This window comes from Streptomyces sp. SID9727 (assembly GCF_010550605.1).
GTDB lineage: Bacteria > Actinomycetota > Actinomycetes > Streptomycetales > Streptomycetaceae > Streptomyces.
In genome coordinates this window covers 1-43,031 of record NZ_JAAGNI010000378.1, presented here as the reverse complement: position 1 = coordinate 43,031, position 43,031 = coordinate 1, and the positions used below count along the sequence as shown (strand labels likewise).

Here is a 43,031-nt window from a genome sequence, read left to right as displayed (position 1 = left end):
CTCGCGCTGCTGGGCGCACTCGGGCTCCCGGCGGAAACGGCGGTGCGGCTCCCCGCCCGCCTGTCCGGCGGCGAACTCCGGCGCGCGGCCTCGGCCCGCGCGGTTCTCGCCCGCCCCCGGGTCCCGGTGTGCGACGAGATCACCTCCGGGCTCGATCCGCTCTCCCGGGACGGGGTTCTCGGCCTGCTCGGCGGGCTGCTGCGCTCGGGGCACCCCGGCGCGCTGGTCCTGATCACCCATGACCTGGGGAGCGCCGCCCGGGCCGACCCCATCGCCGTGATGGAGCACGGCCGGGTCGTGGAGGCGGGGCCTCCGGGGCGGGTGCTAGACGCCCCGGAGCACCCGTGCGTCCGGGAACCCGTGGCAGCGGACCGGTCGTCCGGTGCGGCCGGCCGACGTGTCCGGGGCGGCGTCTCAGCCGCCCGCGCTCCTCAGCGCCTCGATGAGGAGCAGCGCGATGTCGTCGCTGCCCGGTGTGACGTCCTTCGCGTACTGGACCAGGCGGTCGGCGACGGCCTCCATCGGGGAGCCGGTGTGCAGGCCGAACTGGTCGGCCAGCGCCGCCGTGGACCGGTCGAGATCGGTGCCCGGCACCTCCACGAGCCCGTCCGTGTACAGCGCGAGCGCGGCCCCCGGCGGCAGCGGGACCTCGGTCGTCGGGTAGCGGGCGTCCCGGTCGATGCCGAGCAGCAGACCGGGCGGCAGCCGCAGTACCTCCGTCTTCCCGCCGGGATGGCGCAGCAGCGGCGGCGGGTGGCCGGCCGTGGCCAGCAGGGCGCGGTGGCCCGCCAGGTCCAGGTGGACGTAGAGGCAGCTGGTGAACAGGTCGGCGTCGAGGTCGGCGAGCAGCCGGTTGGTGCGCGCCAGGACCTCGGCGGGCGGTGCGCCGGCGGAGGCGTGCACCGCCGTGCGTACCTGTCCCATGAGCGCGGCGGCCGTCACGTTGTGGCCCTGCACGTCGCCGATGGCCGCGGCGGCCGTGGTGGCGTCGAGCGGGATGACGTCGTAGAAGTCGCCGCCGATGCCCATGCCCCGGGTGGCGGGGAGATAGCGGGCGGCCACGTCGAGTCCGCCGATCCGGGGCAGGGTGTGGGGGAGCAGATGGGCCTGGAGGCTGTGGGCCAGCCGCTCCTTGGTGTCGTAGAGGCGGGCCCGGTCCAGCGCCTGGGCGATGAGCCCGGCGATCGAGGTGAGGAGCGCCCGCTCCTCCGGCTCGAAGGGGCGCGTGCGGTCGTATCCGAACACCAGGGTGCCGACCGGGCGCCCGGAGGCGAACAGGGGCAGGAACGCCCACGCGGCCAGGCCCTCCTGGAGCGAGGCGGGCGGGAAGGCGCGGCTGAATTCGTCAAAGGTCCGGTAGAAGGCGGGCACGCCGGTGCTGAGCACGTGCGCGACGGGGGCGCCGGACGTCAGGGGCGCGCCCTCGAAGCACTCCATCAGCTCGTCGCTGAAGCCCCGGTGCCCCTCGATGCGCAGCCGCCCCTCGGCCACGGTCAGCACGGCGAGCGCCTGGATGCGGAAGGCGGGCACCAGCTGTTCGGCGATCAGCTCGACCACGTCCTGGATGCCCACGGCCTCGGTCAGCGTCGCGGCCAGGTGCATCAGGTGGTAGAGGGCGACGGCGCGTCCCGGGGCGCTCGGCGAGGCGACGGCACCCGTGGCGGTGGGGAGCGCCGAGGCGTGCGGGCCGGTGACCGGGGTGATGTACACGCTGATGCCGGACGCGTCGGGGTAGAGGCGGAAGGACAGCCACTGGTCCGGAGGCCGCAGGGCGACGAAGGACATCGGTTCGCGGCTGATGATCGCGCCCCGGTACTGGTCCTCGAAGAGCGGATCGGCCATCCAGCGCAGCGACTCCCACGGCAGCGTCCCCACCAGGTCCTCGACGCGCCCCCCGACCAGGTCGGCACCGGTCTCCGTGAGGTAGGTGATCCTCCCGTTCATGTCGAGCGTGCAGCAGCCGCCCGGCAGCCGGCCCACGAAGTCCGCCGCGGCGACCGCCTCGGTGTGGGCGGGCGGCGGAGCGGTGACCGGGGGCAGCACCCGCGGGCCCGTGCCGGCGTCCACCGGGCGGCCCCCCTCCCGCGCCTCGCGGAGCACCCGCGCGGCGTCGCGGCAGCGGTGGCCGACCGCCGCACGCTCCTGCGGCGTCAGCTGCGCCGGGTGGGAGCCGGGCCACAGCAGGACGAGTCCGCCGTGCACCCCGGATTCGTCGGCGACGGGCGCGGCGGCCAGCGCGAACCGGTACGGCAGGACGAGCGCGGGGCGCGGATACCGCCTGGCCAGCTCCTCCTGACTGCCCAGCCACACCAGATGCCCGTCCTTCACCGCGTCGGACACCGGCATCGGTGCGGAGAGCGGCACCCGGAGCCAGGGATCCGCGATCTCCGCCGGAATGCCGGCGAGCACGGCCAGCCGGAGCGTCGAACCGCCGGGCGGCAGCAGGTAGAGCATCGCCACGGCGGCGCCCGTCTCCCGCACAGCACACGTCACCGCCGCGTCCAGCCGCTCTTCCGCCGATTCCATGGCGGATCCGACATTGCCCATAAACGGACAATACGCCCACGCCTCGTGCCGGACACCGCGATGGCGCCCGGCCCGACGCGCTTCCCGCCGCCCGCCCGGCCGGTCAGCCCGCCGCCGCTTCCCGGCTGATCCGCTCGAACCGTGCCCCCATCTCCGCGGCCAGCGCCTGGGCGGCCGACAAGGGGCGGACCATCACCACGAGGTCGTCGATCAGGCCCTCGTCATTCAGGTGCAGGAAGTCGCAACCGGTGATCTCCCGGTCGCCGACCTTCGCGGTGAAGACGAGTGCGTGGTCCCGCCCGTCGGGGCTCGCCATCTCCCGTACGTAGCGGAAGTCCCCGAACACCTCCGAGACGGCCCGCAGGATCGCGGCCGTGACCGGTTTTCCCGCGTAGGGCTTGAACGCCACCGGGCTGGTGAAGACGACGTCATCGGCCAGTGCGGCCTCGGCCGCCGCCAGGTCGTGCGCCTCGACCGCCTCGCGGAAAGCGAGCATCCCAGCCTCCATAGTCAATTTGTTGAATAGGTGCGAACGACATTAATCACATGGGTGCTAGCGTGTCCAGATGTCCCTCAAGTACGCGGTCCTGGCAGCCTTGCTCGAAGGCGAGGCGTCCGGATACGACCTGGCGAAGGTCTTCGACGTGTCGGTGGCGAACTTCTGGTCGGCCACCCCCCAGCAGCTCTACCGGGACCTGGACCGGCTCGCCGAGGACGGTCTGATCGAGGCGCGTGTGGTCGAGCAGGTGCGCCGGCCGAACAAGCGGCTCTTCACGCTGACACAGGCCGGCCGCGACACGCTCGGCGCGTTCACCGCCGAGGCGCCCCGGCCCACGGCGATCCGGGACGAACTGCTCGTGATGATCCAGGCCGTGGACGTGGGCGACCCCGGCGCGGTACGCGCCTCGGTCGAGGAGCGCATGGAGTGGGCGCGCGCCAAGCTCGCCCGCTACGAACGGCTTCGCCTGCGCCTGCTCGACGGCCGCGACGAGGCGGCGTTCCTCGCGGAGACCGACCGGGTCGGCCCCTATCTCACCCTGATGCGCGGCCGGTCCTTCGAGGAGGAGAACCTGTGCTGGTGCGGGCGCGTGCTGGAGGTCCTGGAACTCCGTTCGCACGCCCGGACGATGGGCGGCGCGACGCGGTCCGAAGACGTTGTCGGACCTCACCGCTAGGGTCCGGCCATGACTGATTTCGTACTGGTGGCAGGTGCCTGGCTGGACGAGTCCGCGTGGGACGAGGTGGTGCCGGCGCTTCGCGCGGCCGGACACGGCGCCCACCCGCTGACCCTGTCCGGACTCGGCGGGAAGCGGGAGCGGCCGGTCGGCCGGCAGACCCATGTGACCGACATCGTCGCGGAAGTGGAACGCCTGGACCTGCGCGACGTCGTCCTGGTCGGCCACAGCTACTCCGGAATCCCGGTGGGACAGGCCGCCGAGCGTCTGGGCGACCGGACGGCCCGAGTCGTCTTCGTGGACGCCTCCGTCCCCGCCGACGGCGAGTCGTTCGTCTCCGCGTGGTGGCAGGGGCCGGCCGCGCTCCAGGGGCAGCTCGACGCGAACGGCGGCCTCTGGGCCGTACCGGAAGCCGATGAGTTCGAGGACCAGGAGCTGACCGGCGAGCAGATCGCACGGTTCCGGAAGGGCGCGACGCCCCACCCCGGCGCCGCCCTGGCCGATCCGGCCGTCCTGGACCGCCCGCTCGCCGAGCTGCCGGCGACGTACGTCAAGTGCCTCCTCGACGGACCGGAGCCGGGCGAGGACGTGGCCCGGCTGCTGACGAGCGAGCGGTGGGAGCTGATCACCATGGACACCGGCCACTGGCCGATGTTCTCCCGCCCGGACGAACTGGCCGCCGTTCTCGACAAGGCCGCCGCCGCCTCCTGACCCGTGGGCGCGGCGGCCCCCCGATCGGACGGCCCGGACGCGCGCGTCCCGGCCGTGCGGGCTGCAATGGACGGGTGACCGCGCCCCCCGACGACTGCCTCGCGCGCAATGACTGGGTCTGCGGCGCCTACCTCAGCACCCGGCGCCACATCCTCTGGGAAGCGGCGTTGCAACATGTGCAGCTCACCGCGGTGTCCGTGCTCATCGGCCTCGTCCTCGCCCTGCCGCTCGCCCTCGCCGCCCGCCGCTGGCACTGGGCCGCCGGGCCCGTGCTCGGCGTGACGACGATCCTGTACACGATCCCGTCGCTCGCCATGTTCTCGCTGCTGCTGCCGGTGTACGGACTCTCCGCCTCGCTCGTCGTCGCCGGACTCGTCCTGTACTCGCTGACCCTGCTCGTACGCAACATCCTCGCCGGGCTGCGCGCCGTACCCGAGGACACCCGGCAGGCCGCCCGCGGCATGGGCTACGGCCCCGTACGGCTGCTCGTCGCGGTGGAACTCCCGCTCGCCCTGCCCGCCGCCATGGCCGGGCTGCGCATCGCGACCGTCTCCGCGGTCTCCCTGGTCACCATCGGCGCCATCGTCGGCTACGGCGGCCTCGGCAACCTCATCTACGCCGGGATGAACACCTACTTCAAGGCCCAGGTGCTCACCGCGTCCGTCCTCTGCGTCGTCATCGCGGTCGCCGCCGACCTGCTCCTCCTGCTGCTGCAACGCCTGCTCACCCCGTGGACGAGGAGCCGGTCGTGAACACCCTGGCGGACGCCTGGTCCTGGCTCACCACCACCGCGCACTGGCACGGCCAGGACGGCATCTGGGCCCGGCTCGGCCAGCACCTCTACCTCACCGTCGTCTGCCTTCTGGTCAGCTGTCTCATCGCGCTGCCCGTCGCCCTGTTTCTCGGCCACATCGGCAAGGGCGGCGCGCTCGCCGTCAACATCTCCAACGTCGGGCGCGCCGTGCCCACCTTCGCCGTCCTGGTGCTCCTCCTGCTCACCCCGGTCGGCCGCTGGGGGGAGGGCCCGACCATCGTGGCGCTCGTCCTGTTCGCCGTGCCCCCGCTGCTCACCAACGCCTACGTCGGCATGCGCGAGGTCGACCAGGACGTCGTCCGGGCCGCCCGGGGCATGGGCATGACGGGCCGCCAACTGCTCCTCCAGGTCGAGGTGCCACTCGCCCTGCCCCTCATCCTCACCGGAGTGCGCATCGCCGCCGTCCAGCTCGTCGCCACGGCCACCATCGCGGCCCTCGCGGGCGGCGGAGGGCTCGGGCGCATCATCACCGCCGGGTTCAACCTCGCCTCCACCCCGCAGGTGGTCGCCGGAGCGGTCCTGGTCGCCGCGTTCGCTCTGGTCGTCGAGGGGGTCTTCGAGGCGGCCCAGCGGTTCGCACCGCGGCGGTTCGGGCTGCGCGCGGCGGAGGAGCCCGCGTGAGGGCCGGAGCCCGCCTCCGGACGGGCCGCCCGCTCGCCGCGCTCCTGCTGCTGGCGGCCACCGCCTGCACCACCGGCCCGACGCTGGAGAACCAGGGCGCGGTCACCGCCCCGCCCGGCGACAGCAAGCACCTGACCATCGGCTCAGCCGGGTTCACCGAGAGCGACCTCCTCGCCCAGATGTACGCCCTGCTGCTGGACCGCGCCGGATACTCCACCAAGATCATCTCCGTCACCAACCGGGAGATCTACGAACCCGCCCTCGAGAACGGCCAGATCGACGTGGTCCCCGAATACGCGGCCACCTTCGCCGACTGGCTCAATGCCAAGGAGCACGGCGCCGACGCCGCCCCCGTCGGCTCGCCCGACCTCGCCGCCACCATGAAGGCCCTGCGCGCCCTGGCCGCACCGCGCGGGCTCACCGTCCTCGACCCCGGAAGGGCCGTCGACCAGAACGCCTTCGCCGTCACCGCCGCCTACGCCCGCGAGCACCACCTGAAGACGCTCGGCGACCTCGGCCGCTCGGGACTGCCCGTACGCCTCGCGGCCGGCGACGAGTGCGTCCAGCGCCCGTACTGCGCGCCCGGCCTCAAGAAGACGTACGGCATCGACATCACCGCCGTCGACCCCAAGGGCGTCGGCACCACGCAGGCCAAGCAAGCCGTGCAGAGCGGCCGCGACCAGATGGTGCTGACCACCACCACCGACGCCACGCTGGACGACTTCGGTCTCGTCCTCCTCGCCGACGACAAGCACCTGCAGAACGCCGACTACCTCGTCCCCGTCGTCAACCGGGCCCGCGCCGGCGGCGAAGGCGTGCGCAAGGCCCTCGGCAAGCTGAACACCGTCCTCACCACCGCAGACCTGGCCCGGCTCAACGAACAGGTGGACAGCCGGCGACGGCTCCCCGAGGACGTGGCCCGCGCCTATCTGCGCTCCGAGCACCTGCTCCCCGGCGAGAAGGACTGAGACCGCGGAGCCGCCCGGCGTGGACCGATGAATCCGCGCCGCCGCACCGGTCAGTATGTCGACACCACCCACCGGAGAAGGCGGAGCGATGAGCACCCTGCGCGAAGTACTCGACCAACAGGTCCGCGACGGATCGGTCCCCGGCGCCGTGGGCCTCGTGGCGCGCGGCGGTCACGCGGACGTGGTGGCGGCGGGCGGCGCGGGCACGGACGACGGCGCGCCGATGGCCCGGGACTCGGTCTTCCGGATCGCCTCGCTCACCAAGCCGGTCACGGCCGCCGCGGCCATGATGCTGGTCGAGGACGGGCGGATCGCGCTGGCCGACCCGGTCGCCCCCTGGCTGCCCGAGCTGGCGGCACCCGTCGTCGTGCGCACCCCGGACGGCCCGGCGGACGACGTGGTCCCGGCGTCCCGCCCCATCACCCTCCTCGACCTCATGACGTCGCGCGCCGGGTACGGATTCCCGTCCGACTTCTCGCTGCCCGCCGTCCGCCTCCTCTTCGGCGAGCTGAAGCAGGGCTCGCCGCTGCAGCGCGGCGTCCTTCCCCCGGACGCCTGGATGGAGACGCTCGCGCGCATCCCACTGCTCTCCCAGCCGGGCCAGGAGTGGCTGTACAACACCTGCTCCGACATCCTGGGCGTGCTCATCGCCCGGGTCGCCGGGCAGTCGCTGCCGGAGTTCCTCGCCGAGCGGATCTTCGCCCCGCTCGGCATGAGGGACACCGGCTTCGCGGTCCCGGCGGACAAGCTCGGCCGCTTCACCGCGCTGTACAGGCCCACCGCGGACGGCGGGCTGGAGCTGATCGACACCCCGGCCGGGCAGTGGAGCGGCATGCCGGACTTCCCGTCCGGCGCCGGCGGCCTGGTCTCCACCGCGGACGACCTGTACGCCTTCGCCCGCATGCTGCTCGACGAGGGCACAGTAGGCGGCAAGAGCCTGCTGACGTCCGCATCGGTGCGGCAGATGACGACGGACCACCTGACCCCCGCGCAGCGCGAGGCGAGCGGGCTGTTCACCGAGGGACAGGGCTGGGGCTTCGGCGGCTCGGTGGACATCGACAGGACCGCCCCGTGGAACGTGCCGGGACGCTACGGCTGGGTCGGCGGCACCGGCACCACGGCGCACATCGTCCCGGCCACGGGCACAGTCGCGATCATGCTCACCCAGGTGGAACTGACCGGCCCCACTCCGCCGCGGTCGATGCGCGACTTCTGGCAGTACGCCGCGGCCGCCTGACCGGCCACCGGGGCGCGTCCTCAGGCATCCGCCACCGAGTCGAACCCCACCTCGTCGCGCCCCACGCCCTGCGCGTCCGCGTCCACCGAACGCCGCAGGGCCTCGTGGAGCTTCGCCGGGGTCAGCACCCCGAGGAACCGCGCCCCGTCCAGGACCGCGATCCACCCCGCGTCCCGCTGGAGCATCTCGCTGAACGCCCGCTTCAACGGCGCGCCCACCGGCACCCAGGCGTCCATCCGGCGGGCCAGCTCGCCCACCGTGCCCTGGTCCCCGGCGATCCGCAGCGCGTCCGCCGCCACCCAGCCGTGCAGCTCGCCCGCCCCGTTCAGCACGACCGCCCAGCGCGCGCCGGCCGCGCCGAGGCGGGCCGCCGCCACCCCCGCCGGTTCGTCCAGGCGGGCCACCGGCGGCTGCTCCAGGTCGGCCGGTTCGATCGCGGTGACCGACAGCCGCTTCAGCCCCCGGTCAGCGCCGACGAACTCCGCCACGTACGGGGTCGCGGGCGCGCCGAGCACCGCGGCCGGGGTGTCGAACTGCTCGATGCGCCCCTGCCCGTACACCGCGATCCGGTCACCCATCCGCACCGCCTCCTCGATGTCGTGGGTGACCATCAGAACCGTCTTCCTCACCCTCGACTGGAGCTTGAGGAATTCGTTCTGCAGCCGCTCGCGCACCACCGGGTCCACCGCGCCGAACGGCTCGTCCATCAGGAGCACCGGCGGGTCGGCGGCGAGGGCCCGCGCCACGCCGACGCGCTGGCGCTGGCCACCGGAGAGCTGCGCGGGGTAGCGGGAGCCGTACACCGACGGGTCGAGGCCCACCAGATCCAGCAGCTCGGCCGCCCGCTCCCGGGCCCTGGAGCGCTTCCAGCCGACGAGCGCCGGCACGGTCGCGGTGTTGTCGAGGACCGTCCGGTGCGGGAAGAGCCCCACCTGCTGGATGACGTAGCCGATGCCCCGCCGCAGCTTCACCGGGTCGGTCGTCATGATGTCCCTGCCGTCCACCAGGATGCGGCCCGAGGTGGGTTCGATCAGCCGGTTCACCATCATCATCGTGGTCGTCTTGCCGCAGCCCGAAGGGCCCACCAGGGTGACCAGTTCTCCCTCGGCGACCTCGAACGACAGCGCGTCCACCGCGGTCGTGCCGTCCGGATAGACCTTGCCGACCTGCTCGAACCGGATCATGAGAGCACCGTAGGAGTCCGGTGTCCAAGCCGCACACGGGCCGCGACCGTCCGGGGCACACCGGTGTGCTGAACTGTCCGGGAACCGTCCGATCCAGGAGCACCCTTGAACAGCTACCGGCAGCCCGGCCTCGTCCTCACCGATCACCGCTTCGCCGTCCCGCTCGACCACGCCGACCCCGGCGGTGAGCAGATCGAGGTCTTCGGCCGGGAAGTGGTGGCCGCGTCCAAGGCCGGCCAGGAGCTGCCCTGGCTGCTGTATCTGGAGGGCGGTCCCGGCTTCGGTGCCCGGCGCTTCACCGGCGCGGAGGCATGGCTCGGGCGGGCGGTGCGGGAGTTCCGGGTGCTCCTGCTCGACCAGCGCGGTACCGGTCTGTCCACCCCGGCCAACCGGCAGACCCTGCCGCTGCGGGGCGGGCCGCGCGAGCAGGCCGACTACCTCGGCCACTTCCGCGCGGACAGCATCGTGCGGGACTGCGAGTTCATCCGCCGGAGGCTGACCGACGGCGCGCCCTGGACCGTTCTCGGCCAGTCCTTCGGCGGCTTCTGCGCCGTCCGCTACCTCTCGGCCGCCCCCGAGGGTCTGAACACCGTCCTGATCACCGGCGGTCTGCCGTCCCTCGACGCCCACGCGGACGACGTCTACCGGGCCGCGTACCCCCGCGTCGAACGCAAGGTCGCCGCGCACTACGCCCGCTACCCGCAGGACGTCGAACGCGCCCGGGAGATCACCGCTCACCTCGCGGAGCACCGCCCCGAGAGCGCCGGGCACCGGCTGACGCCCGAGAGCTTCCAGTCCCTCGGCATCATGCTCGGCGGCGGCAGCGGCAGCCACCAGCTGCACTACCTCCTGGAGAACGCCTTCGTCCGCACCCCGCACGGCACCGAGCTCTCCGACACCTTCCAGGAGGCGATGCGCGCGGCGACCTCCTTCGCCGGACACCCCCTGTACGCCCTCATGCACGAGGCCATCTACGGCCAGGGCGGGCGCCCCACGGACTGGGCCGCCGAGCGGGTACGGGCCGAGTTCCCGCGGTTCGACGCTGCGGCAGCCCTCGCGGGCGACGGACCGGTCCTGTTCACGGGCGAGTCCATCCACCCGTGGCACTTCGAGGTGGACCCCGCACTGCGCCCGCTGCGCGAGGCCGCCGAGCTCCTCGCCGCCCGCGCCGACTGGGAGCCGCTGTACGACCCCGAGCGCCTGGCCGCCAACGAGGTCCCGGTGGCCGCCGCCGTCTACCACGACGACATGTACGTGGACACCGCCCACGCGCTGCGCACCGCCGCCGCGATCCGGGGGCTGCGCACCTGGGTGACCGACGAGTTCGAGCACGACGGGCTGCGCGCGGGCGGACCCCGGGTACTGGACCGGCTGCTCGCGCTGGTCCGCGACGAGGTCTGACGCACACCGTCCGGGGCCGGCCGCAGGGGACCGGCCCCGCGAGGTCTCAGCCCTGGAGGGCGTCCAGCGTCGCGTTCAGGCTCGGTGCCGAGCGGGGCGCGCGGTTGTGCGGGAGCTTCGACAGCGCCGCCGCCATTCCGCAGGTGTTGGTGACGGCGGAGAAGACGAGGCCGGAGCCGACACCGGCGGACAGCCAGCGCGCGGCGGGGTACCTGACGCCCGCCAGCAGCCCGGCCACCACGAGCGAGCCGGCCGCCAGCCGGACCTGGCGCTCCATCGGCCAGGTGGCCCGCGCGCCCGCGGGGCGCTCCAGGCCGTGGCCCTCGCTCTCCCAGGCGGAGGTGCCGCCGCTGAGCGTCGCCGCGTCGATGTCGGCCGCGGACAGGATGCCGCAGGCACGCGTGGAGCGGTTGCCCGAGGCGCAGACCATGAGCAGCGCGCCGCGGGCGGAGGCGGACTTGAGCGCGGGCAGCGCCTCGTCGAGCCGGTCGAGGGGTATGTTCAGCGCCCCCGGTACGTGCCCCGCCGCGAACTCACCGGGTGCGCGTACGTCGATCACGGTGAACTCCGTGAGCCGGGCGGCCGCCTGGGCGGGGGAGAGGGATACGGGGCTGGTCACGAGCTGTGTTCCTTTCGTTCACCGGGGTACGGGACAGATCTCGCTCTCTCCTGCCCCGGACGGCCAAGGATACCCCCCTGGGTATCGAAGTCCGTCGTGTCACGGGTCTCACCCCCCGCCTTGCCGGTTAGCCTGCGGATATGACCGAGCAGCTGAAGCCCATGCCCGAGGACTGGCGGCGCGCGCTCGCCGTGGTCGCCCACCCCGACGACCTGGAGTACGGCTGTGCGGCGGCGGTGGCCGGCTGGACCGATGCCGGACGCGAGGTCACGTATCTCCTCGCGACCAGGGGTGAGGCCGGTATCGACACCCTCGAACCGGAGGAGTGCGGACCCCTGCGCGAGCGGGAGCAGCGGGCGAGCGCGGCGGTCGTCGGCGTCTCCCGCGTCGAGTTCCTGGACCACCGGGACGGCGTGGTCGAGTACGGCGTCCCGCTCCGCCGGGACATCGCGGCGGCCATCCGCCGGTACCGTCCCGAGTTGGTGATCACGCTCAACCATCGTGACACCTGGGGCGGTGTCGCATGGAACACGCCCGACCACCGCGCCGTCGGCCGCGCCACGCTCGACGCCGCGGCCGACGCGGGCAACCGCTGGATCTTCCCGGAGCTGGGGGAGCGGGGCCTCGACCCGTGGGACGGGGTGCGCTGGGTGGCTGTGGCCGGATCGTCCACGCCCACCCACGCGGTGGACGCGACCGCGGGCCTGGAGCGGTCCGTGCGGTCCCTCCTGGCCCACCGCACGTACATCGAAGTCCTCACGGACGAGGACCCCGAGACCTACTGCCGCACCTTCCTCGCCGGCAACGCCGAGGCCGCCGCCGAACGCTTCGGCGGGCGCCCCGCGGTCCCGTTCGAGCTCTTCGCCCGGTAGTCGCACAGGGGGGCAGCCGGCCGCAAAACCGCAGGTCCACGCATTGATGTTGTCCAGACCATTGACATGTAAGCGCCAGGATGTTGAATTCAGTCACGTTGTGTTGCGCGACTCTGGTGACTTGAGTGACCAATGGAGGATCTGTGACGCCTCGCCCGCCCCGCATCACCGCACTCACCGCCGCGGCGGCCCTGCTCGCAGGCGGCCTGCTGGCCGCCGGACCGCCCGCGCGGGCGGCCGGCGCCCCGCCCGCACCGGCCAAGGCCCAGGACGTACCCACCATCACCCCGACCCCGCAGTCGGCCGAGCCCCGCCCGGACCGGGTGGTCGTCACCCCCACCGTCACCCTCATCGCCGGCGGGACGGCCGACGGGCCCGCGCTCGACGTGGTGGAGACCGCCCTCCGCGAGGCGGGCGCCCGGCACGTCGTCCGTGCGAAACGCCCCGCCCCCGGCAGACTCACCGTGTACGCCGGTGACGCCGCCGCCCTCGCCGCGCAGAAGCTCGACGGGCCCGCCGCACTGCCCGCCGAGGGGTACGTCCTCGGGATCGGCGCCGGCCGGATCGTCCTCGCCGGCAAGGACACCACCGGCACCTACTACGCGGCGCAGACCCTGCGCCAGGTCCTGCCGCACAGCAAGCATCCGGGCGGCAAGGTCGCCGGACTCGCCGTGCGCGACTGGCCCGGCACCGCGCTGCGCGGCGTCATCGAGGGCTTCTACGGCACCCCCTGGTCGCACGAGGCCCGCCTCGACCAGCTCGACTACTACGGCGAGCACAAGATGAACATCTACGTGTACTCGCCCAAGGACGACGACTACCTCCGGACCAAGTGGCGCGACCCCTACCCCGCCGACCGGCTGGCCGAGATCAAGGACCTCGCCGGCCGGGCGGCCCTGCGGCACGTCGAGTTCACCTACGCCCTCTCACCCGGCCTCTCGGTGTGCTACAGCTCCGACGCGGACGTGAAGGCGCTCGTCGACAAGTTCCAGACGATGTGGGACATCGGCGTCCGCACCTTCGCGGTGCCGCTGGACGACATCAGCTACACCAACTGGAACTGCGACGCCGACAAGGCGAAGTGGGGGACCGGCGGCGGCGCGGCCGGCGCCGCCCAGGCCCATCTGCTCAACCGGGTCAACCGGGAGTTCATCGCCACCCATCCCGGCGCCCAGCCGCTCCAGATGGTCCCGACCGAGTACTACAACGTCAGCGCGTCGGCGTACAAGACGGCCCTGTCCGCACAGCTCGACCCCGATGTGCTGGTCGAGTGGACCGGGGTCGGCGTCGTCGCCCCCACCATGACGGTCGCTCAGGCGGAAGCCGCCCGGAAGGTGTTCGGGCACCCGATCCTGACCTGGGACAACTACCCGGTCAACGACTACGCCACCGACCGGCTGCTGCTCGGCCCCTTCAACGGCCGCGAGAAGGGGCTGCCCGGGCGGCTCGCCGGCATCACCGCCAACCCGATGATCCAGCCGTACGCGTCGAAGCTCTCGCTGTACACCGTCGCGGACTACGCCTGGAACGACGCCGCGTACGACCCGCGCGACTCCTGGGGCAAGGGCATCGAGGAGTACGCGGGCGGCGACGCCCGGACCGCGAAGGCGCTGCGGGCCTTCGCTGACGTCAACTACAGCTCCGCGCTCAACACCGCCAAGGCGCCCGAGCTGTCCGCCGCCTTCGCGCGCTACTGGGAGTCCGGGGACGCGGGGCGGCTCGACTCCGTCCTGGCCTCGCTGGGCGCGGCCCCCGCCCGGCTGCGCGCGGCCCTGCCCGACCGGGGCTTCATCGCCGACTCCGGCCCCTGGCTGGACGCCACCGAGTCCTGGGCGACCGCCACACGAACCGCCCTGCGCATGGTCGAGGCCGCCCGCGCCGGGAAGGGCGCCCAGGCGTGGGAGCTCCGGCAGCAGCTGCCCGCACTGGTGGAGCGCGCCGCCTCGTTCACGTACACCGGGCTCGACGGGCGCAAGGTGCCGGTGCTGGTCGGCGACGGGCAGCTGGACGGGTTCACCGACGCCGCCACCGCCGAGTACGACCGGCTGCTCGGTGTGAGCGGCAGGCCCACGGCCTCGACCAGCCTGGGCACGTACCAGAGCAACACCGTCGCCCGGATGCTCGACGGCGACGACTCCACGTACTTCTGGAGCGACGGGGCGCCCGCGGCCGGGGACCAGCTGACCGTCGACCTCGGCGAGTCCCGGACCATCGGCTCCGTCACGCTCGCCATGGCCAAGCCGGGCAGCGCCGACGACTACCTCCACGAGGGCGTCCTGGAGTACTCGGCGGACGGCGGGAGCTGGCAGAAGCTGACGGACTTCTCCGGCAGGCCCGACGTCACGGCGGCCCCGCCCGCCGGGACGAAGGCGCGCTACGTGCGGGCCCGGGCGACCGCCGGGCAGAGCAGCTGGGTCGTCGTCCGCGAGTTCCGGGTGGCGACCACGGACGGCGCGGTCACCGGCAACCCGCCCGCCGCCACCGGCTCCTCGCTGCGTGCGGCGGCCGACGGCGACCCGGGCACCGTGTACCGGGGCGCGCGAGCGGCCGGGAACGGCGAGTCGCTGGAGGTGGACCTCGTCGCCGCTCGGCCGGTCGGCTCGGTGACGGTGCTGCGGCCGTCCGGCTCCGAGGGCACGGCCGACGTCCAGCTGCGTACGGCGGACGGCGACTGGCACACCGTGGGCGCGCTGACCGGCGCCTACACCGCCCTCGACACCGCGGGGCGCACCGCCGACGCGGTACGCCTGGCCTGGCGGGGCGGAACGACGGCGCCGCAGGTCGCCGAGGTGGTCGTGGGCAAGTAGCCCTCGCGTACGGCCGTGCGCCCGGCGCCCCGCACTCCTCGCGGCGGGACCGGGCGCACGGCCCTGTCCGGGACCGTTGTCCGCAAGCTGTTCCCACAGAGGCAAGCGACCGCTTAGTATGCGGCGGAGCAGTGGTAATGCCGACAGTGTTGTGGAGGCCCCTCATGCAGGCATGGCGAGTGCACCGGAACGGCGAGCCGAGCGAGGTGATGCGGCTGGAGGAGACGGACCGGCCGGTGCCCGGCGACGGGCAGGTGAGCGTCGAGGTGCTCGCGGCGAACATCAACTTCCCGGACGCGCTGCTCTGCCGGGGCCAGTACCAGGTACGGCCTCCGCTGCCGTTCACCCCGGGCGTCGAGATCTGCGGCCGCACCGAGGACGGGCGCCGGGTGCTCGCCACCCCCGCCCTGCCGCACGGCGGCCTCGCCCCATACGTCGTCGCCGACGAGGCGGCCCTGCTGGACGCCCCGGACTCCCTGGACGACGCGGAGGCCGCGGCGCTGCACATCGGGTACCAGACCGGCTGGTTCGGGCTCCACCGGCGCGCCCGGCTGCGGGCGGGGGAGACCCTCCTCGTGCACGCCGCCGCGGGTGGGGTCGGCAGCGCCGCCGTCCAGCTCGGCAAGGCCGCCGGCGCCACCGTCATCGGGGTCGTCGGCGGAGCCGAGAAGGCGAAGACCGCCGCCGCGCTCGGCTGCGACCTGGTCATCGACCGGCGCACCGAGGACATCGTCGCGGCGGTCAAGGAGTTCACCGGCGGCCGGGGCGCCGACGTCGTCTACGACCCGGTCGGCGGGGACGCCTACGCCAAGTCCGTGAAGTGCATCGCCTTCGAGGGGCGCGTCGTCGTCGTCGGCTTCGCCTCCGGCACGATTCCCACCCCCGCCCTCAACCACGCCCTCGTGAAGAACTACTCCGTTCTCGGCCTCCACTGGGGCCTCTACAACACCAAGGACCCGCAGGCCGTACGCGACTGCCACCGGGAGCTGACCCGGCTCGCCGCCGAGGGCGCCATCAAGCCGCTGATCAGCGAGCGGGTCGCGATGGACGAGGCGGCGGCCGCCGTCCAGCGCGTCGCCGACGGCACCAGCACCGGCCGCATCGTCGTCCTCCCGTCAGGAGCCGCCCGATGACCGCACCCGACGCCGCCGAACTGCGCCGCCGCACCCGCGAACTGCTCGCCGCGCACCCTCCGGCGGCCACCGAGCGCACCGACTTCCTCAAGGCGCGCTTCGACGCCGGTCTCGCCTGGGTGCACTACCCGGCAGGGCTCGGCGGCCTGGACGCCCCGCGCTCCCTCCAGCCCGTGGTCGACGCCGAACTCGCCGCCGCCCACGCCCCCGACAACGACCCGCGCCGCATCGGCATCGGCCTCGGCATGGCCGCCCCGACCATCCTCGGCTTCGGCACAGACGAACAGAAGCAGCGGTTCCTGCGGCCCCTGTGGGTGGGCGAAGAGGTCTGGTGCCAGCTCTTCAGCGAACCCGGCGCGGGATCCGACCTCGCCGCCCTCGGCACGCGCGCCGTGCGCGACGGCGAGGACTGGGTGGTGGACGGACAGAAGGTGTGGACCTCCAGTGCCCACCTCGCCCGCTGGGCGATCCTCATCGCCCGCACCGACCCCGACGCGCCCAAGCACCGCGGCATCAGCTACTTCATCTGCGACATGACCGATCCCGGCGTCGAGGTCCGGCCGCTCCGTCAGATCACCGGCGAGGCCGAGTTCAACGAGGTCTTCCTCACCGGCGTGCGCATTCCCGACAGCCACCGGCTGGGGCCCGTCGGCGAGGGCTGGAAGGTCGCCCAGACCACCCTCATGAACGAACGCGTCTCCATCGGTGGCTCGCGCATCCCCCGCGAGGGCGGCATGATCGGCCCGGTCGCCAGGACCTGGCGCGAACGCCCCGAGCTGCGCACCCACGACCTGCACCAGCGCCTGCTCACCCTGTGGGTGGAGGCGGAGGTCGCGCGGCTCACCGGTGAGCGCCTGCGCCAGCAGCTCGTCGCGGGCCAGCCCGGCCCCGAGGGCTCCGGGATGAAGCTCGCCTTCGCCCGGCTCAACCAGGAGATCAGCGGCCTCGAAGTGGAACTCCTCGGCGACGAGGGCCTGCTGTACGGCGACTGGACCATGCGGCGGCCCGAGCTGGTCGACTTCACCGGCCGCGACGCCGGCTACCGCTACCTCCGCTCCAAGGGCAACTCGATCGAGGGCGGAACGAGCGAGGTACTGCTCAACATCGTCGCCGAGCGCGTACTCGGTCTCCCCTCCGAGCCCCGCAACGACAAGGACGTCGCCTGGAAGGACCTCTCCCGATGACCGCGAAGAACGAAGCCGGCCAGGCACCCGACCTCCTGTACTCCGAGGCCGAGGAGGACCTGCGCGCCGCGGTCCGCTCCCTGCTCGCGGACCGGGCCGACGCGCCGTCGGTGATCGCCCGCACCGAGTCCGGCACGCCGTACGACCCGCAGCTGTGGAAGGCGCTCGCCACCGGCATCGGCGCCGCCGGGCTTCTCGTACCCGAGGAGCTGGGCGGCCAGGGGGCCACGCACCGCGAGGCCGCCGTCGTCCTGGAGGAGGTGGGCCGCAGCGTCGCGCCCGCGCCGTTCCTGACCAGCTCCGTCGTCGCCACCGAGACGTTGCTGGCGCTCGGCGCGCAGGACGGGCCGGCCGCGGAACTCCTGGCGGGGCTCGTCGAGGGGCGGCAGGTCGCGGTCCTGGCCGCGCCGTTCGCGGCTGCTTCGACAGGCGCGGAGGCCTCGGTGGTGGACGGATCACTGGACGGGACGCTGGGCCCCGTCGCCGACGCGGCCGTCGCCGACGTGCTCCTGGTCCCCACCGCCGACGGGCTCTTCGCCGTCCCCACGGACGCGCCCGGGGTACGGGTCGAACCGCTCGTCGCGCTCGACCTCACCCGCCCGCTCGCCACCGTCACGCTCGACGGCGCGGTCGGCACCCGCCTCGCGGACACCGGAGAGGGAAGGCGCGCGGTGGACCGGGGACTGCTGGCCGGTGCCGGGCTGCTCGCGTCCGAACAGCTGGGACTCGCCGAGTGGTGCCTCACCGAGACGGTGCGACACACCCGGGAGCGCCACCAGTTCAACCGGCCCATCGGCTCGTTCCAGGCGCTCAAACACCGCATGGCGCAGCTCTGGCTGGAGGTCGTCTCGGCCCGGGCCGCCGCGCGGAACGCGGCCGACGCGCTGGCCACGGGCAGTCCCGACACGCCGCTGGCCGTGGCCGTCGCGCAGGCGTACTGCTCGAAGGTCGCGGTCCATGCCGCCGAGGAGTGCGTGCAGTTGCACGGCGGGATCGGGATGACGTGGGAGCACCCCGCGCACCTCTACCTGAAGCGGGCCAAGGCCGACGCGACCGCCTACGGCTCGGCGGGGCGCCACCGGGACACCGTCGCCGCGCTCATGGAACTGCCGGCGCCCTGAAATCTCTCCCGCAGGGGGCGGGGGGAGACCCGCGCCCCCTGCGGGTCTCCCCTCTTCCCCGCCCCGGTGGCCTCGACCCAAGACCTACCCGTTTGGCGGACACGCCGATACGCCGGACGTCCCGCGCCCTGCGCCACACTGACGCGAATGCCGCACATCGGGCGCGGCGGCGGAGGAGGTTGGCCATGGCAGTCTCGATCTCAGTGGTGCTGCTCCTGCTGATTCTCGCGGTGGTGTTCCTCCGCCACGGCGGAATGAAGCTCTCGCACGCGCTGGTGTGCGGCATGCTCGGATTCCTCCTCGCGGGCACCAGCATGGCCCCCACGATCCAGGACGGCATCACCGCGACCGCCGACGTCGTCAGCGGCATCAGGCCCTGACCGCACGCGCGACATGTCCCGTCGACCGGTCCCGTACCCGTGCGGTCCCGGTCATTCCGAGCCCGCGGCCTGCTCCGGGCCCGGTTGCGGTACGGGAACCGTCGCCGCCGAACCCCGCCGGACCGCCTCGACGGCGGCCGCGTGCAGGGCGCGGCTCGCTTCCTCCGACGGACAGGGCACGGGGCTGCCCGCCATGGTGAACCAGTCGGCCGCATCGGTGTACTGCACGGTGATCTGTGCCGTGCCCTCGGCCCAAGTGGTGTGGATGGTGAGGTCACCGGACAGCGGCCCGACCTCATCGGTGAGCACGCCGCCGTGCCCCGAATACACTCCGCGTGTTGTCCAGGACGCCCAGGTCATGCCTTCAGGCTCGCACCGATGCGGCCGGATCGCGACCCGCGTCACCAGGGAATTCGTACTGTCGTCGCATCTTCGCCCGGCGTACACGAAATCCCCCCGATCCCCGGCGACACGCGGGGGCGGGGCGGGATGGCGGTCGATCGGGTGACACTGCCCGGTCATTCCACATGCCGGAGCCGCGCGGCGGTTAAGCATGCGGGCATGACATGTGACTCCCGCTCCAAGAACACCGGATTCCTCCGTGCCCACCGCGTGCGCGCCGCCGGCGTCGTCTGCGTCGTGGTCACCGCCGCCCTGCTGACCGGCTGCGGCCAGGACAGCGGCAGCACCTCCGCGAGCACGAAGACCTCGGAGGCGGCCCGCGCCGTGCCCGAGGCCACGAAGAGTCCGTCCCCCAGCGCCTCCCCGGGTCAGATGACCGAGGACCAGAAGGAACGCAAGGAGCTGATCTCCGCCACCAAGGTCACCTACGACAAGGCCATCACCACGGCCGAGGGCGAGGTCAAGGGCAGCAAGCTCGTCGACCTCGAACTCAAGAGCGCCGAGGACGCGGCCGACGACGACGAGAGTCCCAGCCCCTCGCCCACGGGCAGCCCCTCGCCGACCGGCAGTCCTTCGCCGACGGGCACCGCGGCGGCCGGCGCCCCGCAGTGGGTCGCCACCGTCGCCGCCACGACCGGGACCAAGCACAAGGTCCACATCGACGCCGTCTCCGGCAAGGTCGTCAGCTCGTCCGAGGAAAGCGACCAGAGCACCTCGGACAAGGCCAAGACGGCCAAGCGGATCACCCAGGCGAAGCAGACCGCGCAGCAGGCGGCGAAGGCCGCCACCGCGAAGCAGCAGGGGACGGTGACCGCCCTCGAACTGGACGACGACGACGAGGGCACCCTCGTCTGGAAGACCGACGTCGTGACCAAGGACTGGAAGAAGACCACCTTCGACATCGACGCGTCCAACGGCTCGGTCACCCACCAGGAGACCGACAACGACTGACAGCCCCCCCGCTCCGAACGCCCCCGGTCCGCACGGACCGGGGGCGTTCGTGTCAGGCCGACCCCACGGGCTCCTGCTGATCGCCCGCAGCGTCCGGCGAGGCGAACTGCGTCTGGTACAGCTCCTCGTACCGGCCCCCCGCCTCCAGCAGCGCGGTGTGCGTACCCCGTTCCACCACCCGGCCCTCCTCCACGACCAGGATGAGATCGGCGGCCCGTACCGTCGAGAGCCGGTGCGCGATCACCAGGGCGGTGCGCCCCTCCAGGGCCTCGGCCAGGGCCTCCTGCACGACCGCCTCGGACGTGGAGTCGAGGTGCGCGGTCGCCTCGTCCAGGATGACCACCCGCTGCCGGGCCAGGAGCAGCCGGGCGATCGTCAGCCGCTGCCGCTCACCGCCGGAGAGCCGGTAACCGCGCTCGCCCACGACGGTGTCGAGCCCGTCGGGCAGCGACGCCACCAGACCGTCGAGCCGGGAGCGCCGCAGCGCGTCCCAGATCTCGTCCTCGGTGGCACCGGGCCTGGCCAGCAGGAGGTTGGCGCGCACCGAATCGTGGAAGAGGTGCCCGTCCTGGGTGACCATGCCGAGCGTTTCACGAACCGATGCGGCGGTGAGATCGCGCACGTCGACGCCGTTCAGCCGTACGGCTCCCTCGTCGGTGTCGTAGAGCCGGGGCAGCAGCTGGGCGATGGTCGACTTGCCCGCGCCCGAGGAGCCCACCAGCGCGACCATGTGGCCGGGCTCGGCCCGGAACGAGACGTCGTGCAGCACCCGCGTGCCGCCCCGGGAGTCCAGCGTCGCGACCTCCTCCAGCGAGGCCAGCGACACCTTGTCGGCGGACGGGTAGCCGAAGGAGACCCCGTCGAACTCCACGGACACCGGCCCCTCGGGCACCGTACGGGCGTCCGGCTTCTCGGCGATCAGCGGCTTCAGGTCCAGGATCTCGAAGACCCGCTCGAAGCTCACCAGCGCGCTCATCACCTCGACCCGGGCGCCCGCCAGCGCCGTCAGCGGGGCGTAGAGCCGGGTGAGCAGCAGCGCCAGCGTCACGACCGCGCCCGGCTCCAGGCTGCCGTGCAGCGCGTAGTAGCCGCCCAGCCCGTAGACGAGGGCCAGGGCCAGCGCGGACACCAGGGTCAGCGCCGTGATGAACGTGGACTGCGCCATCGCCGTACGAATGCCGATGTCCCGTACCCGGCCGGCCCGCGCCGCGAACTCGGCGGACTCGTCGGCGGGCCGGCCGAAGAGCTTCACCAGGGTCGCGCCCGGCGCCGAGAACCGCTCGGTCATCTGGGTGCTCATCGCCGCGTTGTGCGCCGCCGCCTCGCGTTGCATGCGCGCCATCCGCGAACCCATCCGCCGGGCCGGTACGACGAAGACCGGCAGCAGCACCAGTGCGAGCAGCGTGATCTGCCAGGAGATCGTCAGCATCACCGCGAGCGTCAGCACCAGGGTCACCACATTGGAGACCACTCCCGACAGGGTGTTGCTGAACGCCCGCTGCGCGCCGATCACGTCGTTGTTGAGCCGGCTCACCAGCGCCCCCGTCCGGGTCCGGGTGAAGAAGGCGACCGGCATCCGCTGCACATGGTCGAAGACCGCCGTGCGCAGATCCAGGATCAGCCCCTCGCCCAGCGTGGCCGACAGCAGCCGGGTCAGCAGCCCGAGCCCCGCCTCCGCCACGGCGATCACGGCGATCACCAGGGCGAGACGGACGACCGTGCCGCTCTCCTTGCCCTGCACGATCGCGTCGACCACCCGGCCCGCGAGCATCGGCGTCGCCACGGCCAGCAGCGCGGAGACCACGCTGAGCAGCAGGAACCGGTAGAGCTGGCGCCGGCGCGGACGGGCGAACGAGGCGATCCGGCGCACGGTGGCCCGGGAGAAGGGACGGCGGTCCGCTTGCGCGTTGATCGCGCTGTGCAGCGACGACCACGCGGTGACTTCCATGCTCATACGGGTGCCTCCGGGGCAGGACGGGTCGGTACGGCCCCGGCGGGGTACCGACCGGGGTGTGAGGAGAACGCTAGAAGCTCAAGCGAACTTGAGGTCAAACTTCCGGGGCCCGTGCGGGCCCGGCGTCGGACCTGCGTAGAATCGGCCCCTGTTTCCGGCCGGACCACGGCAGACACGACCGATTGAGGCAGTTCGACGTGAGTTTCACAGACAGTACCGACGCACCGATCTACGCCGGTCTCGTGGAGGAGCACGGGGATGTACCGGCCGAGGTGCGCCGGGTGGCTGAAGAGACCATGCGGGAGGCCGACCGGGCCATCGACTTCAGCGATATCCGCAGGTCACCGGCGTACCGCTAACCCACGAACCGTCCCGGCCAGGGCTTACGTCCGAGCGCTTCCCGACCCGCCGGAGATCCCGGCCGTCCCGCGCGGACGGTCCGGCCCGCACCACTGGTCCGGCACACTCCGGCGGCGGCGCGGAAACGTCTCGCCCTGCGGACCCGGCTCTCCCGGCGGAGCATGGAACGAACAGCCGCCGACGACATCGGGACGAAGGGAAGCCGGATGGGTGGTGAACGGCATGAGCCACCGACCGACGCGTTCGAGGCCGAGCTGGGCCAGATCGAGGCGCTGAACCGGATGCAGGCGCCGGGCCCCGACACGGCGCTCCCCCCGGGGCCCGACAGCGCGACCCGGGGCGACGGAACGCCGGAAGAGGCCAGACGCCGCGACTCCCTGCTGCTCTCCGCCGGACACGCGGTCGCCGCCGCCGACACGCTCGACGAGGCCCTGAGGCTCGCCGCCGGCCTGTACGCCCCCGACTTCCCGCTGGACGGCCAGTGCGTCTTCGGCAGCGCCGAGGGCAACCTCACCGCGATCGGCCAGTACGGGTTCCGGCCCGGCGGCCCGGGCCGGGGGTTCCGTATGCCCATGAACACCGGCTACCCGGCCGCCGAGGTGGCCAGGACCGGGCGCGCCGTCTACCTGGGCTCCCAGCAGGAGTACCGCCGCCGATTCCCGGCGACCTGGCACCTGTCCGCGCGCAAGGGCCGTGAGGCGTGGGCGTTCCTGCCCCTGGTCACCGCCGGCCGGGTCGTCGGGGTCTGGCTGGCCGCCTTCCGGACCCCCCTCGACTTCACGGCGAGCGAGCGTGCCCTGCTCACCGTCACCGGACGCATGATCGCCCAGGTCCTCGAACGGGCCCGGGCCAGCCGCGCCGAGCTGGAACTCTCCCGGGGCCTGCGCCGCAGCATGCACACCGCCGGCGCGGCCCTGACCGGGCTCAGCGTCGCCACCCGTTACGTGCCGACCGGCGGCGGCCTCATGGTCGGCGGTGACTGGTACGACACCATCGACCTGCCGAACGGCCGGATGGCCGTCGTCATGGGCGACGTCCAGGGACACGACGTGCACGCCGCGGGGCTCATGGCCCAGCTGCGTACCGCCGTGCACGCCTACGCGGCCGAGGGGCACGGGCCCGACGCCGTCCTGGCACGCGCCTCCCGCTTCCTGACCACCCTGGACGAGGACCGCTTCGCGACCTGCCTCTACATCGAGGCCGACCCGTCCACCGGTGACCTGCTCATCGCCCGCGCGGGCCACCCGCATCCCGTCCTGCGCATGCCGGACGGCACGTGTGTCCTCAAACACGTGAGCGGCGGGCTGCCGCTCGGACTGATGCCCGGCGAGGAGGACTACCCCGTCGACGTCGTGCGCCTGCACGAGGGCGAGATCCTCATGCTGTGCACCGACGGGTTCATCGAGAACGGCGGCCACGACATGTACACCGGCTGGGTGCGGGTGCGCGACGCGTTCTCGCCCGGTCCCGCCGACGACCTGGAGGGCATGGCCGACCGGCTCATGGCGGCCGTCGTCGACCCCGGCCCCGGCGCCAGGGAGGAAGCCGTCGCCCGCGACGGTGACGACATCGCGCTCCTGCTGCTGCGCCGCGACGCCATCCACGCCCGCGCGGAGGTCAGCCAGCGCCGCCTGATGCTCACCGTCGGCCAGGACCAGGGCGAGGGCCTGGCCGAGGCCCGCGCCGAGCTCAAGGCGCTGCTGCACGACTGGGCGCGCCCGGACCAGATCGACACCGCCGTGCTCCTGGCGACCGAACTCCTCGGCAACGTCCTCGTGCACACCGACCAGGACGGCGCCCTCAACGCCACGCTGTCCGGCGAGACCGGCGCACGCCGGCTGCTGGTCGAGGTGATGGACCGCGGCGACGAGCTGCCCCACCAGCGCACCCCGGGCGAACTCGCTTCCTCGGGCCGCGGCCTGCTCCTGCTGGACATCCTCGCCGACCAGTGGGGCGTACGGCCCGAGCCGGAGGGGAAGACCGCCTGGTTCGCGTTGAACGAGGCCGCCCCGGCCGACGGCGGGGACTTGCCGAACATCTGAGACCTGCCGAGCGCCCCGTGTCAGGTTCCGGCGCCCGGCCGCTGCGCCAGCACCGCACCCAGGAGCAGCCCGGTGCCGATCGCGGTCACGAGGGTCACCAGTTCCGTGAGGTCGCGGAAGCCCTCGATCGCGTAGCCGCCCGCCAGCGCCGTCAGCCCGCGCATCCCGAGCGAGCCCACCGTCAGGGTGAAGAATCCCGGCAGCACCAGGACCAGACGGGGCGGGCCGCCCGGCCGGCGCGCCAGCCAGGTCGTGACCGCACCGAGTACGACCGCCGCCGTGAACGTGCCGCCCACGTCGCCGACCAGGCGTGTGAAGCCCGTCTGCACGCCCACCGTCAGATACACGAGCACCAGGAGCATGCCCAGCAGCCGGGCGGGTACGGCGAAGGCCAGCAGGGCCCCCGCGGTGAAGACGATCCAGCTCGCGAAGAGCGCCCAGCGCGGCAGGTCCGCCCCGGCCGCCACGTCGAACAGGTCCTGGCGCGGGCGGCCGGTGATGACCAGACCCAGGACCACGCCCACATAGAGCTGGACCAGGAGCGCCACCGCGTAGACCAGGCGCACGGCGCCGGTCGTGAGGTACCCGGCGGCCAGTTCGGCAGCCGCCGCGCTGAGGTAGTCACCGGGTACGAAGAAGAAGAGCGCCGGAAGCATCAGCAGCACGGGGCCGCCGTGCGCGGGGGAACGGGCGAACAGTTCCAGGGCGAGCAACGAGACGGTCACCGCCGCGACCAGCGGCAGCACCATCGCCAGCCGGGGCATCCGGTCCGCCGCGACGGCCAGGCACGCGGCGACCGCGGCGAGGACCGCCGTGCTCCCCACCTCGTACCAGGTCGGCTGCATCAGCGGCGCGAAGCCCACCGAGAACAGCACCACCCCCAGAAGCTTCGCCCACCAGGGGTACGGGGGAGCGGCGCGGGTGATCGCGGTGAGGCGGACGCCGGCCCTCCGCACATCCAGCCGGCCCGCCGCCACCTCCTCCAGGAGCGGCTTGAGCGCCACCACCCGGTCCATCCGGAAGACCTCGGGGAACGCGCGCACCACGATGGCCGTGCGGCGGCCGTGCGAGGTCACGGCGACCGTGGCGGTGTCGGGCAGCACCGCCACCGATGCGGCGCCGCCGAGACCCCGGGCCGCCGAGGTGACGGAGCGTTCGACCTGCTCCGCTCCCTCGCCGCTGGTCGAGAGCAGGAGCCGGGTCAGCCCGTCGAGGAAGCCGACGAGGGCGTCGTGCTCGTCCTCGTGCTCCGCTTCCGGCCCGGCCTTCACCTCGTCAGCGCGCCGCGCGGGCGAAGGAGCGGAGGAAGAGGGCCTCCACATGGGCCATGTGCTCGATCTCCGTCGGGTCGACGCTCTCGTTCGGCGCGTGGATCAGGCACCGCGGCTCTTCGACGCCCATGAGGACGATCTCGGCCGAGGGGTGTGCGTCCGCCAGGACGTTGCAGAGCGGGATGGACCCGCCCTGCCCGAGGTACGCCATCGGCTTGCCGTACACCGCCCGCATCGCCTCGCCGAGCGCCCGGTAGGCCGGACCGTCCGTCGCCGCGCGGAACGGTGCGCCGGACTGCTCCGGCTCCACCCCGACGCGCACGCCCCAGGGTGCGGCTCCGGTCAGATGATCCGTCAGCGCCCGCTGCGCGGCCTCCGCACCGGTGCCCGGCGGGATGCGCAGGCTCACCCGGGCCCGGGCGGTGGGCGGGACCGACGCGGACGAGCCCACCACGGGCGGGCAGTCGATGCCGAGGACGGTGACGGCCGGGCGGGCCCACAGCTGGTCGGACACCGAGCCCGTGCCGATGAGGGGCACGCCGTCGAGGACGCCCGCGTCCTCGCGGAACCGCTCCTCCTCGTAACGTGCCCCCTCCCAGGTGCCCGAGGCGTCCAGGCCGCGTACCTGGGTGGCCCCGGTTCCGGGGTCGCGCAGGGTGGAGAGCAGCTGGATCAGCGCGGCCAGTGCGTCGGGGGCCGGGCCCCCGAACATCCCGGAGTGCACCTCGCCGGCCAGGGTGTCGACGGTGACCACGACGTTCACCACGCCGCGCAGGGAGGTGGTGGCGGTGCCGGTGCCGACGGCCGCGTTCCCCGTGTCGCAGACCAGCAGGGCGTCGGCGGCGAACTCCTCGGGGTGCGCGGCCACGTAGGCCTCGAGGCCGCCGGTGCCCTGTTCCTCCGAACCCTCGGCCACGAACCTCAGCCCGACCGGGATGTCGTCGCCGAGCGCGCGCAGGGCGGTGAGGTGCATGACGATGTTGCCCTTGCAGTCGGCGGTGCCCCGCCCGTACCAGCGGCCGTCGCGCTCGGTCAGGGTGAACGGCGGCGTGGCCCACGCGTCGTCGTCCAGCGGGGGCTGCACGTCGTAGTGGCAGTAGAGCAGCACGGTCGGGGCGCCGGGCGGGGGCGGGCGGTGCCCGAGCACCGCGTTGCTGCCGTCCGGGGTCTCCACGAGGCGTACGTCCCGCAGACCGGCCTCGGTGAAGGCGTCTGCCACCCAGCGGGCGGCCCGGACGCACTCCTCGGCCGGGTACTGCCGGGGGTCGGCGACGGAGGGGATGGAGACCAGTTCGGTCAGGTCCGTCCGCGCGCGTGACATCAGGCCGGAGATGCGCCCGGCGAGTTCGTCGGTGGCCATCAGCGCCTCACTGTGTTCTCGGTCCTGAGATCGGCGATCTTGTCCTCGATCTTGTCCAGCTTGTCCGGGCAGTAGATCTCCAGGATCTTCGCCTCCGCCCGGATCGCCTCGGTGTCGCCGATCACGGGGCGCATACCGGGGCCGGTGGCGCCGTTGGAGATGCTCATCTTCCACAGCGCGGACTTGAGCGAGGAGCCGGGTTTCTCGCAGACCTGGCCGCCGTCGTCGCCCAGGGTGCGCTTGATGGTGCCGACGTCGGGCCGGGGGTAGCCGGCCGCCACGGCGGCGTCGGCGAGTTGCTCGGCCTTCTCCGTCGCCTTGTTGTTCGTCCTGGCCTTCTCGTACCGGACGATGCCGACGACCACGAGCGCCACCAGGAGGACGATCGCGCCGAGGTAGAGCCAGCGGTGCTCGGAGGCGAAGCGGGTCGGGCTCATGACGCGGCCTCCTCACCGGCCGCCGCCGTGCGCCAGCCGGGTTTGCGCAGCTTCAGGAACAGCCACGGGATCAGCAGCCCGAGGACGACGAGCCCGCCACCGACGATGGCCACGTACACACCGACGCTGCCGCCGCCGAACTGGGAGGGTGGTACGAAGCCGATGGCGAGGGCCGCGAGCGACGCCAGCAGCCCGACCGCGCACAGCAGCCCGAGCGCCGGGACGCGGTAGCCGCGCGGGTGGTCCGGCTGGGTCTTCCGCAGCCGGACGGCCGCCACGAACATCAGGAGGTAGACGATGAGGTAGACCTGAGTCGTGATGGTGGAGAAGATCCAGTAGACGCTGGACACGTTGGGGATCAGCGCGTAGAGCAGCGCGATGACGGTGGTGACGATGCCCTGGGTGACCAGGATGTTCTGCTGGATACCGTTCTTGTTGAGCCGTTGGAGGTACGGCGGCAGGTAGCCCTCGCTGCGGGAGATCTCCAGCAGCCCCTTGGACGGCCCGGCCAGCCATGTCAGCATGCCGCCGAGCGCCGCCGACACCAGCATCACCGCCGCGATCGGCGTCATCCAGCCTACGTGGAAGTGGGCGAAGAAAGCGTCGAACGCCTGCATCACACCGGCTGTCAGACTCAGCTGGCTGGCGGGCACCACCCAGCTGATCGCGAGCGCGGGCAGGATGAAGATCAGCAGTACCAGGCCCATCGCCAGGAACATCGACTTCGGGTACTCCTTCGCCGGATCGCGCAGCGAGGAGACGTGCACGGCGTTCATCTCCATGCCGGAGTACGACAGGAAGTTGTTGACGATGAGCACCAGGCTGGCGAGCCCCGTCCACTGGGGAAGCAGGTGGGCCGAGGTCATCGGCGCGGCGGAGCCGTTCCCCTGGCCCAGGAAGACGATGCCCAGCACGACCAGCACCGTGCCGGGGACCAGGGTGCCGATGACGAGTCCCCAGGAGGACAGACCCGCCAGGGCCCTGGTGCCCCGGGACGAGACCCAGACGCCGGTCCAGTAGAGCACCATGATCACGATCGCGGTGTACAGGCCGTTGGACGCGAGCGAGGGATCGATGACGTACGCGATCGTCGAGGCCACGAACGCCAAGAGGCTCGGATAGTAGAAGATCGTCATCGCGAACTGGCACCACACGGCCAGAAATCCGAGCGGCTTGGACAGCCCTTCGCTCACCCAGCGGTACACGCCGCCGGGCCAGCCCGAGGCCAGCTCGGCGGAGACCAGGGCGGTCGGGAGCAGGAACACGACGGCCGGCAGGAGATAGAGGAAGACACAGGCCAGCCCGTAGACCGCCATCGTCGGCGCGGCCCGCAGGCTCGCCACCGACGCCGTCGTCATCAGGGCGAGTGTCAGCCAGCTGATCCTCGGTGCTGCCGGCCGGTCCCTGGCGGCGGTGCGTGCCGAGTCCTTGGGCAGATCCGCCGGCATGTCCATCGCGCTCATCTGTACCTCCGGTCGCGACGCCACAGGTGCGTTCGAAACGCCAGCCTTGGCCTGTTCGCGCCCGTTCGCGCGCCGGGTCACCCGAACGGGTGGCCGGTGCGGTGTTTTCGGGTGTCCTCGCCGTGAAACGGGTGTGCCGCAACCGTTGACAGTTCCCGTGGGAACTGGCTTCATGAGCAACGCCCTTGGGAGCGCTCCCACGCCCCAGGCATCACGCACGCACCCCGCACACACCCGGCACCCCCATCGACGTGACGAAGGGAAAGTCCGTTGCGCTCGCTCACCCTCCCCGCCCTGCGAAGGCGGCCTCGAAGACCGGACCGCCTGGGAGTCGTCGCCCTGGCACTCACCGTCGGCGCGGGCCTGCTGCTCCCGCTGTCCCTGCCGGCCGACGCGGCGGCCGCCCCCGCCTTCGACTACGGCGAGGCACTGCAGAAGTCGGTCCTCTTCTACGAGGCCCAGCAGTCCGGAAAGCTGCCCGACACCAACCGCGTCTCCTGGCGCGGCGACTCCGCGCTGGACGACGGCAAGGACGCCGGACTGGACCTGACGGGCGGCTGGTACGACGCCGGGGACCATGTGAAGTTCGGCCTCCCCATGGCCTACTCGGCCACCATGCTCGCCTGGGGCGGTACGGAGCAGAGGGCGGCGTACCAGGCTTCGGGCCAGCTGCCGTACCTGCGGAACAATCTGCGCTTCGTGGACGACTACCTCCTGAAGGCCCACCCCTCGCCCAACGTCCTGTACGGACAGGTCGGCAACGGCGGCGACGACCACAAGTGGTGGGGCCCCGCCGAGGTGATGCCGATGAAGCGCCCGGCGTACAAGATCGACGCCTCCTGCCCCGGAAGCGACCTGGCCGGCCAGACGGCCGCGGCCCTGGCCTCCTCCTCGATGGTGTTCTCCGACAGCGATCCGGCGTACGCGGCGAAGCTGCTCACCCACGCGAAGCAGCTGTACACCTTCGCCGACACCTACCGGGGCAAGTACAGCGACTGCATCACCGACGCGCAGAGCTACTACAACTCCTGGAGCGGGTACAACGACGAGCTCGTCTGGGGAGCCGTCTGGCTGTACAAGGCCACCGGCGACACCGCGTACCTCGCCAAGGCCGAGTCGTACTACGACAACCTCTCCACCGAGCCGCAGACCAGCACCCGGTCCTACCGCTGGACGCTCTCCTGGGACGACACCTCCTACGGCGCCTATGTGCTGCTCGCCCAGCTGACGGGCAAGCAGAAGTACGTCGACGACGCGAACCGCTGGCTGGACTGGTGGACGGTCGGCGTCAACGGGCAGCGGGTGCCCTACTCACCCGGCGGCCAGGCCGTTCTGGACAGCTGGGGCTCGCTCAGGTACGCCGCGAACACCGCCTTCGCCGCGCTGAGCTATTCCGACTGGCTGACCGGTGACGCCACCCGCAAGGCCCGGTACCACGACTTCGCGGTCCGTCAGATCAACTACGCCCTCGGGGACAACCCGCGCGGATCGAGTTACGTGGTCGGCTTCGGCGAGAACCCGCCGACCAAGCCGCACCACCGCACGGCCCACGGCTCGTGGACCGACCAGATGAACAACCCGGTGGAGACCCGGCACACGTTGTACGGGGCACTGGTGGGCGGTCCGAGCGCCGCCAACGACTCGTACACCGACGACCGCTCGAACTACGTCAACAACGAGGTCGCCACCGACTACAACGCCGCGTTCACCGGGGCACTGGCCCGGCTCTACGCGGAGTACGGCGGGGCCCCGCTCGCCGACTTCCCGCAGCCGGAGGAGCCGGACGGGCCGGAGGTGTCCGTCCAGGCGTCGGTGAACGCGGCCGGAGCCGGCTTCACCGAGATCAAGGCGTATCTGATCAACCGCTCCGCGTGGCCCGCCCGCGCACTCACCGACGCCTCGGTGCGCTACTACTTCACACTGGAGCCGGGCGTCGCACCCGACGACATCAGCTTCACCACCAACTACAACCAGTGCGGCGAGGTGACGGGCCCCACCCATCTGACCGGCGACGTCTACTACGCCACGGTGGACTGCTCGGGTACGGACATCGCGCCGGCCGGCCAGTCCGCGTACCGCAAGGAGGTGCAGTTCCGGATCAGCTCGGCCGGTGCCTGGGACCCGTCGAACGACTGGTCCTACCCGTCGACGGCGACGACCCCGGGCGGCACGCCCGTCGACGCCCCGCACATGGTGCTCCTGGAGGGCTCGGCGCCCCAGTGGGGGAGTGCTCCCGACGGCACGGACCCCGGACCGGACCCCGACCCGACGGACACCCCCGACCCCACGACGACCCCCGACCCCTCCCCGACGCCCGACCCGACGGACACGCCCGACCCCGAACCGGGGGCCTGTGACGTCAGTTACCGGGTCAGCCAGGCGTGGGGCACGGGTTTCACCGCCGATGTGACGGTGAAGAACACCGGGTCGACGCCGCTGGACGGCTGGCAGCTGGTCTTCGACTTCCAGGGTGCCGAGAGCGTGAGCAACGCGTGGAACGCGACCGCCACGCAGAGCGGCACCCGGGTCACGGTCAAGAACGCCGGCCACAACGGCTCGGTCCCGGCGGGCGGCAGCGCCTCGTTCGGATTCCAGGCGAACGGCGCACCGGCCGCCGACCCGGACTCCTTCACGCTCAACGGGAGGGAATGCGGCTGAGACCGCTCAGCGGTGACAGCTCCAGTGCCCCTTCACCCAGTGGGTGTCCCAGTGACCGGGGACGTAGACCTTGGTCCAGTGGCCCGCGACCCACTGGGTGTGGTGGGTCCAGTGGCCGGGCTTCCAGTGCCCGTGCCGGTCGTAGTGTCCGGGGTGCCAGACCTTGTGGTCGGCGTCATGGCCCTTGTGCCACTGCTTCGCCCAGTGGCCCTTGACCCACTGCTTCTGCCAGTGGCCCGGCTGCCAGGTGCAGGCGCCGTGGTGGTCGGTCGCGGCGGATACGGCGGCCGGTGCGGGGGCCGGGGCGGCCTGCGCCGTCCCGGCGGCCCCCAGGGCGGTGCCGCCGGCGAGCAGACCGGTCGCGGCGGCGCCGGCCAGCAGGCGGCGGACTCGGGTGGAAGCGGTCATCGGACGCACCTTCCTCGTGGTCGGAACGGATCCCCGAGCCCAGTGAAGGGAAAGGCTAAGAAGATATAAATATAGCCTGAATGGGGGAATATGGCCGTTCTGTTCGGAACGTGGCCGTTCTGCCCCTTGGGTGTCCTCTCCGCCCGTCAGTCCCCGGGCGGCGTCCGCAGAGCCGCGTACGTCCCCGACACCGCCGCCAGCAGCATGACGCAGCCCGTGAAGACCATCCCGGCGTCGCGCAGCCCGACCGCGGTCGCCAGCGCGCCCACACCCACCACTGGCACGGAGATCCCCGTGTAGGCGACGACGAAGAAGGCCGAGATCGTGCCGCCCCTGTGCTCGGCGGGGGCGGCCTCGCTCACGAGCGTCAGCGCGGCCCGGAACGCGAGCCCCTGGCCGATGCCTCCGCAGACGGCCCCCAGGACGAGCAGCGCCAGCGACTTCGCCAGCAACGAGGAGGCGACGAGCAGCAGTCCCGCGATCAGCACGGCGCAGCCCAGAGGCAGCGCGCGACGCGCCCCGACGCGCGGCGCCAGCCACTGCCCGGCCGTCGAGGCGCAGAACACCGAGAACACCACCGCGCCCGTCACCGCCAGGTTGCGCACGCCCAGCGTCTCGGCCGCGAAACTGGGCGCGACCGCCGTGAACAGGCCGAGCAGCGCGAAACCGGCGAACGCGGCCAGCGAGGCCGGCACGAACACGCCCTTCACCTCGGCGGGCACCCCGACGCCCTGCGGTTCGAGCCGGGGCCACCGCCGTGGCTCGGCCACCGTCTCCGCCAGCCGCCACGTGAGGAGGCAGGCCACGGCGACCAGCCCCAGGTGCACCCAGAACGGCAGGGACAACGGCCAGGGCGTGTACTCGGCCAGCACCCCGGAGAGCAGCGGGCCGCAGCCCAGACCGCCCATGTTCGCGGCCGTCGCCGCGAACCCGGCACGCGCCTTCTGCCCCGGGCCGGCGAGCTCGATGACCGCCGCCGTCGCCGCACCGCTCAGCAGCCCCGCCGCGCCGCCGGACAGCACCCGGCCGGCGAAGAGCAGAGGCAGCCCGCTCTCCAGCAGGAAGCACCCCGCACTCGCGGCGGACAGGGCCATGGCGGCCAGCAGCACCGGCTTGCGGCCCACCTTGTCCGAGTAGTTGCCCGCCACCAGGAGCACGGAGATGACCGCCAGCGCGTACACGGCGAAGACGACGGTCACCATCAGCTCGGAGAAGCCGATCTCCTTCTGGTAGAGCCCGTACAGCGGGGTCGGCAGCGTGGTGCCGGCCATGCCGATGGCGAAGACCACCGCCGCCGCCGGATAGCCCGCCCGGCGCCCGCCCGTCCGTCCCGTATCCTCACGCACGATCACGCACGTCACTCTATGCAGCGGGCGGCCCTCGGTCAGGGCGACGGGCTGCCGTCCGCCGGCCCGAAAGAGAGCCACCATGAGGATCGCCGACGCTCAGGTCGTCGTCACCAGCCCCGGCCGCAACTTCGTGACGCTGAAGCTGACGACCGACGAAGGTCTCACCGGTCTCGGCGACGCCACGCTCAACGGCCGGGAGCTCGCCGTCGTCAGCTACCTCACCGACCATGTGGTGCCCCTGCTCACGGGCCTGGACCCGCACCGGATCGAGGACACCTGGCAGTACCTGTACCGAGGCGCGTACTGGCGGCGCGGCCCCGTCACGATGGCCGCGATCGCCGCCGTCGACGTCGCCCTGTGGGACATCAAGGCGAAGGCGGCCGGGCTGCCGCTCTACCAGCTGCTCGGCGGCGCCTCGCGCGACCGCCTCGCCACCTACGGCCACGCCAACGGCCGCGACATTCCCGAACTCCTCGACTCCGTGCGTCAGCGGCTCGCCGAGGGCTACCCCGCTGTCCGCATCCAGACGGGCATCCCCGGTCTCAAGGCCGTCTACGGGGTGCACGCCACCGACGAGCACGGTGCGCCCGTCGTGCACCAGCAGGCGCGCCCCCTGGTCGAGGACTGGGACACGGACGCCTACCTGCGGCACACCCCCGCCGTGTTCGAGGCGGTACGGGCGGAGTTCGGCGCGGAGATACCGCTCCTCCACGACGCCCACCACCGCCTCACGCCCCTGCAGGCGGCCCGGCTCGGCAAGGACCTGGAACCGTACCGCCCGTTCTGGCTGGAGGACTGCACCCCGGCCGAGAACCAGGAGGCCCTGCGGCTCGTACGCCGGCACACGACGACGCCCCTCGCGCTCGGCGAGGTCTTCAACACGGTGTACGACTACCAGACGCTGATCACCGAGCAGCTGATCGACTACGTGCGCAGCGCGGTCACCCACTTCGGCGGGGTCACCCCGCTGCGCAAGCTCTTCGACTTCGCGGCCCAGTACCAGATCAGGAGCGCGATCCACGGACCCGAGGACATCTCCCCGGTCGGGATGGCCGCCGCCGTCCACCTCGGCTTCGCCGTCCACAACTTCGGTATTCAGGAGTACTCGGGCCACAACGCCCTCACCGGGGAGGTGTTCCGGCACGCGTACACCTTCACCGACGGCTTCCTGCACCCCGGGGAGACCCCGGGGATCGGTGTGGAACTGGACGAGGAGCTCGCGGCGGCCCACCCGTACGAGCAGACCTATCTGCCCGTCAACCGGCTCCGGGACGGCACGGTCCACGACTGGTGAATCGGGGGCCCGGGAGCGCCCGGGCCCCCCTTTCTACGGGAACGCCGGCTGGAGGCCCGCGTACACGCCGTGGCGGAGCAGCAGCTCCTCGTGCGTACCGGTCTCCGCGATCCGGCCGCCCTCCATGACCACGATGCGGTCGGCGCCCTGGATGGTGGAGAGGCGGTGGGCGACCACGAAGACGGTCCTGCCGTGCACGAGCCGGGACAGCGCCTCCTGGACCAGTGCCTCGGAGCGGTTGTCCAGCGCCGAGGTGGCCTCGTCGAGCACCAGGACCCGCGGATCGCGGATCAGCGCCCGGGCGATCGCGAGCCGCTGTTTCTGGCCGCCCGAGAGCCGGGCGCCGCGCTCACCGACCACCGTGTCCAGGCCCTGGGGCAGGCGGCGGACGAACTCCATGGCGTTGGCGTCCTCCAGGGCGCTCAGCAGTGCGGCGTCGTCGGTGTGCCCGAGCCCGTACGTGACGTTGTCGCGGATGCTGCCCTCGAAGAGGATCGACTCCTGCGGCACGACCGAGAGGAACCGCCGGTAGCTGCGCAGATCGAGCCCGGCCATGTCGGTACCGTCCAGCAGGATGCGCCCCGCGGTGGGTCGGATGAACCCGATGAGCAGGTTGAGGACCGTCGACTTGCCCGCCCCCGACGCGCCGACCAGGGCGATCGTCTCGCCGGGTCGCGCGGAGAGCGTGAACCCGTCGACGGCGGGCCGCTCGTCATCGTACGCGAAGGAGGCGGCCTCGAAGTCGATGCGCCCGGTGACCTGCTCCACCTGTGCCTTGCCCGCGTTGTGCTCCAGGTCGGGGGCCTGGAGGACCTCGCCCGCCGAACGGACCGACTCGAGGCCCTTGGTGAGGATGGGGGCGAGGCCGAGCAGCGTGGTCACCGAGCCGGTCAGGACGGTGAAGAAGGCACTCAGCATGACGACGTCACCAGCGGTGACGGCCAGCCAGCCGTGGTAGGCCACCAGCGCCGACCCGGTCAGGCAGAGCACGCCGAGCGTGTTGAGCAGGACCCAGGCCAGTGAGCCGAAACGGCCGTTGAGCATGTCCAGGCGCAGACCGGCGGCGAACACCTGCCGCAAGGAGCCGTCCACGCGCCCCAGCGCGGTCCGCTCCAGGCCGTGGGCGCGGGTGATGGGGATGAGGGTGGTCATCTCGCCGACCCGGGACGACAGCTGTTCCACCTCGCGCCGGAAGGACTCGTTGTGGCTGCGCAGCCTGCCCCTCAGCTTCATCACGAGGAACCCGGCGGCGGGGACGACGACCAGGAAGACGGGCAGGAACGAGGGGACCCGGATGCCGATGACGACGAGCCCGCCGACCAGCGTCACGACGGCCCCGAGCCCCATGTCGGCGCTCTGCTGCACCATCTGCTCGACGGCTTCGACGTCACGGACCACTTTGGCCTGGAGCACGCTGGAGCTGACCCGGGCGTGGTAGCCGACGGACAGTTGCTGCATCCGGCGGCAGAGCGCGGAGCGCAGGGTGATGCCCATGCGGCGGATGCTGCCGCCGAGGCACCGTACGTACCACTGGTGGAGCGGGTAGTTGAGGACGAGGATGAACAGCAGGAGGCCGGTGGCCTTCCAGAGTTCGGACTCCGGGCCGTGCTGGACCACGACGTCCAGCACGGTGGCGGTGATCAGCGGCAGCAGCCATATGGGGCTGTGCTTCACGGTGAAGAGGACGACGGCGAGCGCCAGCCGCCCCCGGTCCGGGCGGAAGAGGAGCGCGAGGGTGCGGACCGGGTGTTCGCCGCGGTAGCGGTGGTCCAGGTGGTCGAAGGGTGCCAGGGATTCGGCGGAGGGTGGGGATACCGCTTTCTGCATGGCACCATCCCAACCCGCGACCGATGCCCGGGGCAACTGTGTTCCACGTACGGGACAGGGCGACCTCTCAGCGGTACGGGCGCGGTCAGCGCACGGGGAGTTCGCCGGGCCGCCGCTCCGGTACCGGTTCCTTGTGGCGGGGGCGCCCCACCGTGGCGATCGCGCTGGTGACGAGGCCGGCCAGCAGGCCCCAGAACGCCGAGCCGATTCCCAGCAGCGTCACGCCCGAAGCGGTGGCGAGGAAGGTGACGACGGCCGCCTCGCGCGACGCCTTGGCGGCGAGTGCGGTGGCCAGTGAGGACTCGATCGTCGCGAGGAGCCCGATCCCGGCGATCGCCATGACGAGTTCGTGCGGCATGGCGGTCAGCAGCGAGGCGACGGTCGCGCCGAGGAGCCCCACGCACAGGTAGAAGAACCCGGCCCACACCGCGGCCAGATAGCGCTTGTCGCGGTCCGGGTGCGCCTCGTCGCCCGTGCAGATGGCGGCCGTGATGGCGGCGAGGTTGATCCCGAACGCCCCGAAGGGCGCGAGCACGGCGTTGGCCGCGCCGGTCCATGTCATCAGCGGGGACACCGGCACGTCGTAACCGGAACCGCGCAGCACGGCGACGCCGGGCAGGTTCTGCGAGGCCATGGTGACGACGAACAGCGGCGCGCCGGCGCTGACGAGCACCTTCCAGTCGAACTCGGGCGCGGTGAAGACCGGTGTGGCCAGGGAGAGCTGGACCTCGCCGGCCCGCCAGCCCCCGGTGAACAGGGTGGCCGCCACCCCCGCGGCCAGCGCCAGCAGCACCGCGTAACGCGGCAGCAGACGGCGGCCCAGCAGGTAGATCACGAACATCGGGAACGCCACCGCGAAGCTGTGGTGCATGGTGCTGAACAGCCCCATGCCGAACCTCAGCAGCACCCCGGCGAGCAGTGCGGCGGCGAGCGGCACGGGGATACGGTTCATGACCCGGGCGAACCAGCCCGTGACGCCGCTCACCACGATGAGCAGCGCCGAGAAGACGAACGCGCCGACGGCCTGCGCCATGGACACCCCGCTCAGACCGGTCGTCAGCAGGGCCGCGCCGGGCGTCGACCAGGCGGTCACCACCGGTGCCCGGTGGCGCAGCGACAGACCGGCACAGGTGCAGGCCAGTCCGACGCCGAGCGCCAGCATCCAGGAGGAGATCTCTCGCGCGTCCGCCCCGGCGGCCTTCGCGGCGGTGAACACGAGCGCGGCGGAGCTGGTGACCCCCACCATCACGGCGATCAGCCCGGCCGCCACGGCGGAGGGTGGTGCGGCCGAGCGTATGCGGGTCAACGCGGGCATGAGTGAGCCACTTCCGGGATGGTGCCGGGCGTTCCGTATACGGAACGTTCTGTTTGTGGAACACTAGAGAGGCGGGCCGGTGCCCGTCAACCAGGTGGGCGAGCGGGCGGAAGGCGATGGGGCTGAACGAGGACGTGGGGCGCCGGCTGCGGGCTCTGCGGCACGGCATGGACGTGTCGCTCTCGGAGCTCGCGCGGCGTTCCGGGGTCGGCAAGGGCACGCTCTCGGAGCTGGAGAGCGGCCGGCGCAACCCCACACTGGAGACCCTGTACGCCCTCACCACCGCCCTCGGCCGCCCGCTCAGCGCGGTACTGAGCGACCCGGCGCCGGACGGGGCGGGCGTCTCCGGCAGCGCGGTCACCGCCGTGCTGATCGAGCGGTACGAGGACGGGGAGGCGGTCACCGACGTGTTCCGGGTGACCATCCGCGCCGGCGCGGTCCAGGAGTCGGAGGCGCATGTGCCGGGCACGTCCGAGAGCCTGATGGTCCTCGCCGGCACCGCCGTCGTCGGCCGGCCCGATGACCTCAGCACTGTCGGGCCCGGGGCCTCCGCCCGGTGGCGGGCCGACGTCCCCCATGTCTACGGCGCGCCCGACGGCGATGTGCAGGGAATCCTCTTCGTGCGCTGCCCGGTCAGCCCGCGCCGAGGAGATTGACCAGACGGATGTAGCGGACCCAGTCCCAGTGCGGACCCGGGTCGGTGTGGTCGGTGCCCGGCACCTCGACATGGCCGAGGATGTGGGCCCGGTCCTTGGGAATGCCGTGGCGGTCGCAGATATTGGCCGTGAGCAGTGCCGACTGCTCGTACAGGGAGTCGGTGAAGTACGCGGGCTGGTCCACCCACCCCTCGTGCTCGATGCCGATGCTGCGGGTGTTGTAGTCCCAGTTCCCCGCGTGCCAGGCGACGTCCTTCTCCCGCACCATCTGGTTGACGTACCCGTCGCCCGAGCGCACCACATAGTGCGCGGAGACCTGTTTCGCCGGGTTCTGGAAGATGGACACCGTCTCGGAGAACGTCTCCTGGGTGACATGAATGATGACGTACTGCACGGGGTACGCCGAAGGGCGCGACGAGGACGTGTAGTTGGACGTCGAAGCGGGAACCCAGTGCGCCGCCGGGTAATCCGTGGCACCCGTCGTCGCGGCGGTGGCGCGGACGGAGGCGGGCAGCAGCGCTCCCGCCGCCGCGATCGCGGCGCCCTGAAGAATTCTTCTGCGTTCCATGCGAACTCCTGTGGGGGTGAGAGGGGCAGGGAGACGGAAGGCGGGATGCCGGGTGCGGGCCCACCGTACGGGCGCCGCACATGTCGCGGAAGACGGCAGGTGCCTCAAATCCCGCCCATACAAGGGGTGTTCAGGCGGGGGAGACGCGCCGTCAGACGCCCTGCGCCTCCGCCCAGGCGGCCGCCGGATCGTCGTCGGACGGACCCGCCGGGAACCACTGACCGTTCTCCTTCCGGTACGGATACCAGCGCCCGTCCGGTCCGTAGCGGAGCTGGAGGCCACCGTCCGCCGACGTCCAGCGGTTGCGCTCGGCCCGCAGCCGGGGCGCCTCGTCCTCCTCCCACGCCTCGGCCAGCCGGAACCTGGCCCGGGCCAGCGCCTCGCCGTCCAGGGGCCGGTCCTCGTCGAGCACGGCGAGCGCGGTCGCCCCACCGTACCGCCAGGCCGCGACCGCGGCGGGGAGCCCGGCGCGCGTCTTTCCCGCGCCGCTCGCCAGCCGGTGGACGATCCACGGCTCCGGGCGCGCTTCGGCGGCCAGTCTGACCGCGTCCTGGCGTGCCGTCAGCCCCTCGGGCACCGGGCGTCCTTCGTGGCCGGGCGCCAGCGCGTCGGCGAGCATCCGGTGCGCCCGGGCCGCCGCGTCCCGCACCAGCATCTCCAGCGCCGTCGGATCCACCCCCGCCTCGGGGTCCGTCTCCGTGTCCAGTGAGGGGGCGGGGCCCGGCTCGCCGGGAAGCACCGGGGGAGCCGGCAGCGCGGGCAGGATGGAGCCGGCGGCGTACACCTGCTCCGCCGGTACGCCGATCGGACCCGGGTCCGGCGCCGGCACCCCGGCCCCAGCCGTGACGTCCGCCGTCCCGGCCGTCGCCGCGATCCGCTCCTGGAGCCCGTCCAGCAGCATCCGTTCGCCGCGCCCCCGCATCAGCAGCAGCACGAACGGATCCTGGTCCAGGAGCCGCGCCACCTGGTAGCAGAGGGCGGCGGTGTGCAAGCAGTGGTCCCACGCCTCGCAGGTGCACCGCGGCTCCAGGTCACCGATGCCCGGGAGCAGATCCATGCCGGCCGCCGCGGCGTCCTCCACCAGGTGCGGCGGCATCTCCCGGTCGAGCAGCGCGGCGATGTGCCCCGTCCGCTCGGTCGCCATGCCCAGGAAACGGCCCCACTCCTGTTCGTCCAGCTCCTGGAGCAGGACATCACTGCGGTAGGTGCTTCCGTTCCGCTCACGCACCACGGCCGTGATCCGGCCGGGGCGCACGGACACGGCGCCGACCCCGCCCTCCCGGGCCACGCGCCGCCCCGCCTTCAGCTGCCGGAGGTCCAGAGCGGTGTCCTCCAGCGCCTTGAGCCACGCCTTTCCCCACCAGGAAACGGCGAAACCGCGTCCGGGTGCCGGGGGCAGGGCGGCGAACGTGCGCTCCTGCGCTGCCGCCCCGTCCTCCCGTTCGTCGCCGCCGTCGGCGAACTCCTCGGCCTCGTATCCGTCCCTCATCGCGTCCCCCCTCGAAGTTCCACCAGGTCCGCCAGCTCCGCGTCGCTGAGCTCGGTCAGCGCGCTCTCGCCGGAGCCGAGCACCGCGTCCGCCAGCCCCTGCTTGCGGGCGAGCATGTCCGCGATCCGGTCCTCGATCGTGCCCTCGGCGATCAGCCGGTGCACCTGGACCGGCTGCGTCTGCCCGATCCGGTACGCGCGGTCGGTGGCCTGCGCCTCGACCGCCGGGTTCCACCAGCGGTCGAAGTGCACCACATGAGCGGCCCGGGTCAGGTTGAGCCCCGTGCCCGCGGCCTTCAGGGACAACAGGAACACCGGTGCCTCGCCCGCCTGGAACCGGTTCACCATCTCCTCCCGCGCGGCGACCGGCGTTCCCCCGTGCAGGAACTGCGTGCCGATGCCGCGCGCCGCCAGATGCCGTTCGAGCAGCCGGGCCATGCCGACGTACTGCGAGAAGACCAGCACCCCGGCGCCCTCCGCCACCATGGTGTCCAGGAGTTCGTCGAGCAGTTCCAGCTTCCCCGAGCGGCCCCCGATGCGCGGTTCGTCCTCCTTGAGGTACTGCGCCGGGTGGTTGCAGATCTGCTTGAGCGAGGTCAGCAGCTTCACCACGAGGCCGCGCCGGGCCATGCCGTCGGCCTCCGCGATCGCCGCCAGCGTCTCCCGCACCACCGCCTCGTACAGCCCCGCCTGTTCGGGCGTCAGCGACACCGTCCGGTCCGTCTCCGTCTTCGGCGGCAGCTCCGGCGCGATGCCGGGGTCCGACTTGCGCCGGCGCAGCAGAAACGGCCGCACCAGCGCGCCCAGCCGCTCGGCCGCCGCCGGGTCCCCGCCCTCCACCGCCCGCGCGTACCGGGTGCGGAACGTGCCGAGCCGCCCCAGCAGCCCCGGTGTCGTCCAGTCGAGGATCGCCCACAGCTCGGAGAGGTTGTTCTCCACCGGGGTGCCCGTCAGCGCCACCCGCGCCCCGGCGCCGATGGTGCGCAACGCGCGGGCCGTCGCCGAGTACGGGTTCTTCACGTGCTGCGCCTCGTCCGCCACGACCATGCCCCACCGCGCCGCGGCGAGCCTCGGTGCGTCCAGTCGCATCGTCCCGTACGTGGTGAGTACGAACCCGTCCTCCGCCAGGTCGTCCAGGGTGCGGGACGCGCCGTGGAAGCGGCGGACCGGGGTGCCGGGGGCGAACTTCTCGATCTCGCGCTGCCAGTTGCCCATCAGCGAGGTCGGGCACACCACGAGCGTGGGCCCGGCGCCTCCTTCCAGGGCCTGGCGGTGCAGGTGCAGCGCGATCAGCGTGATCGTCTTGCCGAGCCCCATGTCGTCGGCGAGGCAGCCGCCGAGCCCGAGCGAGGTCATGGTGTGCAGCCAGTTCAGACCCCGGAGCTGGTAGTCCCGCAGGGTCGCGGTGAGCGCGGCCGGCTGACCGACCGCCGGCTCCCTGCCACCGCCCGGCCGGGCCGGGTCGGCGACACGCTCGCGCAGCCGCTCAAGCCAGCCGGCGGCCCGGACCTCGACCCGCCGGCCGTCCACCTCGGCGGAACCGGTCAGCGCCGCGCCCAGCGCGTCGATCGGGGAGACCTTCCGGTCCTGCGTCTCCCGGGCCCGCCGTGCCTCGTCGGGGTCGATGAGCACCCACTGGTCGCGCAGCCGCACCAGCGGCCGGCCCGCCTCGGCCAGCCGGTCCAGCTCCTCGCGGCTGAGCTGCTGGTCACCGAGGGCGAACCACCAGTTGAAGGTGAGCAGGGCATCGGACGACAGCAGCGGCGCGGCGTCCGACGCGGTACGCGCGAGCCCCTGGGACGCGCCGCCGTCCGCCTCCTCGCCGTCCGGTCCGATCACCGCGCGCGCCGTGAGCTTGCGGGCGGTCAGCTCCCGGGGCCAGTGCACCTGGACGCCCGTCGCGGCGAGCGCCCGCGCGGCGGGTCCGAGGAGTTCGCCGATCTCCTCGTCGGCGGGTTCCACCGCGTCCGGCACGGCCGCCGACAACAGGGGAGTGAGCGTCGGCCAGGCCCGGGCGGCCCGGCGCAGCATCAGCAGGGTGTCCATCCGCGCGCGCTGCCCGAACGCCTCCGCGGCCGGCCCACCGCCCGCCCATACCTCGGCGGCGTCGGCGACCACGGCGGGGTCGCTGACACTGTGGATCTGCGGCACCACGCGGAACGACGGGACGGTACCCGGTCCGTCGCCCCGGTCGAGCCCCGTCACCTCCACGCGCAGCGACAGCCGGACCCCCGCGTCGTGGCCCGCGGCGACATCGGCGGCCCAGGCGCGGTGGCCGGGCAGACGCTGCGGCTCCCACGCGGTGAACGCCGGGCCCCCTGCGGCGAGCGGCGCGGCGGCGGTCCGGGGCAGCGAGTCGGCGACCGCGTCGAGGAACGCCCGTACCAGGCTTTCCGGTTCGGGCAGGAGGAGCGGCCGGGCCGCCGCGTCGACGGGCACGGCGTGGGCGGTGGGCGGCATGGAGGCGGCCAGGGT

The 43,031-nt window shown here is 72.7% G+C and carries 36 protein-coding genes and 1 pseudogene; 20 read left to right on the top strand and 17 right to left on the bottom strand.

Annotation, left to right across the window (positions count from 1 at the left end; all coding sequences use genetic code 11):
* Positions 1–393, top strand: a pseudogene (locus G3I41_RS37105) (ABC transporter ATP-binding protein); the annotation flags it as partial.
* A 21-nt stretch (positions 394–414) separates the two neighbouring features.
* Here the strand turns inward: G3I41_RS37105 and G3I41_RS26520 are convergent.
* Together G3I41_RS26520 and G3I41_RS26515 are read right to left on the bottom strand one after the other, a co-directional pair.
* The gene (locus tag G3I41_RS26520) at positions 415–2,547 is read right to left on the bottom strand and encodes a SpoIIE family protein phosphatase (RefSeq protein ID WP_164402892.1); all 2,133 of its coding nucleotides are present in this window, start codon (positions 2,545–2,547) and stop codon (positions 415–417) included.
* An 82-nt stretch (positions 2,548–2,629) separates the two neighbouring features.
* Entirely contained in the window at positions 2,630–3,022 is a 393-nt protein-coding gene (locus tag G3I41_RS26515; RefSeq protein WP_164402891.1) for a nuclear transport factor 2 family protein, read from the bottom strand.
* Between the two features lie 70 nt (positions 3,023–3,092).
* Between G3I41_RS26515 and G3I41_RS26510 the strand changes: the two genes are divergently transcribed.
* The 6 genes from G3I41_RS26510 to G3I41_RS26485 all read left to right on the top strand — a co-directional run bounded on the left by G3I41_RS26510 (position 3,093) and on the right by G3I41_RS26485 (position 8,052).
* Positions 3,093–3,701 carry a PadR family transcriptional regulator gene (locus G3I41_RS26510; RefSeq protein WP_164402890.1) on the top strand — a complete coding sequence of 203 codons (609 nt, stop codon included), beginning with the start codon at positions 3,093–3,095 and terminating at the stop codon, positions 3,699–3,701.
* Positions 3,702–3,710: 9 nt separating this feature from the next.
* Positions 3,711–4,412 carry an alpha/beta hydrolase gene (locus G3I41_RS26505; RefSeq protein ID WP_203601683.1) on the top strand — a complete coding sequence of 234 codons (702 nt, stop codon included), beginning with the start codon at positions 3,711–3,713 and terminating at the stop codon, positions 4,410–4,412.
* A 74-nt stretch (positions 4,413–4,486) separates the two neighbouring features.
* Positions 4,487–5,164 carry an ABC transporter permease gene (locus G3I41_RS26500; RefSeq protein WP_164402889.1) on the top strand — a complete coding sequence of 226 codons (678 nt, stop codon included), beginning with the start codon at positions 4,487–4,489 and terminating at the stop codon, positions 5,162–5,164.
* A complete protein-coding gene (locus G3I41_RS26495) occupies positions 5,161–5,847 on the top strand; it encodes an ABC transporter permease (RefSeq protein WP_164402888.1) in 687 nt (228 codons plus the stop codon). Before G3I41_RS26500 ends, G3I41_RS26495 begins: the two co-directional genes overlap by 4 nt.
* Positions 5,844–6,815: an ABC transporter substrate-binding protein gene (locus tag G3I41_RS26490; RefSeq protein ID WP_164402887.1), complete on the top strand. Its 972-nt coding sequence runs from the start codon at positions 5,844–5,846 to the stop codon at positions 6,813–6,815. Before G3I41_RS26495 ends, G3I41_RS26490 begins: the two co-directional genes overlap by 4 nt.
* An 88-nt stretch (positions 6,816–6,903) precedes the next feature.
* Positions 6,904–8,052 (top strand): serine hydrolase domain-containing protein, encoded by a 1,149-nt coding sequence (locus tag G3I41_RS26485; RefSeq protein WP_164402886.1) that lies wholly within the window; start codon positions 6,904–6,906, stop codon positions 8,050–8,052.
* Positions 8,053–8,072: 20 nt separating this feature from the next.
* On the opposite strand, the gene G3I41_RS26480 is transcribed toward G3I41_RS26485, so the two are convergent.
* Positions 8,073–9,236 (bottom strand): betaine/proline/choline family ABC transporter ATP-binding protein, encoded by a 1,164-nt coding sequence (locus G3I41_RS26480; protein WP_164402885.1) that lies wholly within the window; start codon positions 9,234–9,236, stop codon positions 8,073–8,075.
* A gap of 105 nt (positions 9,237–9,341) precedes the next feature.
* Here G3I41_RS26480 and G3I41_RS26475 point away from each other — a divergent pair, with 105 nt between their 5' ends.
* Positions 9,342–10,637, top strand: a complete 1,296-nt coding sequence (locus tag G3I41_RS26475; RefSeq protein ID WP_164402884.1) for an alpha/beta fold hydrolase — start codon at positions 9,342–9,344, stop codon at positions 10,635–10,637.
* Positions 10,638–10,683: 46 nt separating this feature from the next.
* Here G3I41_RS26475 and G3I41_RS26470 read toward each other — a convergent pair whose 3' ends face one another.
* Positions 10,684–11,256: a rhodanese-like domain-containing protein gene (locus G3I41_RS26470; RefSeq protein WP_164402883.1), complete on the bottom strand. Its 573-nt coding sequence runs from the start codon at positions 11,254–11,256 to the stop codon at positions 10,684–10,686.
* A gap of 140 nt (positions 11,257–11,396) precedes the next feature.
* Here G3I41_RS26470 and G3I41_RS26465 point away from each other — a divergent pair, with 140 nt between their 5' ends.
* From G3I41_RS26465 to G3I41_RS26440, 6 genes are all read left to right on the top strand, one after another.
* Entirely contained in the window at positions 11,397–12,128 is a 732-nt protein-coding gene (locus tag G3I41_RS26465) for a PIG-L deacetylase family protein (RefSeq protein WP_164402882.1), read from the top strand.
* A gap of 143 nt (positions 12,129–12,271) precedes the next feature.
* Complete coding sequence (locus tag G3I41_RS26460; protein ID WP_164402881.1) at positions 12,272–14,935, top strand: beta-N-acetylglucosaminidase domain-containing protein; 2,664 nt, start codon at positions 12,272–12,274, stop codon at positions 14,933–14,935.
* A 164-nt stretch (positions 14,936–15,099) separates the two neighbouring features.
* Entirely contained in the window at positions 15,100–16,068 is a 969-nt protein-coding gene (locus G3I41_RS26455; protein ID WP_164402880.1) for an NADPH:quinone oxidoreductase family protein, read from the top strand.
* The gene (locus tag G3I41_RS26450; protein WP_164402879.1) at positions 16,065–17,252 is read left to right on the top strand and encodes an acyl-CoA dehydrogenase family protein; all 1,188 of its coding nucleotides are present in this window, start codon (positions 16,065–16,067) and stop codon (positions 17,250–17,252) included. The genes G3I41_RS26455 and G3I41_RS26450 overlap by 4 nt, the downstream gene beginning before the upstream one ends.
* Positions 17,249–18,373: an acyl-CoA dehydrogenase family protein gene (locus G3I41_RS26445; protein WP_164402878.1), complete on the top strand. Its 1,125-nt coding sequence runs from the start codon at positions 17,249–17,251 to the stop codon at positions 18,371–18,373. The genes G3I41_RS26450 and G3I41_RS26445 overlap by 4 nt, the downstream gene beginning before the upstream one ends.
* Before the next feature lie 185 nt (positions 18,374–18,558).
* Positions 18,559–18,753 carry a hypothetical protein gene (locus G3I41_RS26440; protein WP_164402877.1) on the top strand — a complete coding sequence of 65 codons (195 nt, stop codon included), beginning with the start codon at positions 18,559–18,561 and terminating at the stop codon, positions 18,751–18,753.
* Positions 18,754–18,804: 51 nt separating this feature from the next.
* Here the strand turns inward: G3I41_RS26440 and G3I41_RS26435 are convergent, their stop codons facing one another.
* Complete coding sequence (locus G3I41_RS26435) at positions 18,805–19,113, bottom strand: hypothetical protein (RefSeq protein ID WP_164402896.1); 309 nt, start codon at positions 19,111–19,113, stop codon at positions 18,805–18,807.
* Between the two features lie 201 nt (positions 19,114–19,314).
* Here G3I41_RS26435 and G3I41_RS26430 point away from each other — a divergent pair, with 201 nt between their 5' ends.
* Positions 19,315–20,106, top strand: a complete 792-nt coding sequence (locus G3I41_RS26430; protein ID WP_164402876.1) for a PepSY domain-containing protein — start codon at positions 19,315–19,317, stop codon at positions 20,104–20,106.
* Between the two features lie 52 nt (positions 20,107–20,158).
* Here the strand turns inward: G3I41_RS26430 and G3I41_RS26425 are convergent, their stop codons facing one another.
* Positions 20,159–22,060, bottom strand: coding sequence for an ABC transporter ATP-binding protein (locus G3I41_RS26425; protein WP_164402875.1), 1,902 nt, complete (start codon positions 22,058–22,060; stop codon positions 20,159–20,161).
* Between the two features lie 197 nt (positions 22,061–22,257).
* Between G3I41_RS26425 and G3I41_RS26420 the strand changes: the two genes are divergently transcribed.
* Together G3I41_RS26420 and G3I41_RS26415 are read left to right on the top strand one after the other, a co-directional pair.
* Entirely contained in the window at positions 22,258–22,419 is a 162-nt protein-coding gene (locus tag G3I41_RS26420; protein WP_164402861.1) for a hypothetical protein, read from the top strand.
* 207 nt (positions 22,420–22,626) lie between these two features.
* Entirely contained in the window at positions 22,627–24,462 is a 1,836-nt protein-coding gene (locus tag G3I41_RS26415; protein WP_164402895.1) for a SpoIIE family protein phosphatase, read from the top strand.
* Between the two features lie 20 nt (positions 24,463–24,482).
* Here G3I41_RS26415 and G3I41_RS26410 read toward each other — a convergent pair whose 3' ends face one another.
* From G3I41_RS26410 to G3I41_RS26395, 4 genes are read right to left on the bottom strand one after another with little or no spacing between them, the layout of a single operon-like run.
* The gene (locus tag G3I41_RS26410; protein WP_164402874.1) at positions 24,483–25,733 is read right to left on the bottom strand and encodes a threonine/serine exporter family protein; all 1,251 of its coding nucleotides are present in this window, start codon (positions 25,731–25,733) and stop codon (positions 24,483–24,485) included.
* Positions 25,734–25,737: 4 nt separating this feature from the next.
* Positions 25,738–27,093, bottom strand: a complete 1,356-nt coding sequence (locus G3I41_RS26405) for a dipeptidase (protein WP_164402873.1) — start codon at positions 27,091–27,093, stop codon at positions 25,738–25,740.
* A complete protein-coding gene (locus G3I41_RS26400) occupies positions 27,093–27,530 on the bottom strand; it encodes a hypothetical protein (protein ID WP_164402872.1) in 438 nt (145 codons plus the stop codon). Before G3I41_RS26400 ends, G3I41_RS26405 begins: the two co-directional genes overlap by 1 nt.
* Entirely contained in the window at positions 27,527–28,993 is a 1,467-nt protein-coding gene (locus G3I41_RS26395; protein WP_164402871.1) for an APC family permease, read from the bottom strand. Before G3I41_RS26395 ends, G3I41_RS26400 begins: the two co-directional genes overlap by 4 nt.
* Before the next feature lie 270 nt (positions 28,994–29,263).
* Here G3I41_RS26395 and G3I41_RS26390 point away from each other — a divergent pair, with 270 nt between their 5' ends.
* On the top strand, positions 29,264–31,651 hold the full coding sequence (locus G3I41_RS26390) for a glycoside hydrolase family 9 protein (protein WP_164402870.1): 2,388 nt from the start codon (positions 29,264–29,266) through the stop codon (positions 31,649–31,651).
* A 6-nt stretch (positions 31,652–31,657) separates the two neighbouring features.
* Here the strand turns inward: G3I41_RS26390 and G3I41_RS26385 are convergent, their stop codons facing one another.
* Both G3I41_RS26385 and G3I41_RS26380 read right to left on the bottom strand, forming a co-directional pair.
* Entirely contained in the window at positions 31,658–32,059 is a 402-nt protein-coding gene (locus tag G3I41_RS26385; RefSeq protein ID WP_164402869.1) for a YXWGXW repeat-containing protein, read from the bottom strand.
* 146 nt (positions 32,060–32,205) lie between these two features.
* The gene (locus tag G3I41_RS26380) at positions 32,206–33,408 is read right to left on the bottom strand and encodes an MFS transporter (RefSeq protein WP_164402894.1); all 1,203 of its coding nucleotides are present in this window, start codon (positions 33,406–33,408) and stop codon (positions 32,206–32,208) included.
* A gap of 79 nt (positions 33,409–33,487) precedes the next feature.
* Between G3I41_RS26380 and manD the strand changes: the two genes are divergently transcribed.
* Complete coding sequence (gene manD / locus G3I41_RS26375; RefSeq protein ID WP_164402868.1) at positions 33,488–34,702, top strand: D-mannonate dehydratase ManD; 1,215 nt, start codon at positions 33,488–33,490, stop codon at positions 34,700–34,702.
* 33 nt (positions 34,703–34,735) lie between these two features.
* Here the strand turns inward: manD and G3I41_RS26370 are convergent, their stop codons facing one another.
* On the bottom strand, positions 34,736–36,529 hold the full coding sequence (locus G3I41_RS26370; RefSeq protein ID WP_164402867.1) for an ABC transporter ATP-binding protein: 1,794 nt from the start codon (positions 36,527–36,529) through the stop codon (positions 34,736–34,738).
* An 85-nt stretch (positions 36,530–36,614) separates the two neighbouring features.
* Positions 36,615–37,844 carry a benzoate/H(+) symporter BenE family transporter gene (locus G3I41_RS26365; protein ID WP_164402866.1) on the bottom strand — a complete coding sequence of 410 codons (1,230 nt, stop codon included), beginning with the start codon at positions 37,842–37,844 and terminating at the stop codon, positions 36,615–36,617.
* A 116-nt stretch (positions 37,845–37,960) separates the two neighbouring features.
* Between G3I41_RS26365 and G3I41_RS26360 the strand changes: the two genes are divergently transcribed.
* A complete protein-coding gene (locus G3I41_RS26360) occupies positions 37,961–38,500 on the top strand; it encodes an XRE family transcriptional regulator (protein ID WP_164402865.1) in 540 nt (179 codons plus the stop codon).
* Here the strand turns inward: G3I41_RS26360 and G3I41_RS26355 are convergent.
* The 3 genes from G3I41_RS26355 to G3I41_RS26345 all read right to left on the bottom strand — a co-directional run.
* Positions 38,478–39,068: a peptidoglycan recognition family protein gene (locus G3I41_RS26355; RefSeq protein WP_164402864.1), complete on the bottom strand. Its 591-nt coding sequence runs from the start codon at positions 39,066–39,068 to the stop codon at positions 38,478–38,480. The two genes, G3I41_RS26360 and G3I41_RS26355, sit on opposite strands and share 23 nt — an antisense overlap.
* Before the next feature lie 151 nt (positions 39,069–39,219).
* Positions 39,220–40,557: an SWF or SNF family helicase gene (locus G3I41_RS26350; protein ID WP_164402863.1), complete on the bottom strand. Its 1,338-nt coding sequence runs from the start codon at positions 40,555–40,557 to the stop codon at positions 39,220–39,222.
* The coding region (locus G3I41_RS26345) for a DEAD/DEAH box helicase (RefSeq protein ID WP_164402862.1) at positions 40,554–43,031 on the bottom strand (2,478 nt) is incomplete at its 5' end. The genes G3I41_RS26350 and G3I41_RS26345, both read right to left, overlap by 4 nt.

Bases quoted from the DNA above. Each gene is read 5' to 3' on its own strand.
- G3I41_RS26360 (WP_164402865.1), top strand. From the start codon at position 37,961: ATGGGGCTGAACGAGGACGTGGGGCGCCGGCTGCGGGCTCTGCGGCAC.
- G3I41_RS26455 (WP_164402880.1), top strand. From the start codon at position 15,100: ATGCAGGCATGGCGAGTGCACCGGAACGGCGAGCCGAGCGAGGTGATG.
- G3I41_RS26435 (WP_164402896.1), bottom strand. From the start codon at position 19,113: ATGACCTGGGCGTCCTGGACAACACGCGGAGTGTATTCGGGGCACGGC.
- G3I41_RS26355 (WP_164402864.1), bottom strand. From the start codon at position 39,068: ATGGAACGCAGAAGAATTCTTCAGGGCGCCGCGATCGCGGCGGCGGGA.
- G3I41_RS26445 (WP_164402878.1), top strand. From the start codon at position 17,249: ATGACCGCGAAGAACGAAGCCGGCCAGGCACCCGACCTCCTGTACTCC.
- G3I41_RS26510 (WP_164402890.1), top strand. From the start codon at position 3,093: ATGTCCCTCAAGTACGCGGTCCTGGCAGCCTTGCTCGAAGGCGAGGCG.
- G3I41_RS26385 (WP_164402869.1), bottom strand. From the start codon at position 32,059: ATGACCGCTTCCACCCGAGTCCGCCGCCTGCTGGCCGGCGCCGCCGCG.
- G3I41_RS26350 (WP_164402863.1), bottom strand. From the start codon at position 40,557: ATGAGGGACGGATACGAGGCCGAGGAGTTCGCCGACGGCGGCGACGAA.
- G3I41_RS26485 (WP_164402886.1), top strand. From the start codon at position 6,904: ATGAGCACCCTGCGCGAAGTACTCGACCAACAGGTCCGCGACGGATCG.
- manD (WP_164402868.1), top strand. From the start codon at position 33,488: ATGAGGATCGCCGACGCTCAGGTCGTCGTCACCAGCCCCGGCCGCAAC.
- G3I41_RS26415 (WP_164402895.1), top strand. From the start codon at position 22,627: ATGGGTGGTGAACGGCATGAGCCACCGACCGACGCGTTCGAGGCCGAG.
- G3I41_RS26365 (WP_164402866.1), bottom strand. From the start codon at position 37,844: ATGCCCGCGTTGACCCGCATACGCTCGGCCGCACCACCCTCCGCCGTG.
- G3I41_RS26400 (WP_164402872.1), bottom strand. From the start codon at position 27,530: ATGAGCCCGACCCGCTTCGCCTCCGAGCACCGCTGGCTCTACCTCGGC.
- G3I41_RS26480 (WP_164402885.1), bottom strand. From the start codon at position 9,236: ATGATCCGGTTCGAGCAGGTCGGCAAGGTCTATCCGGACGGCACGACC.
- G3I41_RS26465 (WP_164402882.1), top strand. From the start codon at position 11,397: ATGACCGAGCAGCTGAAGCCCATGCCCGAGGACTGGCGGCGCGCGCTC.
- G3I41_RS26440 (WP_164402877.1), top strand. From the start codon at position 18,559: ATGGCAGTCTCGATCTCAGTGGTGCTGCTCCTGCTGATTCTCGCGGTG.
- G3I41_RS26450 (WP_164402879.1), top strand. From the start codon at position 16,065: ATGACCGCACCCGACGCCGCCGAACTGCGCCGCCGCACCCGCGAACTG.
- G3I41_RS26515 (WP_164402891.1), bottom strand. From the start codon at position 3,022: ATGCTCGCTTTCCGCGAGGCGGTCGAGGCGCACGACCTGGCGGCGGCC.
- G3I41_RS26430 (WP_164402876.1), top strand. From the start codon at position 19,315: ATGACATGTGACTCCCGCTCCAAGAACACCGGATTCCTCCGTGCCCAC.
- G3I41_RS26505 (WP_203601683.1), top strand. From the start codon at position 3,711: ATGACTGATTTCGTACTGGTGGCAGGTGCCTGGCTGGACGAGTCCGCG.
- G3I41_RS26425 (WP_164402875.1), bottom strand. From the start codon at position 22,060: ATGAGCATGGAAGTCACCGCGTGGTCGTCGCTGCACAGCGCGATCAAC.
- G3I41_RS26405 (WP_164402873.1), bottom strand. From the start codon at position 27,093: ATGGCCACCGACGAACTCGCCGGGCGCATCTCCGGCCTGATGTCACGC.
- G3I41_RS26370 (WP_164402867.1), bottom strand. From the start codon at position 36,529: ATGCAGAAAGCGGTATCCCCACCCTCCGCCGAATCCCTGGCACCCTTC.
- G3I41_RS26520 (WP_164402892.1), bottom strand. From the start codon at position 2,547: ATGGGCAATGTCGGATCCGCCATGGAATCGGCGGAAGAGCGGCTGGAC.
- G3I41_RS26395 (WP_164402871.1), bottom strand. From the start codon at position 28,993: ATGAGCGCGATGGACATGCCGGCGGATCTGCCCAAGGACTCGGCACGC.